43 protein-coding genes and 1 pseudogene (1 of these 44 running past the window's edge) are annotated in these 57,671 nt (G+C 44.9%); 35 read left to right on the top strand and 9 right to left on the bottom strand.

Going from position 1 to position 57,671, the window contains the following annotated elements:
• The 4 genes from C0033_RS16070 to C0033_RS16055 form a co-directional block, all read left to right on the top strand.
• A protein-coding gene (locus tag C0033_RS16070; protein WP_180994770.1) for a helix-turn-helix domain-containing protein crosses the window boundary here: on the top strand, positions 1-746 show its 3' portion. It extends 82 nt beyond the left edge of the window; 746 of the gene's 828 nt are visible here — the last part of the coding sequence; its start codon lies beyond the left edge, outside the window; the stop codon is at positions 744-746.
• Positions 747-750: 4 nt separating this feature from the next.
• Positions 751-1,518, top strand: coding sequence for a 3-ketoacyl-ACP reductase (locus C0033_RS16065; RefSeq protein ID WP_103228906.1), 768 nt, complete (start codon positions 751-753; stop codon positions 1,516-1,518).
• Between the two features lie 71 nt (positions 1,519-1,589).
• On the top strand, positions 1,590-3,545 hold the full coding sequence (locus tag C0033_RS16060; RefSeq protein WP_103228987.1) for an FAD-binding protein: 1,956 nt from the start codon (positions 1,590-1,592) through the stop codon (positions 3,543-3,545).
• Positions 3,526-4,557 carry a LacI family DNA-binding transcriptional regulator gene (locus C0033_RS16055; protein ID WP_103228905.1) on the top strand — a complete coding sequence of 344 codons (1,032 nt, stop codon included), beginning with the start codon at positions 3,526-3,528 and terminating at the stop codon, positions 4,555-4,557. Before C0033_RS16060 ends, C0033_RS16055 begins: the two co-directional genes overlap by 20 nt.
• 42 nt (positions 4,558-4,599) lie before the next feature.
• Here the strand turns inward: C0033_RS16055 and C0033_RS16050 are convergent, their stop codons facing one another.
• Complete coding sequence (locus C0033_RS16050) at positions 4,600-5,457, bottom strand: pentapeptide repeat-containing protein (RefSeq protein WP_103228904.1); 858 nt, start codon at positions 5,455-5,457, stop codon at positions 4,600-4,602.
• A 91-nt stretch (positions 5,458-5,548) separates the two neighbouring features.
• On the opposite strand from C0033_RS16050, the gene C0033_RS16045 reads away from it, so the two are divergent.
• The gene (locus C0033_RS16045; protein WP_103228903.1) at positions 5,549-5,950 is read left to right on the top strand and encodes a PH domain-containing protein; all 402 of its coding nucleotides are present in this window, start codon (positions 5,549-5,551) and stop codon (positions 5,948-5,950) included.
• 51 nt (positions 5,951-6,001) lie between these two features.
• Here C0033_RS16045 and C0033_RS16040 read toward each other — a convergent pair whose 3' ends face one another.
• A complete protein-coding gene (locus C0033_RS16040) occupies positions 6,002-6,886 on the bottom strand; it encodes an AraC family transcriptional regulator (RefSeq protein ID WP_103228902.1) in 885 nt (294 codons plus the stop codon).
• A 394-nt stretch (positions 6,887-7,280) separates the two neighbouring features.
• Here C0033_RS16040 and C0033_RS16035 point away from each other — a divergent pair, with 394 nt between their 5' ends.
• The 3 genes from C0033_RS16035 (at position 7,281) to C0033_RS27470 (ending at position 16,049) form a co-directional block, all read left to right on the top strand.
• Entirely contained in the window at positions 7,281-9,554 is a 2,274-nt protein-coding gene (locus C0033_RS16035; protein WP_103228901.1) for a glycogen/starch/alpha-glucan phosphorylase, read from the top strand.
• A 200-nt stretch (positions 9,555-9,754) separates the two neighbouring features.
• On the top strand, positions 9,755-12,403 hold the full coding sequence (locus tag C0033_RS16030) for a TetM/TetW/TetO/TetS family tetracycline resistance ribosomal protection protein (RefSeq protein ID WP_103228900.1): 2,649 nt from the start codon (positions 9,755-9,757) through the stop codon (positions 12,401-12,403).
• Between the two features lie 211 nt (positions 12,404-12,614).
• Positions 12,615-16,049, top strand: a complete 3,435-nt coding sequence (locus C0033_RS27470; protein WP_242984521.1) for an Ig-like domain-containing protein — start codon at positions 12,615-12,617, stop codon at positions 16,047-16,049.
• Between the two features lie 87 nt (positions 16,050-16,136).
• Here C0033_RS27470 and C0033_RS16020 read toward each other — a convergent pair whose 3' ends face one another.
• Genes C0033_RS16020 through C0033_RS16010 form a run of 3 tightly spaced genes read right to left on the bottom strand, consistent with a single transcriptional unit; the run spans position 16,137 to position 17,527 of the window.
• Complete coding sequence (locus C0033_RS16020) at positions 16,137-17,015, bottom strand: DMT family transporter (protein WP_103228899.1); 879 nt, start codon at positions 17,013-17,015, stop codon at positions 16,137-16,139.
• 39 nt (positions 17,016-17,054) lie between these two features.
• Positions 17,055-17,285: a hypothetical protein gene (locus C0033_RS16015; protein ID WP_103228898.1), complete on the bottom strand. Its 231-nt coding sequence runs from the start codon at positions 17,283-17,285 to the stop codon at positions 17,055-17,057.
• On the bottom strand, positions 17,282-17,527 hold the full coding sequence (locus tag C0033_RS16010) for a permease of phosphate ABC transporter (protein WP_103228897.1): 246 nt from the start codon (positions 17,525-17,527) through the stop codon (positions 17,282-17,284). Before C0033_RS16010 ends, C0033_RS16015 begins: the two co-directional genes overlap by 4 nt.
• A 558-nt stretch (positions 17,528-18,085) precedes the next feature.
• Here C0033_RS16010 and C0033_RS16005 point away from each other — a divergent pair.
• The 22 genes and pseudogenes from C0033_RS16005 to C0033_RS15900 all read left to right on the top strand — a co-directional run bounded on the left by C0033_RS16005 (position 18,086) and on the right by C0033_RS15900 (position 46,666).
• Positions 18,086-20,191, top strand: a complete 2,106-nt coding sequence (locus tag C0033_RS16005; RefSeq protein WP_103228896.1) for a beta-galactosidase — start codon at positions 18,086-18,088, stop codon at positions 20,189-20,191.
• Positions 20,178-22,337: a GH92 family glycosyl hydrolase gene (locus C0033_RS16000; protein WP_103228895.1), complete on the top strand. Its 2,160-nt coding sequence runs from the start codon at positions 20,178-20,180 to the stop codon at positions 22,335-22,337. The genes C0033_RS16005 and C0033_RS16000 overlap by 14 nt, the downstream gene beginning before the upstream one ends.
• A complete protein-coding gene (locus tag C0033_RS15995) occupies positions 22,327-23,466 on the top strand; it encodes a uroporphyrinogen decarboxylase family protein (protein WP_180994769.1) in 1,140 nt (379 codons plus the stop codon). The genes C0033_RS16000 and C0033_RS15995 overlap by 11 nt, the downstream gene beginning before the upstream one ends.
• Before the next feature lie 129 nt (positions 23,467-23,595).
• Positions 23,596-25,149: an extracellular solute-binding protein gene (locus tag C0033_RS15990; RefSeq protein WP_103228893.1), complete on the top strand. Its 1,554-nt coding sequence runs from the start codon at positions 23,596-23,598 to the stop codon at positions 25,147-25,149.
• A gap of 34 nt (positions 25,150-25,183) precedes the next feature.
• Entirely contained in the window at positions 25,184-27,505 is a 2,322-nt protein-coding gene (locus C0033_RS15985) for a helix-turn-helix domain-containing protein (RefSeq protein ID WP_103228892.1), read from the top strand.
• Positions 27,506-27,508: 3 nt separating this feature from the next.
• A complete protein-coding gene (locus C0033_RS15980; RefSeq protein ID WP_103228891.1) occupies positions 27,509-28,423 on the top strand; it encodes an ABC transporter permease subunit in 915 nt (304 codons plus the stop codon).
• An 11-nt stretch (positions 28,424-28,434) separates the two neighbouring features.
• Complete coding sequence (locus tag C0033_RS15975) at positions 28,435-29,310, top strand: carbohydrate ABC transporter permease (RefSeq protein WP_103228890.1); 876 nt, start codon at positions 28,435-28,437, stop codon at positions 29,308-29,310.
• The gene (locus C0033_RS15970) at positions 29,307-30,209 is read left to right on the top strand and encodes an HAD hydrolase-like protein (protein WP_103228889.1); all 903 of its coding nucleotides are present in this window, start codon (positions 29,307-29,309) and stop codon (positions 30,207-30,209) included. Before C0033_RS15975 ends, C0033_RS15970 begins: the two co-directional genes overlap by 4 nt.
• Entirely contained in the window at positions 30,206-31,633 is a 1,428-nt protein-coding gene (locus tag C0033_RS15965) for an alpha-glucosidase/alpha-galactosidase (RefSeq protein ID WP_103228888.1), read from the top strand. Before C0033_RS15970 ends, C0033_RS15965 begins: the two co-directional genes overlap by 4 nt.
• Positions 31,624-32,862 (top strand): hypothetical protein, encoded by a 1,239-nt coding sequence (locus C0033_RS15960; RefSeq protein ID WP_103228887.1) that lies wholly within the window; start codon positions 31,624-31,626, stop codon positions 32,860-32,862. The genes C0033_RS15965 and C0033_RS15960 overlap by 10 nt, the downstream gene beginning before the upstream one ends.
• Positions 32,863-34,281, top strand: coding sequence for a sulfatase-like hydrolase/transferase (locus tag C0033_RS15955; RefSeq protein WP_103228886.1), 1,419 nt, complete (start codon positions 32,863-32,865; stop codon positions 34,279-34,281).
• A gap of 29 nt (positions 34,282-34,310) precedes the next feature.
• Entirely contained in the window at positions 34,311-35,678 is a 1,368-nt protein-coding gene (locus C0033_RS15950) for an MATE family efflux transporter (RefSeq protein WP_103228885.1), read from the top strand.
• Positions 35,679-35,882: 204 nt separating this feature from the next.
• A pseudogene (tnpA, locus tag C0033_RS15945) lies at positions 35,883-36,200 on the top strand (IS200/IS605 family transposase); the annotation flags it as partial.
• Positions 36,201-36,710: 510 nt separating this feature from the next.
• Positions 36,711-37,751 (top strand): PDDEXK nuclease domain-containing protein, encoded by a 1,041-nt coding sequence (locus C0033_RS15940; RefSeq protein WP_180994768.1) that lies wholly within the window; start codon positions 36,711-36,713, stop codon positions 37,749-37,751.
• Positions 37,752-38,103: 352 nt separating this feature from the next.
• Positions 38,104-38,592: a low molecular weight protein-tyrosine-phosphatase gene (locus C0033_RS15935; RefSeq protein ID WP_103228883.1), complete on the top strand. Its 489-nt coding sequence runs from the start codon at positions 38,104-38,106 to the stop codon at positions 38,590-38,592.
• Positions 38,589-39,647 (top strand): Gfo/Idh/MocA family oxidoreductase, encoded by a 1,059-nt coding sequence (locus tag C0033_RS15930; RefSeq protein ID WP_242984520.1) that lies wholly within the window; start codon positions 38,589-38,591, stop codon positions 39,645-39,647. The genes C0033_RS15935 and C0033_RS15930 overlap by 4 nt, the downstream gene beginning before the upstream one ends.
• A 61-nt stretch (positions 39,648-39,708) precedes the next feature.
• Positions 39,709-41,574 (top strand): AIPR family protein, encoded by a 1,866-nt coding sequence (locus tag C0033_RS15925; RefSeq protein ID WP_103228881.1) that lies wholly within the window; start codon positions 39,709-39,711, stop codon positions 41,572-41,574.
• 12 nt (positions 41,575-41,586) lie between these two features.
• Positions 41,587-42,486, top strand: coding sequence for a DMT family transporter (locus tag C0033_RS15920; protein ID WP_103228880.1), 900 nt, complete (start codon positions 41,587-41,589; stop codon positions 42,484-42,486).
• A gap of 6 nt (positions 42,487-42,492) precedes the next feature.
• Positions 42,493-43,278 carry an aspartate dehydrogenase domain-containing protein gene (locus C0033_RS15915; RefSeq protein WP_103228879.1) on the top strand — a complete coding sequence of 262 codons (786 nt, stop codon included), beginning with the start codon at positions 42,493-42,495 and terminating at the stop codon, positions 43,276-43,278.
• Positions 43,279-43,327: 49 nt separating this feature from the next.
• Complete coding sequence (locus C0033_RS15910; protein ID WP_103228878.1) at positions 43,328-44,236, top strand: D-isomer specific 2-hydroxyacid dehydrogenase family protein; 909 nt, start codon at positions 43,328-43,330, stop codon at positions 44,234-44,236.
• Between the two features lie 131 nt (positions 44,237-44,367).
• Positions 44,368-45,429 (top strand): N-acetylmuramoyl-L-alanine amidase family protein, encoded by a 1,062-nt coding sequence (locus tag C0033_RS15905; protein WP_103228877.1) that lies wholly within the window; start codon positions 44,368-44,370, stop codon positions 45,427-45,429.
• Positions 45,430-45,694: 265 nt separating this feature from the next.
• On the top strand, positions 45,695-46,666 hold the full coding sequence (locus tag C0033_RS15900) for a reverse transcriptase family protein (RefSeq protein ID WP_103228876.1): 972 nt from the start codon (positions 45,695-45,697) through the stop codon (positions 46,664-46,666).
• Positions 46,667-46,793: 127 nt separating this feature from the next.
• Here the strand turns inward: C0033_RS15900 and C0033_RS15895 are convergent, their stop codons facing one another.
• Both C0033_RS15895 and C0033_RS15890 read right to left on the bottom strand, forming a co-directional pair.
• Complete coding sequence (locus C0033_RS15895; RefSeq protein WP_103228875.1) at positions 46,794-47,699, bottom strand: amidohydrolase family protein; 906 nt, start codon at positions 47,697-47,699, stop codon at positions 46,794-46,796.
• Between the two features lie 39 nt (positions 47,700-47,738).
• Positions 47,739-49,136 carry an alpha-glucosidase/alpha-galactosidase gene (locus tag C0033_RS15890; RefSeq protein WP_103228985.1) on the bottom strand — a complete coding sequence of 466 codons (1,398 nt, stop codon included), beginning with the start codon at positions 49,134-49,136 and terminating at the stop codon, positions 47,739-47,741.
• A 204-nt stretch (positions 49,137-49,340) separates the two neighbouring features.
• Here C0033_RS15890 and C0033_RS15885 point away from each other — a divergent pair, with 204 nt between their 5' ends.
• A complete protein-coding gene (locus C0033_RS15885) occupies positions 49,341-50,195 on the top strand; it encodes an AraC family transcriptional regulator (protein ID WP_103228874.1) in 855 nt (284 codons plus the stop codon).
• Here the strand turns inward: C0033_RS15885 and C0033_RS15880 are convergent.
• Both C0033_RS15880 and C0033_RS15875 read right to left on the bottom strand, forming a co-directional pair.
• Positions 50,192-51,718 carry a response regulator gene (locus tag C0033_RS15880; RefSeq protein ID WP_103228873.1) on the bottom strand — a complete coding sequence of 509 codons (1,527 nt, stop codon included), beginning with the start codon at positions 51,716-51,718 and terminating at the stop codon, positions 50,192-50,194. The genes C0033_RS15885 and C0033_RS15880 overlap by 4 nt on opposite strands.
• A 23-nt stretch (positions 51,719-51,741) precedes the next feature.
• Complete coding sequence (locus C0033_RS15875; RefSeq protein WP_103228872.1) at positions 51,742-53,490, bottom strand: sensor histidine kinase; 1,749 nt, start codon at positions 53,488-53,490, stop codon at positions 51,742-51,744.
• Between the two features lie 213 nt (positions 53,491-53,703).
• On the opposite strand from C0033_RS15875, the gene C0033_RS15870 reads away from it, so the two are divergent.
• The 4 genes from C0033_RS15870 to C0033_RS27125 all read left to right on the top strand — a co-directional run bounded on the left by C0033_RS15870 (position 53,704) and on the right by C0033_RS27125 (position 57,611).
• The gene (locus C0033_RS15870) at positions 53,704-55,080 is read left to right on the top strand and encodes an extracellular solute-binding protein (RefSeq protein WP_103228871.1); all 1,377 of its coding nucleotides are present in this window, start codon (positions 53,704-53,706) and stop codon (positions 55,078-55,080) included.
• 93 nt (positions 55,081-55,173) lie between these two features.
• Positions 55,174-56,085 (top strand): sugar ABC transporter permease, encoded by a 912-nt coding sequence (locus C0033_RS15865; protein WP_103228984.1) that lies wholly within the window; start codon positions 55,174-55,176, stop codon positions 56,083-56,085.
• Between the two features lie 6 nt (positions 56,086-56,091).
• Entirely contained in the window at positions 56,092-56,937 is an 846-nt protein-coding gene (locus C0033_RS15860; RefSeq protein ID WP_103228870.1) for a carbohydrate ABC transporter permease, read from the top strand.
• 443 nt (positions 56,938-57,380) lie between these two features.
• Entirely contained in the window at positions 57,381-57,611 is a 231-nt protein-coding gene (locus tag C0033_RS27125; RefSeq protein ID WP_103228869.1) for a hypothetical protein, read from the top strand.
• Positions 57,612-57,671 lie beyond the last annotated feature (60 nt).

Raw genomic sequence — 57,671 nt, 5'->3', positions numbered from 1 at the left:
TGTTTCTTCTTTCCGGAAGAATCCTGTACCAGGTGGGAGAAAAGAAATATGAAGTGTCCAAAGGCGGGATGATCGTGCTGAACACGTTGGAAGAGCATACCCTTGAGGTGCTGGAATATCCCTACGAGCGCTATATTATCCAGATATCTCCTACCTTTTTCCGTAATGAGGTGAAATATCCGGAGATCATCTCCATTTTCATCCGGCGTCCCCCGGATTTTTCCCATCTGCTCACCATGGAAGAACCGGTTTGGAATTACATTTATGATCTGGTTCGGGAGATGGAGAAGGAATATCTGGGAAAGCGCCTTTATTGGGAGATGTGTATCGGAGCCGATTTAAGAAAAATGTTTATCACCGTTTTCAGAGAATGTGCCAACGCCCTGTCGATGATGAAGATGAGTTCATCCACCGGGATCGCCTATAAGGTGATGAATTATCTGGAACACCATTATACGGAAGACATCTCGCTGGACAGCGTGGCGTCGGCGCTGTTTCTCAATAAGAATTATATTGCCCATGTATTTAAGGATGAGACGGGAAGCAGCCCCATGGATTATACGATTTCACTCAGGATGAGCCATGCGAAAGCGCTTCTCATGGAAACAGACCAGAGCATTTCCGATATAGCTGTGAAATGCGGCTATACGGATTTTACATATTTTTCAAAGCAGTTTAAGAAAAATACCGGTTTATCGCCGAGTATGTTCAGAAAAGCTGAGATTAACAGGATGGAGGACAGGTAGCGCCATGAAAAAGACTGCAATTGTTACGGGCGGCAGCCGGGGGATCGGATATGCCATCGCAAAACAGCTGGGATTAGACGGCTGTCAGGTGGTGATTATGGCTACAGGAGAGCAAAAAACATACCAGGAAGCGCTGGACGGCCTGACCGCGCTGGGAATTGACTGGTATTATGTGAGAGGTTCCATAGATGATCAGGAGAGCAGGGAACGGCTTGTGCGGGAAACTGTGGAACATTTCGGCAGGATCGATATTCTGGTTAACAATGCCGGCGTTGCCCCCAAGGAGAGAAAAGACCTTCTGGAAATGACCCAGGAAAGCTTTGACCGGGTGATGGGGATCAATGCGAAAGGAACTATGTTTTTAACCCAGCTGGCGGCGAAGCAGATGATCAGTCAGGAACAGGTATTTGAAAATAAAGGCCACATCGTAAATGTGGGTTCCTGCTCGGCGGAGGTTTCCTCCACTTCCAGAGGGGAGTACTGCATTTCCAAGGCGGCGTTAACCATGATGACCACTCTGTATGCGGACCGTCTGGCTTCGGAAGGAATTGTGGTAAATGAGGTGCGCCCCGGAGTAATCGCAACAGATATGACCAGTGTGGTAACGGAAAAATACGATAAGATGATTGAAGACGGAGTATTTCCCATTGCCCGCTGGGGTAAGCCGGAGGATGTAGCCAATATGGTCAGCCTGTTCTGCTCCGATAAAGTCCTTTATACAACCGGAAATTATGTGGATGTGGACGGGGGATTTCATATCAAGCGTCTGTAAACGGCAGAATCCGAAGCTGCGGCGGTAATAAATGGAGCTTCATACATGAAGCGTCATAAATGGGAGGAAACATGAAAATTCGCGAACTGAGAATCGAACATGTGGTGGTAGGAACCGGAGCGGCCGGATTACAGGCGGCGCTGAGACTGCACCAATATGGGGAAACAGACCTGGCTGTAATAGCCGAAAATATCAATGCGGGAACGTCCAGAAACACCGGCTCCGACAAACAGACTTATTACAAACTGTCACTGGCAGGCCGGGACCCGGATTCGGTGCGGGCGATGGCGGAGGATCTGTTTGCCGGACAGTGTGTGGACGGCGATCTGGCCCTGTGTGAGGCGGCGCTGTCTGTAAGAAGCTTTTTACGGCTTGTGGAATTAGGCGTTCCATTTCCATGTACAGAATATGACGAGTTCATGGGCTACAAAACGGATCACGACAGAGGAAGGCGGGCCACCAGTGCCGGTCCGTATACATCCAGGCTGATGACAGAATGCCTGGAAAAGAGTGTAAAAGAGAACGAGATTCGGATTCTGGATCAGATGCAGGCAATCCGCCTGCTGGTGAGGGACGGGATTTTATACGGAGTGCTTTGTCTGGATAAGCGGGAAACAAAAGAGGCGTCCTATCTTCTGATCTGGTGTAAAAACCTGATACTGGCCACAGGCGGCCCGGCGGGGATGTATCATGACAGCGTTTATCCTGTTTCCCAGCTGGGAGCCAGCGGCCTGGCATTTGAAGCGGGCGCAAAAGGAAAAAACCTGACGGAATGGCAGTTTGGAATGGCTTCCGTAAAGCCCCGCTGGAACGTCAGCGGCACGTATATGCAGGTGCTTCCGAGATTTATATCAACAGATACAGACGGCAATGACCAGCGGGAGTTTCTTCTGGACTATTTCGAATCCCCGGAAGAAATGCTTTCCATGATTTTTCTGAAAGGCTATCAGTGGCCTTTCGATGTGAATAAGATATACGGCGGTTCGTCGGTGATCGACCTTTTAGTCTATCAGGAGACAATCCTGAAAGGAAGAAAGGTCTATCTGGATTTCACCCAAAATACAGGGAACCGGGAAATACCGTTTGATAAGTTAAATCAGGAAGCCTATGATTATCTGAAACAAGCAGGCGCGCTTTGCGGCACGCCGATTGAAAGGCTTCAGCGGATGAACGAACCGGCAATCTCCTTCTACCGGGATCACAACGTGGATCTGTACCGGGATAAACTGGAAATCGCTGTCTGCGCACAACATAATAACGGCGGAATCGCGGCGGACGCTTTTTGGGAAACGGATATCCGTGGATTGTTTGCAGTGGGAGAGGTCTGCGCAAGCCACGGTGTAACCCGGCCGGGCGGCACCGCTCTCAATGCGGGTCAGGTGGGAGCTCTGAGAGCTGCCGAATGCGTCCGCCTCAGAAAACTGCATAAAACAGAATGCAAAGCATGTCCTCAGAACCTGGAAGAGGAACTGAGAAAAGAGGCCTTTGACTTCATAAAAACCCCGGAACAGGCCTCCGGAACCGTCACACTTCAATCCATGTGGGCCGCCGCATCCAAGCGCATGAGCGCCTCCGGCGGAATGATCCGCAGCAGGCAGAATTTAAAATCTGCGCTGGATGCCGCGGATGCCGGATTGGCTTCTTTCCTGGAAACGGTTCAAAAACCGGAGGTACGCCAGCTTCCCATGTTTTACCGCCTTAGGGATATGCTTTTGTCGCAAAAAGTCTATCTCTACGCTATGCTCGATTATGCGGAAAGCGGAGCGGGCAGCAGGGGCTCAGCACTCTACACAGACGCGGGAGGCAGAAAACCGGCTTCAAGTTTTCCTGATCTTTACAAATGCCGTTTGGATCAGGAAGCCCACGGCGGTATCATCCAGGAAGTCGTGCTCAACGAAGACGTGTGCCGTGCCAAGTGGAGACCGGTCCGTCCTTTGCCTGATGTAGATTATTTCTTTGAAAACCAATGGAAATTATACCGTGAAAGAGAGTTGGAGGTGAATCCAAATGGAGCAGGTGACGATTAAAGACGTGGCAAGGCTGTGCGGGGTAGGGGTCAGCACCGTATCCCGGGCGATCAACAATCATCCGGATATCAATGGGGAAACAAAAGAAAAGATTATGCGCGTGATTGCTGAGTGCGGTTATATACCTAACAACAGCGCCAGGAATTTAAAACGTGTGGAGTCGAAAACCATTGCAGTTTTGATGAAGGGGATAACAAATCCATTTTTCAACAGAATGGTGAAGATTTTTGAGGATATGATTGTGAGGCGCAGATACAGCATTCTGATTCATCATGTGGATGAGGAAGAGGACGAGGTGACGGCGGCTCTCAGGCTGGAAAAGGAGAAAAAGCCCTGCGGATTGATTTTCTTAGGCGGTATGCCGGAGCACGAGGAGGACAAACTGCGCCAGATAAAGGCCCCGTTTGTCATGTGCGCGTTCAGCCTGTCTCCAAAGACCGATAAAACCGTCTATTCTTCCGTTTCCATCGACGATGTAAAAGCGGCCTGTGAGATGGTTTCCTATTTAATCAGCCAAGGTCACCGCCGGATCGCTATGGCTGCCGCCAGGAAAGAGGACGCTTCCGTTGGAAAAATGAGACTGGACGGGTACAAAAAGGCACTGAAGGAGCACAAGATTCCATACCGCGAGGAGCTGGTGATCTATCAGAATCCGGATGAACCCCCTTATTCCCTGTCCGGCGGATATGAAGCCGCGAAGCGTTTTCTGGAATCGGGACAGGAAGCGACAGCAATTTTTGCCATATCCGACATGATGGCTTTCGGCATCTGCCGCGCCCTTCGCGATTCCGGAAAAATGGTTCCGGACGACGTTTCGGTGGCTGGCTTCGACGGAATTGAGATGGCAGAATATTACTGCCCGGCACTCACTACTATGAAACAGCCATGCGACCAGATGGCCCGGGAATCGGTGGAACTGCTGTTTGATCTGATGGACGGACGGTGCGAAAACCGTCAGAAAGTATTTGCGGCAGAGCTGTCTGTGGGAGAGTCGGTAAAAGAACGGCGTTAAGCCCACAGACCGGTCCGCCGGCATGAAAAGTTTCCGTCCCTGTCACTTGGAAGCACAGTTCCACGAGGAAGGGCGTGATAAATAAGGCGGCAGCAAGGTGCGTTCATTGCCTTTTGCCGCATTTATCTGGATTTGGCTAAGAAACAGGCATTGGCTTAAATCCGTATTTTTAATATTGGCGTCCCTCATATCCGCCCCTAAGAAATTGGCCCCAAACAGGCTGGCTCCTTCCAAATCTGCGGCAATTAAAAGTGCCGAGGTGAAGTCTTTTCCTATGAGATTTTTCCGTTTTAAATTCTTCCCCATATAATTCTTAACTGAATCCGGCTTTCCATGAGGATTCAGTTCATTTCCAATCCGCGTACAAATTTGTTTTAAAAGATTATTGGAACTTTTTCGAAATGGTTCGATATCCAGGGTTTGAAGAAGTTCTAAAGGCTGATCAGCCAATTTCCGTCCCTTTTCACACAGATGATGAAGCTGCTCCTTTTCTCCGTTTTTTAAACGAAGCGCAGAAGCGGACGTTAAATACCAAAGAGTCTGATGAATCTGCATAATGGTCAGGTATGAATTAAAGATAATATTGGCTTCCTCCTTAGGAATCGAGCTCCAATTGGGACGTTTGGACAGCAGGCGGGTGACGTGCTGACCGGCCCCAAAGCAGTCGTAGGCCATACAGCCCTTTAAACCATGACCAAAAAGCTGGGAATGGATATTGCATTTGTAATCGGACTGCAGATGTCTGCAGGGAACTCCCGGTTTTTTATTATCGGGAAAGCCCTCGGCTTTTGAAAAATAAAGAGCTACACAGCATAACCCCAGACAATTGGCGCAGTCTATCGTATAAGGGGTAAATGCGGAGCGATCCATGGGATCTTCATACAGGTTTTTTATTTTCATCCCCTCCTTTCACTTGTGCGTTGTTTATGATAAAGTATAAAGATAAAATATAGAACCGTCAACCGATACGAAAGCATAAGCGAGGTGTGGTATGAGATTAAAAGGCAAAACAGCAGCCTGGTTTTGGATGATATTTATAGGCGGAAACAGTTTGATGTTATACGAATTTTTCTTTTCCCGGGACAATATACCAGCATTAATCATCGGATTTATAATTTACAATGTGGTATTTCTGCCGATTATTATCAGAAATTATGTGATAATTGAAAACGGCACATTGACCGTCGTCTTTGGATTTGGAAAAGATTCGGTTAAGATCGAAGAAATCACGGAAGTGTACAGAACCCATAACCCGATCTCATCCAGCGCAGCATCCTTAGACCGTATCGTCATTAAAACAAGGCATCAGGAGATGATGTGCTCCGTATGCGACCGGGATCAGCTGTTTAGAGAATTAAAGCGGATCAATCCGGCGATAACGATCCGTCAATAAAGAACCATCAATAAAGATTCTCCAATGGAGTAATTTATCGTCCTTCCCGCCTCACCGGCTGCTCTTCCGGTACATCCCGGGAGCCAGATGATATTTCTGCCGGAACAGGCGGTTAAAATAAGAGATATTATCAAACCCACATTTCTGAGCGATCAGAGTCACCGGCTCTTCGGTTGCCAAGAGCATTCGCCCGGCCTGAATCATCCGGTAATCATTTAAATATTCCGTAAAAGGCATTCCCATATACTGTTTAAAATATTTCATAAAATGAGAATTGCTGTAGTAGCATAAGGCCGCGGCGTCTTCAATAGTGATCTTTTCCCCATAATGGTCTTCGATATATCCTAAAAGCTGCTTCATTTTTTCCCGTGATTTCTTTGGCTTCTCAGACGGCTTCCAATAATTTCCCGCAAATACCAGATATAAAAAATGAAACAACGTCCCTTTAACGGCCAGCTGATAACCGTATGGCCGGTCTCTGCCCAGATCGTCCAATTGGCTGATGCAGGATAAAAAACGCTCATATTCTTTTATGTCTCTTTTGATATGAAGAGGGCAGCAGGCGGCTTCTTCCATAAGCGGCGACAGAAATTCCAGGGTGCAGAGATCCTGAGTTCCCATATTCAGCATGTCGGGGAGAAAAATGATATTTTCATACTCCATGGCCTGTCTGTCCTTCTGGCTGATTCCATGGAGCTGTCCCGGAAATACCACAACCGCTTCCCCTTCTGAAACCACATAAGGCTCCGAGTCCACAGTCACAATCCCACAGCCCTTTTTTACCGCAATTATCTCCAATTCCTCATGCCAGTGAACCCCTACCTGCGGGAAGTCCAGAGGTATGGAACAGGGATAGATGTTGAAGGGAAATTCCTTTCCGGCGTGTTCTTTTACTTCATGGTAGTCACGGCAATGTTCGCGTTCCGGGATTTTCATATATACGGCTCCTTTTCTTGATTTGATAGTATTGTACAATAATCAAACATGATTATGCAAGAAATATTGAGATAAATATATTAGAATACAGATAAAAGTACAATATTTGTAATTGTTCAGTAGGTCTGCGCATTTACTGCGCTGACCGTAATAAAACTTGGAAAAGCAGGCAAAAATCCCATCGCCATAGGCGATTTCGCATGGATTTTTGCTCGTAATTGTGAGGGTACTGAACAATTACCAATAATTAATCTATAACCCGGGTGGAAGATTCCTATCAGGATTCGGGTGTCAGACAATTTGCAGCGGCAAGACCTTTTGGCACCTGAATCCTGATAGGAAAACCGCCCTGCAGCCCAATAAACAGATTTCGGAAAGAGAGGAAGATCAGATTATGAATAAAAATGAATTAGAACAGCAGTTAAGAGACGCGTGCGGCAAAGAACCGGCATCCTGTACCAATGAAGAATTATATACAGGGCTTCTCACAATTGTGCAGAACATGGCGCGCAATAAGGAGGCAAATACCGGAAAGAAAAAACTTTACTATGTCTCCGCAGAATTTCTCATCGGAAAGCTGCTTTCCAACAACATGATAAATCTGGGCATTTACGATGAAGTAAAGGAACTTCTGGCCGGCTACGGAAAATCTCTGAGCGCTGTGGAAGAGGTGGAACCTGAGCCATCTTTAGGCAACGGCGGTTTGGGCCGTCTGGCCGCCTGCTTTTTGGATTCGATTGCAACTCTTGGCCTGAACGGGGACGGCGTGGGATTAAACTACCATTTCGGATTGTTTAAACAGTATTTTAAGGACAATAAACAGGATGAACAGCCGAATCCATGGATAGAAAATCCGTCCTGGCTGACGAAAACAGACGTTACGTACCAGATTCCATATAAAAATTTCACCCTCACTTCCAGAATGTACGATATTGAAGTGACCGGATATAACAACCGCACCAATAAACTTCATCTCTTTGATGTGGAAACCGTGGATGAATCTTTAGTAAAAGAGGGAATCGACTTTGATAAAACAGAGATTGAAAAGAATCTCACCTTGTTCCTCTACCCGGATGACAGCGACAGAGCTGGCCAGGTTCTCCGCATCTACCAGCAGTATTTCATGGTGAGCAACGGAGCCCGGCTGATCCTTAAAGAAGCGCAGGAAAAGGGATCGAACCTTTATGATCTGCCGGATTATGCTGTGATCCAGATCAACGATACGCATCCGACCATGATTATACCGGAACTGATTAGGCTTTTGACAACCGAACATGGTATGGAGATGGATGACGCCATTGAGATCGTAAGCAAAACATGCGCCTATACGAATCACACCATTTTGGCTGAAGCTTTGGAGACATGGCCGATGGATTATTTTAAAGAAACGGTTCCCCAGCTGATTCCGATTATGGAAGTTCTGGATGATAAGGTGCGCAGGAAATTTGACGATCCGTCCGTATACATTATAGACAAGGAAGATCGGGTGCATATGGCGCATATTGATATCCATTACGGATTCAGCGTTAATGGAGTGGCGGCGCTTCATACGGATATCCTGAAGGAAACCGAGTTGAATAACTTCTATGCCATTTATCCTGAAAAATTCAACAATAAAACAAACGGAATCACATTCCGCAGATGGCTTCTCCACTGCAATCCGGAACTGTCTTCCTTTATCACTTCCCTGATCGGCGACGGATACAAGAAAGACGCCATGGAACTGGAAAAACTGGATTGTAAGGAGATTAAAGAAGATAAAGAGCTGCTGGAAAAACTTCTTCAGATCAAAGACGGCAAAAAGGCAGAACTGGCCGGATATCTGAAAAATACTCAGAACCTGGAACTCAATCCGGCTTCCATTTTCGACATTCAGATTAAACGTCTTCATGAATATAAGAGACAGCAGATGAACGCGCTGTATCTGGTTCACAAATATCTGGAGATCAAGGGAGGTAAGAAACCCAAAACTCCGATTACTGCAATTTTCGGGGCAAAGGCAGCTCCGGCTTATACGATTGCCAAAGACATTATCCACATGATTCTCTGCTTACAGCAGATCATCGACAATGATCCGGAAGTGAGCCCGTATCTGAATGTGGTTATGGTCAGCAATTATAATGTTACGCTGGCGGAGAAATTGATTCCGGCCTGTGATATCTCAGAGCAGATCTCTCTGGCATCCAAAGAGGCCAGCGGCACGGGAAACATGAAATTCATGCTGAACGGCGCAGTTACGCTTGGTACGGACGACGGAGCAAATGTGGAGATTCACCGGCTGGTGGGAGACGACAATATCTATATCTTCGGCGATTCCAGCGAGACAGTTATTAAACGATACAAAGCAAAAAATTACTGCCCGAAAGATTATTATGATAAAGATCCTGCGATTAAGGAAGCAGTGGACTTCATTATCGGTGACGAGATGATGGCTGTGGGATGCAGGGAAAACCTGGAAAATCTTTATCACGAGCTGCTGACAAAAGACTGGTTTATGACATTTCCTGATTTTGCCGCTTATTGTGATGAGAAGGAAACGGCTTACCGGGATTATGAGAACCGGATGGAATGGGCTAAAAAGATGATTGTGAATATCAGTAAGGCGGGATTTTTCTCTTCGGACAGGACGATTGAGGAGTATAATAGGGATATTTGGAAGTTGAACTAAGAAATTAAGAATTATCTTATGGAAATGCGTTTTGATCGGAGTACGGTTGAAACGCATTTTTTATATAGGAGGATGGCTGCTTTCATGATATACTAATTCCAGAGCGTTTGCGCTTTATATACAGGACCTATTTTTAGGATTCGAACCTTGTGTCTGTATGAATAGAAAAGATAAAGTTGAAAACAGGACGGGATGATTAGATGTCAGAATTAAACAATAGATTGGTAATCGGAATATTGGCTCACGTGGATGCCGGTAAAACCACTTTAGCCGAGAGCATTTTGTACACTTGCGGAACCATCCGTAAAATGGGCCGCGTAGACCATAAAGATGCCTTTTTAGACACATATGAGCTGGAGCGTTCCAGAGGAATCACCATTTTTGCAAAACAGGCCCAGGTGATGTGCGGAGAAAAACCGGTGACGCTTTTGGATACTCCGGGCCATGTGGATTTTTCCGCGGAGATGGAGCGGACTTTGCAGGTTCTTGACTATGCGGTTCTTGTAATCAGCGGTGCGGACGGCGTGCAGGGGCATGTGCAGACCTTGTGGAGGCTGCTGAAGCGGTATGAAATCCCCGTATTTTTATTTGTGAATAAAATGGATCAGGAAGGGACAGATGCCGGGATACTGTTAGATGAGCTGAAAAAACGTCTGGACGAACGTTGCGTGGACTTTGATGAGAACCAGGATCAGGACACATTTTTTGAAAACCTGGCCATGTGCGAAGAAGAATTGATGGAACGTTATCTGGAAAATGGAACGCTGAACAAACAGGAGATCGCATATGGGATAGCCAAACGGGATATTTTCCCATGTTATTTCGGCTCGGCGCTGAAACTGACCGGTGTGGATTCCTTTTTACGGGGATTGGAAGAATATACCCTTTATCCCGATTATCCCGAAGAATTTGGTGCCAGGGTTTTTAAAATCGCCAGAGATGCCCAGGGCAGCCGCCTGACGTACTTGAAAATCACAGGCGGCCGTCTGAAAGTCAAAATGCTTTTAAGCGGTCAGGATCAAAACGGCCGGATGTGGGAAGAAAAGGCGGATCAGATCCGCATCTATTCCGGCTCCGGGTATCAGGCGGCAGAAGAGGCCTGCTCGGGTACTGTCTGTGCGGTTTTGGGACTTAGCAAAACCTACAGCGGACAGGGACTTGGATGTGAGAAATCGGCGCAGCTTCCTCTTTTAGAACCGGTGCTGACCTACCAGATCAAGCTTCCTGACGGCTGCGATGTGCACGGCATGCTGGGAAAATTGAGACAGTTGGAGGAAGAAGAGCCGGAGCTGCATATCGTATGGAAGGAAGCGGTGAATGAGATCCATGCACAGGTCATGGGAGAGGTTCAGATTGAGATACTGAAAAGCTTGATAGAAGAGCGGTTCGGCGTGAGCGTGGAATTTGGAACGGGAAGTATTGTGTATAAAGAGACCATACAAGAGCCGGTGGAAGGAATCGGGCATTTTGAGCCTTTGCGCCATTATGCGGAAGTCCATCTTTTGCTGGAGCGGGGAGAAGAAGGCAGCGGCCTGCAGTTCGACAGCGCATGCAGTGAAGACATGCTGGACCGGAACTGGCAGAGGCTGGTGCTGACCCACTTGGAAGAACGGATTCATCCGGGGGTTCTGACCGGTTCGGAGATTACGGATATGAAGATCACGCTGGTTGCAGGGCGGGCTCATCAGAAGCATACGGAAGGCGGAGATTTCCGTCAGGCCACATACCGCGCCGTCCGCCATGGATTAAAACGGGCGAAAAATGTGCTGCTGGAACCGGTCTATGAATTCACTTTGGAAATTCCCACAGAGATGGTGGGGCGTGCGATGACCGATATTCAGAAGATGTACGGCACTTTTCAAGATCCTCTGACAGAGGGCGATATGACGGTTTTAAAAGGCTCCGCTCCAGTAGTTACCATGCGGGATTATCAGACGGAAGTAACTGCATATACGAGAGGAAGAGGGCGTCTGTTCTGTACTCTGAAAGGATATGAACCGTGTCATAATGCGGAGGAAGTCATTGCGGCGATTGGATATGATTCGGAAAAAGATGTGGAAAATCCTACCGGCTCCGTATTTTGCTCTCATGGAGCGGGATTTGTGGTCAGCTGGGATCAGGTGGAGGAATATGCCCATTTGGACAGCGGACTGAATCTGGAAGGCGGCAGCAGCGTACAGGAAGAAGAAAAGGAGCCCGTTTACCGTTCCATGGAAACGGGATGGGTGGACCAAAAGGAGCTGGATGCAATATTTGAACGCACATATGGGCCGATCAAAAGGGAACGGAATCATTTTAACCGTCCGGAGAGCCTGCCTCGTGTGCGCCAATACCAGCCAAAACCCAGCAGACCGGAAAGCGGGGAAGAATATCTGTTAGTGGACGGGTATAACATCATTTTTGCCTGGAAAGAGCTGAAAGAGCTTGCGAAAGATAACATTGAAGGCGCCAGAGGCCGTCTGATGGACATCCTGTGCAATTACCAGGGCTATGTAAAATGTACGGTAATTCTCGTATTCGACGCTTACAAAGTCAAAGGAAATCCGGGCGAAGTGCAGCCGTACCATAATATCTTCGTGGTTTACACCAAGGAGGCGGAGACTGCCGACCAGTATATCGAGAAAACCGTCCACCAGATCGGAAAGAAATACCATGTGACCGTTGCCACATCCGACGCTTTGGAACAGCTGATTATATGGGGACAGGGAGCAAACCGGCTGTCGGCTCAGGGATTTCTGGAGCAGATTGAGGCGGTGAACAAGGCGATGAAGGAGCAGTTTTTGGAGAGAAAGCCGGGAGATAAAAATTATCCGTTCAGAGGGTTAGAAAACGGAGTATTTGAAGAATAAAAATTATTTATCCAGCTGCATGAAGCGGTATGGGAAATCAGTATCGATGAGAGAATGTGACAGTTAATTTAAAACTGCAAAATTGTGCCAAAAAGCGACAGATAATGCCAGTGTATTGAAGAGTACACTGGTTTTTGTTATGTTGGAACCATAGATACGGGCGGGATACTTGAATACAGATAATGATATTCGTGTCTGGAAAGGAGAACGTATGAGAAAAAGCAAAGAACACATTTTTTCACAGTTACTATGGTTCGGGGGGAAAGGCAGGAGCAGAAAGCTGGCTCTGCTGATGGGAGCAGTTTTGGTATTCAACAATGCAGGCGTTATAATTCCATACGGCGCTGAAAAAAGCGAAGCAAAACAGATCGAGGAGTTTAAGGAGCTGCCGGATGACGTATTATTTCAGGAAGTCCCTTACGGCACAAAGAAAAAGGATCTGAAACTGCCGGATATGCTGAGAGGCTTTGTTGTGACGGAAACGAATACTGGCGATGATACCGCCACTCCATCAGATGCTGAAGAATCCGTGGCATCACCGTCAGAAGCGGATAAGGAAGAAAACGCCCACATTTCAACGGCAACGCCCAGCACATCTGAAAAATCAGAATACGATGGAAAAGACGGTCAATGGAAGAATATTCGCGTCAAATGGGAAATCGATGTAAATTTCAGTGAAAGTGACGAGTATGACGGTGAAAATCCGGGAACCTATGTATTTGACGCCGTTTTGGCCCGGGATACCTACGAGCTGGCTTCGGCAGAACTCCCCAGGATAACCGTGGAGGTGCTGCCTAATTCCAAAGGAAAGATAATTACGGGCTGGGAATGGATCGATGAACAGGAAATGCTTTCAGGCAGTATTCTGGCTTTGCCCGGCGCTAATGAAAGAAATAAAGCGGATTTTGACATTATAGCTTCTATGCTGCCGGAAAAAATAAAGGCTGAGGTCCGCGATGGAGGAGAAACGGTGCCGGATGAGGTAAATATAGAAGGGTGGAAATGTGATAATTTGCCGGAAGAAGGGGCCTATGAAGGTGAATATATATTTGAAGCAGTAATCCCGGAAGAGTATTCATTGAAAGACGGTACGAAGCCGCTTGAGGTAAAGGTTCAATTAGGAGGCGCCAATTTTTATGCTGCTTCAGCAGACCAGATCATGATATCGGGGCTGACATTGGATACTGTCAATAAATATGCAAAAGTGGATGCCCAGGGAACCGTAGTTTATGGTACGGACGGCGATCATAGCATTTATTGGGATGCCGGAAGCGGAAAATTGGAATTGACAAATGTGAATATCAGTACAGAAATTGACGTGGCGCCCAGCGACGAGGCTGTAGTACTGGCTAACCGCAAAGAAATTACAATTATACTGAATGGGGAAAATTCAATTCATGTAGAAAATAATATAAATTGCTCTTTTTCAGCGGTAAAAAATTCAGGCGGTGGGATTACGGTTCAAAAAGGTGATGCAAGTTCACATTTTCTTTCTATTGTAATGGAGAATAATAGTGATTTTTACAGTAGAGATATTAATGGATTTTTTTCTGCGGACGGCTTTAAGAATAATGCGGATTTAGAGATTGATATAAAATGTGTCTCTGACGAAAATATATATGTAAATATGTATGGAGTGCAGTGCGGAACCAATAAGATTCCCGCAAGAGAACCGTTTGAAAATGAAGGGAATATTAAAATCTCTGTGGATAATACAGCGATTAAAACCTGGTATGGATCAAAGGTCAGCGGAATTTTAATCAATGGTGCAGGAATGAAAAACCGTGGTCTGCTTGACATTTCATCAAGTGCGGTAAATGGAGATGTCTATGGACTGTACGGAAACAATATTGCAGAACAATGGACTAATGATGAGGAGGGTTCGGTTTTTATAGAATCCACTGCCTATGGTGGTAATATTCCGGATACAAGCGTTGAAGAAGATTACTACTTTTGGTCCAATTATTCGTGTGCCGTTTCAGTTCGGGCGAAGGATGACATTTATATGCAAAACATTGGAAATATGGACTTAAAGGCTGTAAACTATGGAAAGAATGGTAGTCAGGAATATGGCATCGGATTTGAAGTGAATGGAAACGGAGAAGTTATTCTTGACAATCAGGGAGATTTGACAACGACTGCATTGGAAGGATACAGTTATGGGATTAATATCTCGAATTCCTCCGGCGATTCAATCCTGAAAAATTCTGGTGTAATCACGGCCTCTGCTACTACAGATGGCCATGAGTTATATGAGGGCGGATATGCTTCGGCTACAGGTATTGCAATTCTTTCAAATGGTTTTAGAGATAAACCAGGAGTAACATCCATACAGGCAGAACAGGGAGGGATACTGACCGCATCTACCTTAGCCACTGAAAATATGGACAGCAATGATAGAGACGAGGTAACAGCGCAGCATTGTCATGCAGTTCAACTCCAAAAAAAGTATAGTAAAGATCCCCAATATACAGAACTCCCACAGGAAATTGAATTAGATGAGGGAATTATGATTCGTAAGGGAGGTAAGTGTTTCACTGTATGGTTGGAAAATTATGCCGTTTATAATTTATGGATTTATATCAATACCATCGGAGCGGATGAAAAAACCGGTCCTGCCCAATATGTGGAGATAGGCCCTGCCATAACTCCAAGTGTTAATTGGCCGGAAGTGGAACTTACTTATGGGGAAAGTTTGGCAGAGGCAAAGGTGAAAGGAGGGGAAGCATTTGATGAAAATGGCGATCCTCTTGACGGAGATTTCAAATGGGATAACGACACCGTCGCGCCTACGGTCAAAGACAGCGTAACGAAGACATACAGAATGTCATTTAAACCGTCAGCCATCTATGGAGAGTTATATGATGAAGCAAAAGAAGACATAACCATTACAGTTCTTCCGAAACATTTAACTCTGTCAATGGATGTAACTCCTACAGAAGGAAAAGCCGGAGAGGATATAGCTCTTCAGGCAAATGTGAGCGGAACGATAAACGGTGATATTCCGGCAGGGAAGATCCGGTTCAGCGCGAATAATTCTGTCATAGCAGAGAGCCCGGTCAATGCGGGAACATTAACTGCATCCGCTGTGTGGAAAAATCCTTCAGCCGGCACCTATACATTGAAAGCGGAATATATTCCGGCTTTGCATGATAATTATACCGGTGAAAAAATGATTTCTGTAGAGGATTATATAGTTAAAAATAAAATCCAATACACAGACTCTTCCGATGATGACAGTGATTATAACGTGCCTATACCAAAAGGGCAATGGATTAGAGACGAAATAGGATGGCGCTGGCATTATACCAATGAAACATCCTGGGCTCAGGGACGCAAAGAAACAGATCAGGAAGGTAATGTGATGGTATATTATCGGTGGGAACAGATCAACAATGCGTGGTTTGCATTTGATGCGGACGGGTATGCGAAAGAAGGCTTCCTGTTTGATGCAAATTATAACGGCTGGTTTTATGTGGATATTAACAGCGGAATGAAAACCGGCTGGCAGCAGATAAACGGAAAATGGTATTACTTTAATCCTGTTTCTGACGGAAGAAGAGGGGTTATGCTCGCAGATGCATGGATCGACGGCTGGTATGTGGACAAAAACGGCATTTGGAATGGGAAAGAAAAGAATAATTGATTAAGTTGTGATTTGCTAGAAAAAGGGACGCCGGGAAGAAGCTGGCGTCCCTTTTTATGTATCTTACCGTTTATGAAAAAGAGCTTTTTACCGGGATTCTATTCTCGAATAGTAGATAACACCTCCGATGATCACAGCCCCGCCCAATATCTGAAGCGGTTTTGGAAATTCGTTAAACAAAACGGCTGCAAACAGAGCGGCCACCACGGGCTCACACAGTTTGGAGGCGGAAACAAAGGCCGGTGACAGGAATTTTAAACACCAGCTGAAAATGCTGTGTCCAAGGATTGTAGAAAATATACTGAGCAAAAGACCAACAATAATTCCGCTGCTCCCATACCCGGTCAGCGGCATTCTCTGCGCCGCGGCGATTAAAACCAGCGTAATGGCTGAGAATATGTATACAATATAAGTGTATATGGTGGTCGAAGTAGTCGTCCGTGCCGCCCGGCCAATCAATGTATAGACAGCCACCGAAACCGCGGCCGCAAATGCCAGAACGTCCCCATACAGATGTCCGCCGCCGGATGTCGAGTCGGATAAAGCGATTAAAATGCTTCCGGCAATGGTAATGAGTATGGCAATCACTGCGGCGGTTGATATCTTTCCTTTCATAAAAAGACAGAATCCCAACGCCACCCAGATTACCTCTGTACATACGATTGTGGTGGAACTGGCCACGGATGTATGCTTTAAGGATTCAAACCAAATCGCAAAATGAAGAGCGAGAAAAATCCCGCTGACCGCACATAAAGCCACGGTTTTGGGACTGGTGGAGAACAGTTCCTCTCTCCTGTTTTTCTTAAACAGAACCACCGGCGACATGAGCAGTACAGTCCAAAGCAGGCGGTAAGCTGCTGTGACCACCGATGGGGCCTGAGAGTATTTTACAAAGATTGCCGACAATGAGATTCCGATGATGCCGATCACAATCATGATCATGGGGTGTTTTTCAAGGTAGTTCATAATTAAAGCGTTCCATCCGTTTTCCTAATATTTTCTGATTTATTTTCCTAATAATTGTTTCAGCTGCTCAAACATTTCAAGATCATCGGCAGACAGCTTTAAATTCGACTGAAATGATTTGCCCTCAGGGGTGGTAACCGTGATCTCGATCACGCTGTTTTCCATTAGAGCATTGTTTGAAACGGCTTTCATAAATAATGGGAACTTGGGATGCTGATTCTTAAAGCGTTCCCAAGCTCCTTGAAATTGAAGTAGTATCATTGGGTTCATAACGAGTCCTCCATACAGTCAGTAAAATAACGTTTAACAACAAGAAGATACTTCGCCATTAATGGAATATAGGTGATGATAAAAACAGCAAATGCTGTGATGAACACCGGTTTCTTCTTGTTTTTTGAAACACCCAATCCGATCATGATACCTAAAGCACACAAGCAGAACTTCAAAAGAGCGATATCCGTCCACTGGCACTGTTTGATAAATTCATTGGCTGAGTTGATTAGTTTACTCATAAATATATCCTCCTTTGCGGTTGAGGGATCGACTGGTCTTTCTAATTTTATTTTACCAAGATTACAGCAAATAGGCAATCAAAGGATTAGTTATTTCCAGGAATTTTAATCGTAATTTTAATTGTCTTAATTGTCTATTTCATTATATACATTCAAGTTTCTCTGTTCCAATGCCAGGCCAATCAGCCTGTCTGTTTGATCTGCCATGAATAGGGGAATATTCAACACATCGCTTCACTCTTTTATTGAAGATTTAGCGTTTCTTAATCACATAATTATTAATATTTTAGTGATTAAAATCACATTATTATTAAAAAAAGATGGTATAGCGATTAATAAAGAAGGACTGGAGTCCGCTTTCTGGCAGAATCCGGTCCTTCTTGCCATATGGTTCATTCTGGAATTGTCCAAAGGATCTCCGGCGAAGCCGTTTAGCCAAGCCGTCTGTCAATATGTCAAATATTAACGTAAATTATAAAATTCTGCAGGTTGATGGCAGAATACCGGCCCGGATACAATAAAAGAGCAAGAAAATAATATCAGGAGACGGGGGAGATTATGAGACAATTTATTCAAGGCAATACCTACTACCATTACGCGTATCCCAAAGAAGAGTTCAGCCGCAATTTTCGGTTAATGCAGGGGTTAGGGATCAATTACGTGCGCACGGCGGAAATCTGGCCGGGGTGGTCTGTCATTGAACCTGAGGAAGGTCAGTATGATTTTGAAGAACTGGATGAATTTGTCAGGCTGGCCGGAGAGAGCGGCATGAAGGTGTGCATGGGAATTGGAATTAATGATACGCCATTCTGGCTGTATTACAAATATCCTGATCTGAAAATGAGGGATACCGAAGGCAGCACCAGTAAAAGACGTGTACAGAGCGCTTGTTTTGACCATATGGAATACAGAACGTATATGGAAGCATTTATCGCTGAAATTGTGACACATTATGCCGGAAATCCGGTGGTCTGCAGTTTTCAGATAGGGAATGAGATACGATATAATGTTCCGGTCTGTGACTGCGATTCGACCAGAAAACGTTTCAGAAAATGGCTGCGGGAACGCTACGGTGAGAATCTCGGGAAGTTAAATGCGGAGTGGGGTGTCTGCTATCATTCTTTTGAAGAAATATATCCTTACAATTCCCGGGAGGGCGCCCCTACAAAGGGAATTACCCCACACTATCTCATGAGCAGGGCATATCAGAACTGGTCGATTGAGGAGTTGGTAAAGCGTTCGGTACAAATTATTAAACAATATTCCGATAAACCGGTATTTCATAACAGCTATGGAACTCCGAATATGATGGGCTCCCATTACCGGATTGCAGAGCCCTGTGATCTTGTTGTGATTGATATCTATTCGTCTACATATCAGGAGCCCGGATATTATCAGGGCCTGATCCTGGACTATTCCAGGACGATTGCAGGAATCCAGAAAAAAGATTTATGGATTGGAGAGACGCCTGCGGGGCAGTACGGCACATACTGCCGTATACCGGTTGATTGTAAAATGATGGAGCTGTGTGTCCTGGATTTAATAAGCGCGGGATCGAAAGCTATTTTTTATTTCCGGCACAAGGCTCCAAAATACGAACAGCCGCATAAATTTACAGGTTCCCAGACCTTTTTCCGCATAGATGAGAGCGAACTGGCCTATTCAGAAATTCCAAAAAAGGTAGAGCGGCTGATGAACCGGTATGAGAACCGTATTCTAAGCGCTTCGCCGGGCAAGGCGCAGATTTTGCTATACTATCCGACGGAAAACATATGGCTTGGAAAAGAGGCGGGTTACGGAGACGAAAGCATTTTAGCCGTACATGGAACCAAGGCCATAATATCGAGTGCCGGTTATATGGCTGATGTAATGGATGAGGAGATGATGAAAGGCCAGAATCTTAACGCCTACCGGGTCATTGTAATTCCAATGGCTTATCTGATTTCGCGTGAGGTGGGAATCCGGCTCAAGGAATTTGTAAAAAACGGCGGAACCCTGATCTGTGAAGGCAGGCCCGGTTATGTGGATGAACTTGGGTGGCTGTATGAGAGACAGCCGGGAGCCGGGTTAGACCAGGTATTTGGGGCCAGGGAAGATATCTACTTCAATACTCCGGCGGATTTTCCTGTTACGATAAAGGCCGGGAAAGATGAATTATGCGGTTATGGAACTTATTTGAAGCAGACATACCGGTTAGAAGGCGGCGAAGCGCTGATGAAGGATCAGGAAGGCAGTGTGTGCGGAGTATCCCATGATTTTGGGAAGGGGAGGGCATATCTGATTGGAACCGTTCCAGGGCTGTTTTTCTCTATGGGAGCAGGAAAGTATGATAAAATACCGGACCGGCAAAAAGAAATGGAAGCCAGTGAAAAAAGAAAAACATATATCCGCCTGTATCAGGAACTTATCAGGAAAGCAGGCGTAATGCCGGTGGTAGAAATCAGCAAAATCAGTGATAACCTCTCCATTCGGACCTTAGTAAACGATCGGGAAGAAATCGTTTTTGTAACTAATTTCAGCCGGAATATCAAGGTGGAATTAAACTTAAACGGAGTGTGGGAGGAGTTGGCCGACGAGGGAGAAAGAGAATGCGGAGGCATTCAGGAGGTCGGTCCATTAAGCAGTTTAATAATTTCAAGGAGAAAAGCGGATGAAAGACTATAAGGAATATGAACATGCAGCCTTTGCCGATCCTTTTATGGGAGTAGACCGCAAAGGCAATTTTTTCAGCGGCCCCTACCTGCCTTACGGCGTTGTACGAATGGGGGCGGATATGATATATCCCCAAAGTACGGGGGGATATACAACAGGCCGTCCGGTGAAATGCTTCAGCCATACTCACATAGGAGGCAGCGGGGGAGGAGGGCGATATGGCAATGTGGGAATTACACCATATATAGGTGAACCCACAGCGCATGCGCCGTATATGGAATTGGAGTTGGAAGAGGCGCATGCAGGATACTATCATGCGGTGACGAGAAACAACATAGAGATTGAACTGACTGCCACGCATCATGTTGGATGCCATCGCTATTTATTTCCCCAAACCGGGAGCAGCAATATAATGATTGACGCAGGTTCCGTGATCCAGACTGCCGGAAAACTGCCTGGTGAATCAATGCCGGGCAGGGGACATATCGGAATTGACGGTACGGGCGCAAGCGTCGGCGGTTTTGTAGAACATTTTTCGGATACGGAGATCATAGGCAGAGGGGATTTTGTGGGAGGATGGGGGCATCAATTTCCATATTCCGTATATTTTGCCGTTAAATTTGATGCTCCTATGGAGAAATGCATGCTGGGGAATAACCGTGGTATTTATCCGATGAGATCCGTATATGGTGAAAACTGTTTCGCCACCGTTTTATTTGAGCGGAATGATATCTGCTTTTCCGTGGGAATCTCATTTGTCAGCATAGCGAATGCCAGGAATTATATAACAGAGGAAGCGTCCCGGCCGTTTGACGATATTCACGAGGAAGCGCTTAATGTTTGGGAAAAGTCATTGCAAAGAATCCATGTAGACGGAGGAAGTGAGGAACAAAAGGAATTATTCTATTCGCTGTTTGCCAGACTGCTGGCAGGACCGTCGGATCTGGGGACAGATCAGGAATTTCCGGGATGGAAAAGCGGAGTGAGGCATTTTAATGACTATTACTGTTTATGGGATAGTGTGAGAAATGCCAATTCTCTCATAACCCTGTTTGATCCGGAGCTGGAGCGGGATATGCTGAACTGCCTTTTGGATATCGCGGATAAAACCGGATGGCTGCCGGATGCCTGGATTGCCGGACACAGCGCAATGATACAGGGAGGAAGTTCGGCGGACGTACTGTTTTCGGAAGCGAAAAGAAAAGGGATTGAAGGGATCGACTATGAGAAAGCCCTCCGGTTTATGAGAAAAAATCATGAGGAAAAGTCTCCCGATACATGGCTGTACGGGAGATTTACGGAGGACTATGACCAATTGGGTTATCTTTCTACCGATGTGCCGCGAAACTGTGTGTCCAAACATTTAGAGTACACCTATCAGGACTGGTGTATTGGCAAACTGGCTCAGGCTTTGGGACATGATGAGATTTGGGAAAAATATGAGAAGGAATCTGAAAAAATCTGGAATTTATGGAGAGATGATTTAAAATGTTTTGCTCCTAAAAATCAGGACGGAAGCTGGGTGGAGCCGTTTGATCCGAAACGGTATTACCATTCCCATCACTCTTTTGACCCCTATTTTTATGAGGCATACAGCCTTTGCTGGTCATTTCATGCCTGGCAGGATTTTCCTGAACTGGTGCGGCGGCATGGGGGAAATGAGGCGTTTACAGAACATCTTGACCGCTTTTTTGATGAAGGCCATTATCGTTCCAAGGAGATAATGCTGCATGTTCCGTGGCTGTATCTGTTTGCGGGAAGGCCGGATAAGGCTTGTGAGAGAGTAAGGGAATGCATGGAGAAGTATTTTTCGCCCGGCCGGAAAGGGCTTTCGGATAATGAGGATATGGGATGTCAAAGCGCATTCTATATGTGCGCTGCCATGGGGCTCTATCCGCTGATGGGACAGACCAGGTATCTGCTGTGCGCGCCGGTTTTTGATCTGACGGTAATCCGGCTGGGAAACAGCGGTAAAGAACTCAGAATAGAAGTGAAAAATAAGGCAGAAGGTAAAAAATACATTGCAGGGGCATGGATAAACGGACAGGATTTATCACGGCCCTGGGTAGAACATGATGAAATAGCGGGCGGAGGCGTAATAACCTTTGAATTGTCAGAACGGCCGGGGAATTTTTGGAGGAATGGTTATGAATTCTAAAGAACGGGTAATAGAAACGATTATGCACAGAGAACCGGACCAGGTTCCCATAGGGGAGTGGGGAATTGACCATGATCATGTGAGGGAGATCATCGGAAGGGAAACGTATTTCAGAAACAGAAAAGCCACAACGTTAGCCTATTGGGATGGGCGCAGGGATGAGGTGGTGGAAAGCATAAAAGACGATTATTCGGAATTGATAGAAAAATTAGATTATGATTTAGTGACAGTGGAGCTGGTTCCGCCCAAAGGGTACCGCCCCAAAGACCGGCCTGTGCCGTCGGATGATGGATTATGGAAGGACCGGCATGGGAGAGTTTACCGCTATGCGGCCAGCAACGATTCCATCCAATGCGTGCATTGGGAAGAGGGAAGAGAGGAAATATCGGAAGAGGATATTGAAAGGCTTTATGAGCGGGCGGATCATTTGGAAGACTCACAATTTGAACTGATCGATTACTTCGGACAAAAATATGGCGGCGAAAGAGCCGTCTTATGCAGGAGTATTGATATATATAAATGTCTCATGGAACCATTTCAAGGGGACTATACCCACCAGATGATGATTCTGGCATCAGAGAAAGAAGAGATAATGAAGCTTTTAGACGCAGCAGCTTATTATAACAAAAAAATAATCGAACGCTGTGCAAAAAGCAACGTGCTGATCGGTATGCAGGGACATGATTTTGGGATGAACAGCGGATGCATTGTTTCGCCGGTTACATTAAGAGAGATTTTCTTTCCCTTGATGAAAAGGGTAAATAACACTATGAAGGAAAATGATATGATTCCGTTCTTTCATTGCTGCGGAAAGATATGGGACATTCTTGACGATTACATAGAATCCGGATATGCCGGCTACCAGTCCATTCAGGAATCCGCAGGTATGGATAACCGCAGAGTAAAAGAACTCTATGGGGACCGGCTTACGCTTTGGACCGGCGTACAGTGTGAAACGCTGGTGCAGGGTACGCTGAGAGAGACAGAGCAGGAAGTCAGAAGAAACTTGGAAACATTGATGCCGGGAGGGGGATTTATATTTGGCTCAACAAACTCTGTGCAGTATGGAGCGAAAACCGGAAATTACTTAAAAGCGCTGGAAACAGTTAGAAAATATGGTAAATATTAACAAAAAATACCATAAAAGTAAAAAAATAACGGCTAAAAACAACTAATACAGATTGTACAGATAAGAATGTATTAGTAAAATGAAAGCAAATGTGAGGGCCCGCACAAAATTAAAAGGAGAAGATACAATATGAAAAAGAGATATTTGAAAAAAATAACGGCTGCTGCATTGGCTGTTGTACTTACAGTAAGCGGTTTATCAGGTTGTGGTCAGGGGAATCAAAAAGAGAGTGAAAAGCAGAGTGAAAAACAGGAGAGCGGTCAGGAAACGGTGAAAGAAAGCAGCGCAGAACAGGCGGAAACCGAAGGCCAGAGAGAAGTGGTAACGATCCGCTATATGGGCAAATCCGGCGTTTCCGAAACGGCGATTGAAGCGATTAAGAAAAAGGCCCTTGAAGATCTTCAGATTGATCTTGTTTGGGAGGATATCGATAAGAATGTATATGATGAAAAGGTGAATTTGGGATTTGCCGGCGGAAATATTGCGGATATCGTTTTTATCAGCACGTCAGAGCGTTTATCCGAAGCGGTGGAAAACAATGCAATTCTTCCAATGGACGAGGCGATTGCAAAGGACCCCAATTACGGTGCACTTCCGGCCGAGTATTTTGACAGCTGTAAGTATAACGGGAAAATTTATACGATACCAACGGTTAATAAAGTGCCTGTGACCATGATGTACCGCGCCGATTGGGCTAAAAAAGTCGGATATGAGACTCCGCCTTCAAATGCGGATGAATTATATGATATGCTCTACAAATTCACATATGAAGATCCAGACGGAAACGGCAAGGATGATACAACCGGATTCACCATGATCGGAGCTTTTACAACGACAAACCCCATCTGGCAGCTTTTTGTGGACGCCAGACCAACGCTGGAAATGGGATTATATTACGATGAAAATGAAAAGAAATTTAAATCTTCGATTTTGGATGAAGAAGGTATGACAGAAGCGCTGACATGGCTGAACAAAGCATATCAGGAAGGTGTGCTGGACAAAGAATGGATTGTGGATTCCAAGTCTACGGATGAAGAGAAATTTGTAACAGGAAAAACAGGAATGGCATTTAAGGAGCCGTTCCAGGCTAAGATCAGACAGGAAAAACTGCAGAAACTGCAGCCTGATGCAGAGCTTCAAATAATCCCTAATTTTCAGACCAGAACGGGAATGGCGTACCGGGTGGCGGATAACCGGGCGGTTAAGGAATATGTGACGGCAAACTGTAAATACCCGGAACGGGCTATGGAATTTTTAATGTACATGTATGGACCTAAGGGAATGTTTCTCCGTGCTTATGGAATTGAAGGCGAAACCTACACGGTTGAAAATGGGAAAATGGTGTTTAGCAATCCGGACGACGTCCAGATGCTTTTGGAAGAACATCTGATTTATACCAGCGTTTTCGATTTAAAACCGCCGGTAGAGGATGAACAGATGAACGGATATAAAAAGGCATTTGATGGGACGACAATCGTAAAAGATCCGGTGCGCTATATGGAAACCAGTCCTAAGACACTGGAAATCAGCAGTGATGTGAACAAAGCTGCCACAGAATTCCTGGCAAAAGTCATTATTGGAGAAAAACCGGTGTCCTCGTATCCGGAGCTGATAGCGGCAGTGGAAAAACTGGGGCTTAGAGAGGCACTTGATGAATTAAATGCAAATGCAGTTGTGGAATAAAATATAAAACGGTGAAAAGGATGGTGCGGCGCTTATGAAACAGAAGAAAGGCAGTTATTTTATCAGAGTTTTTATTACGCTGCTGGCTGTTATACTGGTGCCGCTTTCCGCCTTCACCGTAATATCAAGACGTATATTTGTCTGGAATATGAATCAGGAAATCGGTAAAACGAATCTGGAAATGCTGGAGCAGTCTAAAAAAGTGATCGACAGGTCATTAACCGATGTGCAGAACCTTTCCGATATGCTGATCAGCGATCCGTCTGTTATTGAGTTTGTCAACAGAAAGGTGGATCTGTCGGTTTATAAAAGCGCAGAGACGATTAACCGCATTACCAATACCATTTATGTTGTAAAAGAGGGAAACAGCTATCTGAAGGAAATCTATATTTACAGCAGGAATAATGACCTTCTTTTGTCCCAGGAAAATGGAATTTTACATAAGCTTTCAAAGGATCAGCAGGATAAACTGGAAAAGAGATACGAGGCCGGAGAACGGGAATTCTTTGTTATTACTGACGACGGCAGCGGACAGAAAGAGATCCGGATGGTGCGTCTTTTGGAAAGAAGTATCGGGCAGTTCAGCGGAGCGGTCATAATCGATTTGGACCTGACCGAATTTCTGCACAGTATCGAGCAGGTGTGCCTGAGAAAAACGGGCTATCTGCTGGTATTCGGCCCGGATGATACGCTCATAACATCCAGCCGGAAGGACCTGTATAAAATTGCACAGGCGGATGAACGTCCATGGATGGAACAGGCTTTTGGCAGCTATAACTGTGTATTTAACAAAGAAAAGCTGCTTCTGTCCAGCGTGGTCTCAGAAAACTTTGGCTGGCGTTATATGTCGGTGATCCCTGTTTCCGAAATCGATTATTCCATAAAGAATATAACGAATACACTGCTTATGGTATTTGCAGTCATCATTTCCTCTATGGTTTTCGTCACATATCTTCTGGCCCGTGAGATGAATACTCCTATCCAGATGATCCGTGATCTGCTGCTTGGAGAAAAGAAGGCCGGAGAAAGCTATCGCCAGGGACGGATTTACGGAGAGACACCGGATGTTAGGGCGGTACAGGCTGCGGTACAGGACATGGTTGGGAAGATGGACATCCATAAATCCGTAGTCAGCGAAAATGAAGTATTAAAATCGATCGTGGAGGACAACCGGCAGAGGCTGAAAAATTACTTCCTGATCCGTCTGGTTAACCAGGATATAACTGATCCGGCGGAAATCCGTCAGACGGCTGAAAATTATAACATACCGACAGATGATTACTTTGCGGTTATCTCCATTTCTTTTGCAAAGGGATATGCAAAGGCAACCTGCTGCATGGACAAAGAAGAGAAGAGGGATCTGAAGCTGGATATCTTGGCTCATGTAAAACTGCTGTTTAAGGATGAATGCTTCCAAGAAGCTTTTTATGAGGAGTCAAAACAGATTCTTTTACTGATTGGTTTGAATGAAAAAGAGTACAACGGGGACAGAGAACGTTCGATTAAAGGAAAATGTGAGATCATTCAGGACTTTATAAAAGAAAGCTATCATTTTCCGCCGACGATCCTCATTGGAGAATATTATAAGGGACTGGAAAATATATACCGTTCTTATCATGATGTGAATAACGCCAGAAAATACAGTTATGTGCTGGGCGCTGATTCCATGATATTAAGCAGTGAACTCAAGCGCTTAACAGAGGATTACCATACGCCGGAATATCCTTATCAGACCTTTTTGAAGAACAACCTTATGGCCGGGAATTACCAGAATGTGAAGCAGGTTATTGTAGAACTGAGGGAATATCTGCGCAATGATGTGGTTTTTGCGGTGCAGTACGGGTATTTTTACAAGGATATGATATCGATCCTGATTGGCTATGTCACCCAGGAGAATATGCAGAATATAGCCAATGAACTGGCCTATGCGCTTGTTAATTTTGAAAAGGTATTTGAAGATTTGGATGAAATTGTGGATTACCTGTACGAAATAATTGATAAAATCCAAAAAGAGCATCTATGCGCCAAGAGGATTGATCCGAATATAGAGCGGGTGATTGATATCATTCACAGCGAATATGAAAAACCGCTCAGTCTGGATGAGATGTCTCAGCGCCTTGATTTAACCAGCAGCTATATCAGCCGTTTGTTTAAAAAAGAGACAGGGCAGAACTTTAAAGATTATCTGACAAGATTCCGTATGATGAAGGCCAAGGAACTGCTTTTAAAAAGTAATTACAATATCAATGAAATCGCTTTAAAAACGGGATATTTGAACGGGGATCAGTTCGGACGGGCGTTTAAACAATTGGAAGGAATGACCCCCTATGAGTATAGAAAAAAGGTGAAGGAATAAAATATGAGCAGCAGCATAAAAAAAATATACCGGCAGATCGTCAGGCATCGTTTTGCCTATCTTTTAATGGCGCCGGGAATTCTGTTTTTTTTGGTATTTAACATCTATCCGTTGTATTTTCTGCAGATCGCATTTAAAAAATACAGCGTATTCGGTGGTCTGGAGAATGCTAAGTGGGTGGGACTTGACAATTTCAGGCGTCTGTTCGCGACTAAATATTTTGGACAGGCTTTGAGCAACACGTTGATTCTGAGTTTTTGCAATATTTTGGTGGGAATGGTGGTTCCCGTTGCGATCGCTCTGTTTATTAACGAACTTCGAAACCGCCGTTTTGCCAGGTTTGTCCAAACTTCGGTTTATCTCCCGCATTTTTTATCCTGGGTGATCGCCGGGGGCATATGGCTGTCGCTTCTGTCTCCTCAGGGCGGTCTTGTAAATGAGTTTTTGGGGCTGTTCGGAGTAGAGCCTATTTTCTTCGCAGCCAGGCCCGATCTTTTCCGGGGAGTTCTGGTATTTACCTATGCCTGGAAATCGGCGGGGTGGCAGAGCATCATTTATCTGGCGGCGGTGACGGGGATTGATTCCAGCCTTTACGAGGCGGCTAGAATCGATGGAGCAAGCAGGATGCAGTGTATGAAATGGATTACCATCCCCCTGATCCTGCCGACCATATCTGTAGTGACTATTTTACAGGTGGGCAAGGTGCTGGAATTATTTAACCAGGTGTTTGTTATGTATAATCCTGTAGTTGCGGAAGTTTCTGAAACGTTGGGGACATATGTATACAACATGGGGATCGTGAAAGGAGACATGTCTTTCGCCACAACGCTTGGATTGTTCAAATCATTGGTATCGGTAAGTCTTGTTTTGATTACCAATAAAATATCCAAAAAACTAAGCGGCAATTCTGTAGTGTGAGGAGAAGTTCTATGATAAATAAAGGAAAGAAAAGGATAGGCGGCCCCAAAGCCTGCGTGTTTGATTTTATAAATGTCAGCGTATTTTCAGCAATTTGTATTTTAATGATTTTCCCATTCGTGAATGTCCTCTGCCTGTCGCTGGAACCGGAGTGGATTGCTTCACAGACGGGTGTGATCCATCTGATACCGCGCCAAATTACATTTGAGGCATATAAAGCGGTGTTTCAGAATCCGGATATCAGCCATGCCTTTTTCAATTCCGTATTCGTGACTGCGGTCGGCAGCGTTTTGTCTCTGCTGGTGACGGCGATGATGGCCTATGCGCTGTCTGTAAAGGTGCCGGGGGCCAGGCTGGTTGGTTATCTTCTGGTATTTGTGATGACATTTAAAATAGATATCATTCCACAGTATATTCTGGTGAAACAGCTGGGGCTTATGGACAGCCTGTGGTCCCTGATTATATCCACATTGGCCACTACAAGAAACATTATATTGATGCGGGTCTTTTTTGAACAGCTTCCGGACAGTTTGAGGGAATCGGCCGCTTTGGACGGATGCAACGAGACTACATACTTTTTTAAAATCGCCCTTCCGCTGTCAAAACCGATCATGGCCACTATTGCGTTATTTTATGCGGAGGCCCACTGGAATGAATTTTTAAAGGCCACCATGTTTATTCAAAGTGAGTCAAAGAAGGTGCTTCAGGTCCTTCTTCGTGAAATCCTGATTGATAATGTGGCCAATGATGCGGCAATTTCAATAACCATGGGTAAAAATCTGAAGATGGCCACAGTGATTGTCACAATTGTACCGATTTTATGTGTTTATCCGTTTTTACAAAAATATTTTACAAAGGGAATTATGATTGGAGCGGTGAAAGGATGATGACACAGTTAGAGACATTTAAGCGCCGGCACGAGTTTTTCATTGGAGTAGATTCCGACGGCTGCGTATTTGATACGATGGAAACAAAGCATAAAAAGGTATTCATACCGCTGGCGGTTGAGATATGGGGGATGAAAGAGATCGAAAAGCAGTTTACAGAAACAGCTGAATTTGTCAATCTCTATTCCTGCCTGCGGGGGATGAACCGTTTCCCTGCGCTGCTAAAGACATTCAGGCTGATGGAGAACAGGAAGGATATGAAGCCGTTTCTGCATCGGCTGCCGCCCTTTCACCAGTTAGAAGATTTTTGTACATTTGCCAAATCTTATTCGAATCAGGAACTTTGCGGGTATATGACAGCGCATAAGGGAACGTTTTTGGAGGAACTGCTCTTTTGGAGTGAAGAGGGGGACCGGAGGATGAAGACAGAAACGGAAGGAAATCAGCCGTTTCCCTTTGCCAAACCGGCTTTGGAACGGATGGCACAGTTCTGTGATACTATGATTGTTTCGGCAGCCGCCTCTTCCGCTCTGGAACATGAATGGGGCCAATGCGGGCTTTTAGACTATATGAGCCTATGCGCGGGACAGGAATGGGGATCTAAAAAGAAACAACTGTCTGTTGTTGGTAAAAACGGATATCAGGAAGGACGGGCTTTGATGATAGGAGATTCTCCGGGAGATCTGGAAGCGGCCAAAGAAAATAAGATGCTGTTTTACCCAATTATTCCCCGTTGGGAAGAAAAGTCCTGGAGCTATTTTGGCGAGTCTGTTTTAGATGCTTTTTTAGAGGGCCGGTATGAGGGCGAATGGGAGAAAAAAATGATTTCCCGTTTTATGGAAGAGCAGCCAAGGTTTGCTGCATGGGAAACTCTGAATGGAGAGGTAAGTATAATATGAGATATGAAGGAAACATGGCTTACGATATAAAAATAGCCTATATAGGGGGAGGATCAAGAGGTTGGGCGTGGAAATTGATGGCTGACCTGGCCTTGGAGCCGGATATGCATGGTACAGTGGCGCTCTATGATATTGATTATGAACGGGCTCTGAGAAATGAACATATAGGAAACCGGGTTTCGGACAGAGCCGAGGCAGCAGGCAAATGGAAGTACATAGCGGTGGATACCATGGAAAGGGCATTGGAAGGGGCTGACTTTGTGATTGCCTCCATATTGCCCGGAACATTTGATGAGATGGAATCCGATGTGCATGAACCGGAAAAATACGGGATTTTTCAGTCCGTAGGCGATACGGTTGGGCCCGGAGGGCTGATCAGGGCCTTGAGAACCTTTCCTATCTATGAGGAACTGGCATTGAAGATACAAAAAATCTGCCCGGATGCGTGGCTGATTAACTATACCAATCCCATGACTTTATGCACCAGATTCTTATATGAGGTCTTTCCGCAAATCAAAGCGTTTGGATGCTGTCATGAAATCTTCGGAACGCAGAGAATACTTGCGAATGTCTATAAAAGGATGACCGGAGCAGAGGATGTGGACCAGAAAGATATAAAAATTAATGTATTGGGCATCAACCATTTTACCTGGATTGACAAGGCATCTTACAAAAATCAGGATTTAATGCCTTATTACAGAAAATTTGTTGAAGAGAATTACCGGGACGGGGTGGCCGGAATTGAAAAGGGACACTGGCTCAATCAATATTTCCAATCCATGCAAAGGGTAAAATTTGATCTGTTCTGCAAATTCGGATTGATTGCCGCTGCCGGTGACAGGCATCTGGCTGAGTTTGTACCCCAATGGTATCTGGGCAGTCCTGAAATGGCGGCGGAATGGAAATTTTCTCTTACTCCCGTGTCGTGGAGAAAAGAACGGGCCGTAAAATTATATGAAAAAAGCCTTAGGCTGGAACAGGGGACGGAAGAGATTGAATTGACGCCGTCGGGAGAAGAAGGCGTAGCTCAGATGAAAGCTTTGGCGGGTCTTAGTCCGTTAGTAACCAATGTGAATCTTCCCAATCGGGGTCAGATGGCAGACTTGCCCCTTGGCTGTGTAGTAGAAACCAATGCCGGTTTCGACAGCCGGGATGTCCGCCCGGTGATGGCCGGAACCCTTCCGGAAGAGGTGCGTATATTAGTCCTTCGCCACGTGATGAATCAGGAAACCATAATCCGGGGATACAGGAATGAGGACAAAGACCTGATCTTTAAGGCATTTATTAATGATCCGGCTATGAAGATCCGGCCGGATGAGGCAAAAAGGCTGTTTGACGCCATGCTTGAAAACACAAAAGCATATCTGCCGGAATGGCTTTTCAGTAAATCTCAGATATCATATGGGGGTGGAGAATGGGATTAAATTTGTCAAGAGATGACGAGGCTCTGCTGTCGCCGGAACATATGGAAATGTCATTAAATGCCGCCTGTCATTGGCTTACCGAAAAAGCTCAGATGAAAACCGAGTATTTGACGGATGAAAAGAACACGAAGGAGCATATTTACAGGAACTGGAAGGGAGCGATAAAGGGAGAGTATTCCGCATCCGTCCGGCAATGGGATTTCTACTGTCCGGTATGGCATACCGGGCAGGCCGTCAAGGCGCTGGTTCTGGCTTACCGTCTTACAGGAAGAGAAGAGTACCTGGATGGAGCCCGTGAAGGAAGCCGTTTTATCTACCGATATCAGATATGGGACGAAAATGATCCTTTACACGGATTGATTCTGGCTTATGAAAACAGAAATGATCTGGTATATACCTCGGCGGTTCTTGAATGTATGGACGGATTGATGGAGTTGGCTGAATTGGATCAGGATGAGGAAGCGTGGAAGCGGATTATCCGGGCTGCGGAATTTATCATCCGTTATACCTACCAGGACAACGGACTGTTTTGGGATGCATTTTCTGCTGTAGGAAGAGAAACTATTGTGCCAAACCACTGCAGGGTTAAGGAAGGCTGTGATGGCAGGCCGCTGCTGGATGACGGAGTTTTTTGCAGGCTTTATGAAAAAAACGGTGATATGAGATATAAAAAAATAGCTCAGGCAACAGCGGACCGGCTAATCAAGGAACAGAATCCACCGGGAAATTGGATCGATTTTTCTCCATGTAAGCCAGATAAGGGTATTTTACACCCGCGGCAAACCTATTGGTGGGGGATGCCGCTGCTGGATGTATATGAGATGACAGGCGATCCGGTTTATCTTGATAACGCTTTGATAAGCGGTGAATTTACCCGCAGAATGCTGAGAATTGACGGCGGAATGATGCGCGGGACAAATATAGAATTTAATACGGAATCATTTGGACATGCTGCAAGCGGTTCGGCATGTGCCGCAATTTTCATGCTGCGTTTGTACTGCATACAAAGAGAGGATAAATGGCTGGAAGCAGCGAAACGTGCTTTGAGCTTTTGCATGGAAATGCAGATTTATACATCAGAGGACACAAATTTAGCGGGAGTAATTGTAGAAAAAGTACTGCCTCCACGGGGAAGTGACCGGCTGCCGTACCAGATACGGGATATAGGAACAATATTTTATATCCAGGCGGCGGTCCAATATATTGAAATGAAGAAAAGAGAGTGTTGAATGAGGAAACCCAATCTGCTGTTTTTAATGTGTGACCAGTTGTCCGCATATGCTCTGTATAATAGCGCCTGTTTTACACCCAATATTGATAAACTGCGGGGCAGAAGTGTGACTTTTGATAAGGCGTATACGGTAAATGCAGTCTGTTCTCCGGCCCGCGCAAGCCTTATGACAGGGCTTTTGCCGCATAATCACGGCGTTTTGTGGGTTACTCATAATGCAGATGAGGATCAGGGATGTCTGCGTGAAGAACATCCCCATTTTGCACAGATTTTGAAAGATTCCGGTTATATAACCGGATATTTTGGAAAATGGCATGTGGAAAAATCAAAGATGCCCAAACGGTTCGGATGGCAGTATACGACAGAGGATTTTTTCAAAGAAGGTATTGATCTGCCATATAAGGCTCCTGAGGACAGCTTTATTGTGAAAAAAACGCTTAGAGAGCCGGAAGGGTATGACAAAAACCGTCTGTTTTATGGAGTGCGAGCATGCGGTGATCAGGGGATGAAGATGTATAATCCGGTAATATGCGGCGAACGTTTTTTAGAGAGCCGGCGCAGTGAAGATCCTCCGTGGGTCTGCATGGTCAGTACCCAAGAACCTCATGATCCTTTTGTCTGTACAAAAGAATATTTCGAACGATACAATGTAAATGATATTGAACTTCATCCCAGCTGTTTTGATACGCTGGAAAATCAGCCATATTTGTATAAAAAGGCCGGAAGAGCATGGGCTAATTTAACTCTTTTTGAAAAAAAAGAGGCTGCCGCCTGCTATTACGCTATAATTACACAGATAGACAAGCTTTTCGGCAGGCTTATCGATAAATTAGATGAAATCGGACAAAGAGAAAATACGATTATTATCCTCACTGCGGACCATGGCGAACTTCTTGGAGCAAAAGGGCTTTACAGCAAGAATATTTCCGCTTCGGAATTGATCTATAATATACCGCTCATTATCTCCGCGCCCGGCTGCTGCAGTAATGCAATCTCTCATGCCAAACTGACTTTGGCAGATGTCTGTCAGACCCTGCTTGATCTATGCGGCATGCCTTTGATTGAAACCGGGGATTCCAGATCCGGTAAAATAGTCTTAGAAAATCCCCGGAAATATGATAAAGAATTTGACTGCTGCTATGCGGAATATTACGGGGGCAGAATTATGCTGACACAGCGCATTATATGGAAGGGCAGCTATAAATATGTTTTCAACGGATTTGACAAAGATGAACTGTATGATTTGGAAAAAGATCCATATGAGCTGAAGAATTGTATCGATGATCCTTCTTATGGGGAGGTGCTCAAACAAATGGTAAGTATTTTGTGGCAGAAGCTGCGTGAAACCAAGGATAAAAGCTTGCTGGAATCAGATTATCCAATTCTTCGCCTTGCGCCTTATGGACCGGAAATTTAACATTTAACTGAGGGAGAAAGGGAAGCAGTATGGAAACTAAAAAAATGGGGACTGATTTTACTGAAGGAGATGTGACCGGTATTCTCCTTAAATTTGTAACGCCATTTTTGCTGGCCAGTGTGCTGAATAGCATTTACAATACGGTTGATATGATAATTATTGGCAAATATGTGGGAAGCGTGGGGACGGTTGCAGTGGCCCAAGGTGGTAAGATACTGAATTTATTCACCGTGGTAAGCACCGGGCTGGCTTCCGGAGGGCAGGTGCTTATCTCCCAACAGGTTGGGGCAAACAGAAGAGAGGAACTAAACTCCACGATTGGAACCATGTTTTGTATGCTTTCTGTTTTTTCTGTATCAGTCAGTATTTTATGCATTCTATTCTCCGTAAATATATTGGAGTGGTTAAAGATTCCGAAAGAATCTTATACCGCCTCATTCTATTATTTTATAATCACCAGCGCAGGTCTGCCTTTGGTATTTGGTTATAACGCCGTTTGTTCCGTACTGCGCGGTATGGGGGATTCTATGAATCCCTTAAAATTTATAGCGTTAGCTGCCGCCGTTAACCTGATACTGGATTTGGTGTTTATCATCGGTTTTCATATGGGGGCAGCGGGAACCGCTCTGGCAACCATAATTGGACAAAGCGTGGCATTTTTTGTTTCGTTGGTTATGCTGTATCGGAAACGGGAACAATTCGGATTTGATTTTAAAAGAAGCAGCTTCCGTATTGATAGAAATAAGATGAGAATTATCTTGAAAGTGGGAGCGCCTACTGCTGCCCAAAGCGCATTAATTAATGTTACCCAGCTGTACATGATCAGTTATGTCAACTCATTTGGGCTGGTTCAATCAGCAGCTTACAGCATTGGAGACAGGATTATTGCGCTGTGTAATGTTGTTACACAGAGCATTAAACAGGCGGGAGGAGCTGTTGCCGGACAAAACTTGGGCGCAAGGCTTCCTGACCGGGCGAGAAATGTGGTGCGCTCTTCTGTGATGATAACGATGCCGGTAGCCGTCATATTGGCGCTGCTGTCGCTTATCTTCCCGATGGCATTTTTCCGCCTGTTCACTGACGATGCCGGAGTACTGGCGTATAGCCGGTCTTTTATGCAGATAGCAGCCGTCACATATCTTCTGGCTGTCTTTTCAAGTTCTTATTCCATCATCACGATTGGATCGGGAAATTCAAAATTGGGATTTTTAAGCGGCCTTCTGGATGGGGTAGTGTTCCGGATCGGTTTGTGCTTTTTCTTTGGTTTTTTCCTAAACATGGAGGTAAGGGGCTTTTTCCTGGGAAGTAATATGGCGAGAATTGCTGTGGTATTGGTTAACGGAATTTACTATTACAGCGGCGCATGGAGGCGTAGAAAATTGCTGGTTGAGATGTGAAAACGGGAGGGAGGAGTATCGGAAATCCATAATTGACATATGTGGTAGAAATGGATTATAATGAAGGTACAAAAAAGGCAGTTCACTCCAAGCGAGTGGCGTCCAAAATATTATGTATCTATAAAAATAGTCACATTTGCTTTGGGGGGCGGGTGACTATTTTTTTGTACCTATAATCATAACAACAAAAATCACTCCGCTTGCTATAATAGAGGAGTCCAGATAATAGAGGGGCATTTAATGCCAGACCATGTCCATATGCTGGTAAGTATCCCACCAAAAATCAGCGTATCCAGCTTTATGGGCTACTTGAAAGGAAAGTCGGCATTGATGATGTTTGATCGTCATGCCAATTTAAAGTATAAGTTTGGGAAGCGACATTTCTGGGCTGAAGGTTACTACGTAAGCACAGTAGGTTTAAACGAGGACACCATCAAGAAGTATATACAAGATCAGGAGAAGGCAGATATTATGCTGGATAAGTTAAGTGTGAAAGAATACGAAGACCCCTTTAGGGGTTAGTCGGTATTCAGATAGCCCCTTGAAGGGGCGGCAACAGAGGAAAAAGCACAAAGTGGTTTGAACGAAGTGAAAGCCAGCGCCTTGAGACGCTGGCCTAGTAACAAAGGCTTATAGCCGAAGCGCGAGCCACCCGTTTGACGGGTGGCAGCGACTTTGCTAAATCATACATCTGATTTTCAAAAAATCTGAAATAGCATTCTTTAACATATGCCAGAACCCATCTTGTTGTCTTCGAAAATGATTGTTTAATTATGGGCGTTATTGTAAAATCTATAGTAATGAATAGTAGAAAGGAATTTCTTGATATGCAAGAAAATAACAAATCCTGCCATGTGCTTTTTGTGTGCCACGGCAGTATCTTGAAAAATCTCGGAAAAGCCAGTAAAATCAACGGTTTCACGGCAGATAGATGCTTTTGCTACACCACTACTACACCATTTTTGAAAGAGTTTTGATGTGACAAGGGAAGCACGTTAAAATATAATTATTATAGGGAATCGAGGAGACATGATGGAAAATCATTTGACGCCATACCAATCAGTTATTTCAGAAATTAAGAGTATTATTTCCTCTGGACAAGAAGCCGCCTATAGCGCCTCTAGCAAGGCAATGCTACTTACCTATTGGAATATCGGAAAACGAATTGTAGAGCAGGAACTGGGTGGCAGTGAACGTGCAGAGTACGGTAGAGGTTTGATTTCTGCATTGGCAGATGATTTGACAAAGGAGTTTGGAAAAAATTATTCCAAAAGAAATTTGCATTATTACATCAAATTTTATCAGTGCTTTCCCGATGAGCAGATTGTGAACGCGTGCGTTCACAATCTTAACTGGACGCATATTAGGAGTCTTCTCCGTGTTACGGATGAAAATGCACGTTATTGGTATATGAAGGAGGCGGTTGACGAGAGCTGGAGTTCAAGAACCTTAGATCGTAATATCAGTACGCAATATTATCATAGACTTCTTCAAACTCCGAAAAAAGATGCTGTAATTGAAGAAATGAAACGGAAAACCGCGGAATTTCAAAAAAATCAATTTGAATTAATCAAAAGACCAGTGATTGCAGAATTCCTTGGATTCAAAAATGAGGATACTTACTTAGAGGGAGATTTGGAATCTGCCATTCTTTCACATATTAGAGATTTTTTGATGGAATTGGGCAGAGGATTTGCGTTTGTGGCTCGTCAGCAACATATTGTAACGGAAACTTCGGACTACTATTTAGATCTCGTTTTTTACAATATCGAACTGAAATGTTATGTCTTAATCGATTTGAAAATGGGCAGAATTACTCATCAGGATGTAGGACAAATTGATATGTATGTGCGCATGTATGATGATTTAAAGCGAGGGCATGGAGATAATCCAACCATTGGGATTTTATTGTGTTCAGAAACTGATGAGGATATTGCCAGATATTCCGTACTTCATGATAATGACCGATTGTTTATGTCAAAATATCTGACTTATTTGCCTACGAAAGAGCAGTTGAAAGCAGAGATTGAGCGTCAGAAAGAAATTTTTTCTATGCAACATTCAGATTTTTGAGAGAAATGGAGATTGCAAAAATGATAAAAACAGAGGTGTTTCCGGCTATTCGAATGAAAATTGACAGATTATTAAAGATTACAAATGAATATCAATTTTATGATCTCGTGATGGCGATATACTGCATTAATCTATGTATTAATAACAGATCTGTTTTAGAATCTTGTTTGGCACTAAATGCTTGCCTACTTTAGCGAGAAAGACTTCGCATGAAGATGAACTTAATATGGCATTAGATAGTAAAGAAATTGGGGCGGCATAATTCCGCCCTTTTTCAAATGAAAATGATTGTTTAATTATGGGCGTTATTGTAAAATCTATAGTAATGAATAGTAGAAAGGAATTTCTTGATATGCAAGAAAATAACAAATCCTGCCATGTGCTTTTTGTATGTCACGGCAACATTTGCCGTTCCCCGATGGCAGAATACGTTCTAAAAGACATGGTAAAAAAACAAGGCCTCGCCCGGAATTTTTACATCGATTCCGCGGCCACCAGCACCGAGGAGATCGGCAATCCGGTTCATTACGGAACAAAAGAAAAGCTCCGCAGGGAGGGCATTCCCGTTGGGGATCACCGCGCGGTGCAGTTGAAGAAAAAAGATTATGAATCATACGATTATCTGATCGGCATGGAGCAGAGAAATATCACCAATATGCTCCGCATCTTAGGCGGCGATCCACTGCATAAAGTATACCGGCTGCTGGATTTTTCAGAAAGGCCGGGAGATATTGCCGATCCTTGGTATACGGGCAATTTCGATGTCACTTATGAAGATATTTGTGAGGGATGCCGGGGATTTTTAGAGATGTTAAAGGGAGAAGAGGGGAAGATAGGATGAGTTTGAGATTTGTTATAGTGGGTTCCGGCTGGCGTTCCCTTTTTTATGCCAGAATTGCGGCGGAGCATCCGGAAATGTTTCATTTAGAAGCAGTTCTGTGCCGGAATGAAGAGAAGGTGCAGAAGTTAAAACAGGAATACGGATTGCCTGCCACCATGTCGGAAGAGGAATGCGAAGCCGCCAGCCCCGATTTTGTGGTGGTTGCGGTCAGCAAGCCATCTATCTGCGAAGTTACGTTAAAATGGGCTGGAAAAGGTTATCCTGTGCTGTGCGAGACGCCTGCCGCTCTTACGCAGGAAGATCTTGGAAGAATCTGGAATATGGCTGAAAACGGCGCTAAGATACAGGTAGCGGAGCAGTATTTTCAGTATCCCATGATAGCGGCCGCTTTGGAAGCGGTGAGGCGGGGATATCTGGGAGATCCGTATGCGGTCAATATTTCCCTGGCTCACGATTACCACGGAGCCAGCCTGATCCGGCGGTTTTTAAATCTGGATGTGAACACGCCGGTGAAACTCTATGGGAAACGCTTTACATTTCCGGTTATGGAAACAGGTTCCAGAGCAGGAGATGTGACGAACGGAAGCATAAAAGACAGGGACAGGATTCGTCTCACATTAGAATTTGACAATGGGAAAGCGGCTTTTTATGATTTTTCAGGAGTGCAGTATCATTCCTACATCAGAAGCCGCCATTTGAATGTCCGGGGGGTAAAAGGAGAACTGGACGATCTGACCCTTCGCTATACGGATGATAAGTTCCGCCCTGTGATGAGGGAACTGGAAGTCAATTGGACGGAGGATAAAAAAGGAATCCGTTCTGTTGCCATGGGAAATGAAGTGCTGTATGAAAATCCGTTCAGCACCGGAATCATGCCCCAGGATGAAACAGCCATAGCCGCCCTTATGATGGGGATGAAACAGTTTATAGAAGACGGCAAACCGGTATATCCGCTGGCGGATGCCCTTCAGGACGCCTATACGCTGATACTCATGAATCAGGCGCTGGAACATCCGGGAGAGGTTGTAAAATCTGATCCCCAGATCTGGCAGTAAGATGGATTCGGCAATAAAGGGGGAAATTATAAAACTATTATAGTACTAAAGAGGTTATAGGATGGAGAAGTATGATATATTAGTCAGAATATTAGACGAATTGCGCAATGAAGCGCCGAAGAACTATAAGCGCTATTATCCGGCGGACAATGAAAAGGAACTGATGAACCAGGCCAGGTCCAGAGCATTTATTCATCTGTTCTTTAAGGTATGGTACGGGCTGGATGATTTTGTGGACCGGGAAAACTACATTACGGACGATCCCTATGACGGAGGGATTGACGCCTATTATATTGACCAGGACAGAAAAGAGATTATCCTGATCCAGTCCAAATTCCGGGACAGCAAGGATAATTTTGAAAAAAAGGAGATCGATATTTCAGAAATCCTGAAGATGGATATTTTCAGGATAACAAAGGGAGAGAAACAGAACCGGGACGGACATGATTATAATAAGAAAATTCACGCTATGCAGAAGAAGATCAGCGAGATCGGGGACGTGGGACGCTACAATTACCGCGTGATTATTCTGGCTAATTTAAAGCGGGTGGATGAGGAAGATTTATTCCGGCTTACGGGCGGAATCTGCGCGGAAGTGTTCGATTATGAAAAATGCTATACAAAACTGGTATTTCCAATAGTCACCGGCTGCTGCTTTAATGCGGACGAGATCAGGATTAACTTATCGCTCAGCAATAAAGAGGGAAATGACGGAAGAATCGTGTATTTTGTTCAGACGGAATACAGCCAGTGCAAGATCATGGTTTTATTCGTTCCCGTTTTGGAAATTGCTAAAATTATGGATAAATATAAAAATTCCATTTTAAAATACAATCCCCGCTGTTATCTGAGCCTGAAGGAAAATGACATCAATACAAAGATTGAAAAGACTATTGTGGATAAAAAGACCAATGAATTTGCGCTTTATAACAATGGGATTACCATTTTGTCCGACGGAACCGAGATCAATTCTCAGATCGGCGTCAAAGACCAGGCCCAGATGCTCATCACCAATCCCCAGATCATCAATGGCGGTCAGACCGCATATACCTTGTCCTGCATCTACAGGGATCACAAAAATGACCTGTCCGTATTTGATGAAAAAGAGGTTATGGTAAAAGTAATTACTTTTTTGGATGACAGTATCGAAGAACATAAGAGACGGGCGCTGATTGAAGAATTGTCCAGGGCGACCAATGAACAGTCTCCTGTGAACGAAGCCGACCGCCGGGCCAATGACAACATGCAGATCTATTACCAGGATATGATTTATAAGGATTTCGGCTATTTCTATGACAGGAAACGGGGCGAATTTTATGATGGAGAGGAAAAAAATTACATTGATTCCAACAATGTTGTAAACCGTTCCGTATTCATAAGAATCGCTGCCAGCATCAGAGGAGATGTGGCAAAAGCCAGGAGAAATGGAGACGACACCTTATTCAGAAAAGACAGCTTTGAAGAGTTGTTTAAAGAAAAATCCTATTACAAGATCTACATGTATGGATTTTTCTGCCACCAGTATTTGAATGAAATCGAACGGAAATATGAGAAAAGTGTCAATAATAAGTTTGGCCTCAACACCTACGGCAATGCCCTGCGTTACGGAAAATATGCGGTGGTCAATGTGGTCAGCCAGAGATACGATCCGAAACTTCCGTTTTCAGACTACCAGAAGCATGCCCGCCGGTATACCGAAGAAGCTTTGAAGCAGTGGATGAAATTTGAGGATGTGATAACTGACAAACCGGCTAACTGGGATTATTTTAATTATACGGTGGATGAGGACGGAAAGACCAGTTACTATCACAATTTTGACGGTTATTATAAAGGGCGGACCGTCAATGAGGACATAAAAAGCTACTCTTTTTGGAAAAAGAAGAAAATGAATTTGGCAGAGCTGCAGGCAGCGGTGACCACAGAATAGAGGACGGACATAATGAACAGGAAATATAAAGGAATTATCTATATTATTTTATCCGCATTTTCATTTGCGGTGATGAATGTGTTTGTGCGCATGGCAGGGGAACTGCCTTCGGTGCAGAAGAGCTTTTTCAGGAATCTGGTGGCATTTTTCTTTGCCATCGCGGTGATGAAACGTCAGCATATCTGGATCACTAATGCCAAGGCGAATCTTCCCAGACTGATTCTGCGTTCCACCTTTGGGACCATCGGCATTCTCTGCAACTTTTATGCGGTGGACCATCTGGTGCTGGCCGACGCGTCCATGCTGAGCAAGATGTCTCCATTTTTCGCCATTATATTCAGCTTTTTGATCTTGGGAGAAAAGGTGAAGCTTACTCAGGGACTTTGCGTGGCGGGGGCATTTATCGGAAGCCTTTTTATCATCAAACCGACCTTTGTCAATATGGACCTGATGCCGTCGCTGATCGGCCTTTTGGGCGGCCTCTGCTCGGGGGCGGCTTATACGCTGGTGCGCTCTCTGGGAGAGAGAGGGGAAAAAGGGCCGTTTATCGTATTTTTCTTCTCAGGCTTTTCCTGTCTGGTGACGCTTCCGTACCTGCTTTTCAGTTACCATGCGATGTCCGGCTATCAGCTTTGCATGCTGCTTCTGGCCGGTTTAGCGGCGTCTGGAGGACAGTTTTCAATTACGGCCGCTTACTGCAATGCTCCGGCCAGGGAAATCTCGGTTTACGACTACTCGCAGATCATATTTTCCGCAGTTTTGGGATTTTTCCTGTTTAATCAGGTTCCGGACTGGTTTAGCTGGTGCGGCTATGCTATAATCTGTGGTATGGCAGTCATCATGTTTTTATATAATAACGGAGGTCTGCACGTAAAGAAGAAAGCAAAAAAGTATGAAGAAATTATGAGGTAGATTTACATGGGAAAATTACGATTGGGAATTTTAGGATGCGGCTATCTGTCCAATATTGTTGTGGACGCATATAACAAGGGGCTGCTGGAAGAATATGAGCTGGTGGGCGTGCTTGGAAGAAGCCGGGAGGCGTCCGAGGCGCTGGCTAAAAAGGCGGGATGCAGGGCGTATGACACCATAGAAGAACTGCTGGAGCAGAAACCGGACTACATTGCGGAAGCCGCTTCCGGACAGGCGGTAAGGGATTATGCCGAAACCATTTTATCAAATGGATGTAATTTCGCGGTACTTTCCATCGGAGCGTTTGCGGATCAGGAATTGTATGAGCGGGTCATTAAAACTGCCGGACAGCACGGAACAAAGGTACATATAGCATCGGGCGCAATCGGAGGATTTGATGTGCTACGGACCGTTTCTCTGATGGGAGCGGTGACTTCCGGAATTGAAACCAGAAAAGGGCCTGCTTCCCTGAAGGGAACGCCTTTATTCGAAGAGCATCTGATGAGCGACAGTGAAACTTCACATGTTTTTGAAGGCAATGCGAAAAAAGCCATCAGCCTGCTTCCTACAAAGGTAAATGTAGCAGTTGCGACCGCTCTTGCAACAGCCGGAGCTGAGAAAACAAGTGTGAATATTTACAGCGTTCCGGGAATGGTGGGAGACGACCATAAGATCACAGCTGAGATCGAGGGAATCAAAGCGGTTGTGGATATCTATTCCGGCACCAGCGAGATCGCAGGATGGAGCCTTGTGGCTCTGCTTCGCAACCTGGTATCCCCTATTATGTTCTAAGGATTAAAATGAGTGCCTGACCGGCAGAGTAAGAGAAGGAGACGTGAATATGGAACGTTTTAAAAAATTAGTGGCCATTGAACCGGTAAGTCTGGTGGAATGGGGAGTAGAAGAATTAAAACAGTATGCGGATGAGATCGTCATGTTCGACGATGTTCCATCCGGCGACGATGAGATCGTGCGACGGATCGGGGATGCGGACGGGGTGCTGCTCAGTTATACTTCCAGAATTGACAAGTATGTATTTGAACATTGTCCCAATATCAAGTATGTGGGAATGTGCTGCAGCCTTTATTCGGAGGAAAGCGCCAATGTGGACATCGCTTATGCAAGAACCAAGGGGATTACGGTGTTGGGAATCCGGGATTACGGCGACAGAGGAGTTGTGGAATATGTGCTTTACCAATTAGTCCGCATGCTTCACGGCTACGACTTTCCGATGTGGAGCGATCAGCCGCTGGAACTTACGGATTTAAAGGTTGGTATCATAGGTATGGGAGTTACAGGCGGGATGATTGCAGACGCCCTTCATTTTATGGGATCAGACGTGTCTTATTACAGCAGAACCAGAAAGCCGGAAAAAGAAGAGCAGGGAATTGGATTCAAACCGCTTAATGATCTTTTAAAAGACAGCCAGGTAGTATTTGCCTGCCTGAATAAGAATGTGATTTTACTTCATGAAGAGGAATTCAATCTGCTGGGAAATCATAAGATTCTGTTCAATACTTCCATCGGCCCGGCATCCGATCTGCCCGCATTGAAAAAATGGCTGGAATCGTCAGACAATTATTATTGCTGTGATACAGAGGGCGCAATCGGCGATCCCGACGGCATTTTAGTCAACCAGTCCAATGTTGTCTGCATTAAAATGTCGGCCGGAAGGACAAAACAGGCATTTGAACTGCTGAGCAGAAAAGTGTTAGACAATATTTGTTCATATCTTGTTAATAAATCGTAATATTTGTTAATAATAAAGAAATTGAATGAAACTGTTTCTTATACTACAATATAAATAGATAATTCGTAAGAATTAAGTTGATAAATTAATTATCCTGTAGTAAAAAATAATTGGATGGAGGAGGCAGTGATATGAAGAAATGTTGGAAAAATTGGATATGTGTCGCTATGGCGGCGGTTATGACAGTTGGTATGGGGATGACGGTTTTTGCTGCGGATACGAAGATCGACAAGGTAACGGTTTCATTTTCTTATGGTGAAGAACCCAAGTCGGGGGATTCAGTCGGAGACGTTAAGGCTACAACCGGCAGTAATGAATTCTACATCGATAATGCAGAATACACAAATGATGTGGATACATGGAGCGTAGGCGACCGTCCTACCGTCAGAGTTGATCTTACTGCAAAGGATGGCTATAAATTCTCTTATACCTCTAAGAGCCATTTTTCATTATCTGGCTGCAGCGCAGAATTCAACAAGGCGAAGATCTATGACGACGGAGCTACCATGGAGCTCACCGTATATCTGAAGAGGATCGGCGGAAAGCTGAGTGAAGTGGAAAACATCGAGTGGGTTGGAACTACAGCGGTATGGGACCGTATGGAAGGCGCGAAGAGCTATGAAGTCCGTCTCTACAGGGATGAGAGATCAATTGAAACATTTTCTACCACCAATACTTCTTATGATTTGGCAAGTTATCTCACAAGAGAAGGAAGCTATGCATTTAAGGTTCGTGCGATCTCTGATTATAATAACAGAGCCGGTGAATGGACAGATTTTTCCGACGACTATCATATTGATGAAGACAATGTGAGATATTACAGCGGAAACGGAAACTGGCGGCAGAATCAGCGCGGCTGGTGGTATGAATATGCCGGAGGCGGTTATCCAAAGAACGAATGGAAACAGATCAACAATGCATGGTACTATTTCAACTGGGAAGGTTATATGCTGACCGGATGGCAGAATATCGGCAATAACTGGTATTATTTAAGCAACAGCGGAGCGATGCTGACCGGATGGCAGTATATCAACAACAACTGGTATTATCTGGACGGCAGCGGAGTGATGCTGACCGGATGGCAGCATATTAACGGAAACTGGTATTACATGGACCGCAGCGGTGCGATGTATGCCAACTGCCAGACACCGGACGGCTATTATGTAAATGCATCAGGAGCAAGAGTGAACTAGTTTGAGCTGAGACAGAAAGAAAATTTAATAGAAATGTAAAACAGCAGGAGCAATAGTGTAACCGGTTTGACTGAAAGGATTACCGGCCCGGCGGCGAGTCGCCGCCGGGAACATGATATTCGGAACAAAGTCTGTATATGCTGCGAAGTACATCTGCACACTATGGTGTGCTTACGCCTACGGCTTGTACATCTCCGCATATACAGTATCTTCTTTTTCAGTATTGCGCCTGCTGTATTTATATTACAGGAGGCATTGGGGTTAAATGTCGGATTTATGGAAATATTGTACAGAAGAACAGTGCAGGCAGTTTCTATTGTCGCTGGAACTCGTTGGAAAAGACGGGTGGACAGATGACAAGAAGCTGGCCTGCCTTTATGCTGTCAGCAATCATGTGGAAGAACATTACCATACGGCGGTTATTAAAAAGAAAAATGGAAAGGAACGCCTTTTGTTGGTTCCGGACCCACTTTTAAAGGGAATCCAGCGGCAGATTCTGCACAATGTTCTGGAAGAACGTCCCATTTCCAAGTATGCCATGGCTTATCATAAGGGCGCAAGCCTGAAGGATAATGCGGCGCCGCATGTGGGAAAAGAGAAGATACTAAAACTGGATATGGAGAATTTTTTTCAAAATATTCTATTTAGCCAGGTTTTGCAGAGCGCGTTTCCGGGAAAATATTTTCCTCCTTCTGTGGGCACTTTGCTGACGTATCTGTGCTGCTATTACGATTATCTGCCCCAGGGCGCGCCGACTTCTCCGGCCATTTCCAATTTGGTTATGAAACCGTTTGATGAATCCATGGGGAAGTGGTGCGAGGAGCGGGGAATTGCTTACAGCAGATATTGTGATGATATGACATTTTCAGGGGATTTCGATGCGGATATGGTGAAACGGAAGGCCGGAGCATTTCTTAATCACATGGGATTTTGCCTGAACCATAAAAAGACCAGGATTATCACCAGAAACAGGCAGCAGAACGTGACCGGGGTGGTAGTGAACTGTAAGCCGCAGGTGTCAAAAGAGTATAGAAGGAAATTAAAACAAGAAATATATTATTGTAAGAAATATGGGATTTTGGGGCATTTGGAGAGAATTGGAGATAAGAAATATTTGGAGTTGGGGGATGCGGGAATTGAGAAGTATAGGCTGAGGCTGATTGGAAAAATGAATTATGTGTTTCAGGTAAATCCGGAAGACAAGGAATTTCGAGGGTACCTGAAGGATTTTGTTTGATTTAATTGGAGAAAGTTACGCTTGGCGGCCTGGCCTTTTCGGAAGGCGGCCAGAAGAGATAAAAATTAAAGTAAAACGTGAAGGCATTTTCAAAAATGCCTTCACGCTTGATGTAAAAAATTCCATATTAAAAGTAGACGCCCGCCGCGTTATCATAAAATATCTTCTGTTTCTCTTCCTCACTAACCATCTCATTCCCGGAAACAAACTCAATAAAATGCTGATAACTGTCCCGCGTCATTGCGGAAGGCATATCGCTTCCCCACATGAGCCGGTCTGAACCAGCGATATCCAGTCCGTACCGGACATATTTCCTAGCCGTCGGATATGGATATGTCTCCGGTTTGCTGTTTAAGCAAAGCGCCGCAATATCAAACCAGACATTCGGAAGCGCCAGTTTTTCCAATGAACGCTTTAACAGATCATCATCCTCCAGCTGGGGAGCCAGAAGATGACAGATGACGAATTTCATCTCAGGATACCTTAAAACCGCCTGCCTTAAAGCGTCCACCTGCCAGCAGTTATTTCTGGGTCGGCCGATATCGATGACAAAGGTCAGGCCGTTTTTGGCTGCGTGGCTGTAAACATCGTGCATGAGATCTCCGTCCAGGTCTACGGTGGGGTGATAGCTCATAAGACCGGAACCATTGCTGACCTCAAATTTTATGATCTTAAAGCCCAGTTCTCCGAAGAGGTGTTCACGGATGCGTTCCTTTTCTCCACAGAAGGGGTCATAGGTGGCGGCGCCTGTGAAACGGTCCGGATATTTCTGCATGGCTTCATAGGTATAAAGATTTTGGAAACCAAAGTAATTTCCCTGTAAAAGGACGGCTTTTTCCACGTGATGAGCGTCCATAACCTTTAAAAGAGCTTCCGGCGTGGCGTCATATTCGCCGATTTCAGGAGGAATCATGGGAAAGGATTCTCCTGTGGCATAGACGGCCCGTCCGCCGCCGCAGGCTCTAAGCTCCCCCTGGGAGCCGGTGCCTGCAATATACTGCACGACATGTGCATGTGCGTCTATTATTTTCATAAAATGATCCCCGCGAATAAGAATAGCTGAGCGTGATAATTAGTTCCAGCCTTCCGGCAGATATTTGATGGTGTTCTGAATCATCTCATCGGCCAGTTTTTTGATATCTTCTTCGCTTGCGCGTCCCTTTACAAGAGGATCGTTGGAGAATGCTTTGTAAACCAGTTCTTTATCACAGGTTAAAGCTGCTTTCAGCACGGTCTCGTGGTTTTCCACATGAGGTGTGATGAGAGACAGGACGTCGGAAGGAATCTCGCCTGCAATCAAAGGTTTGATGGAATTACGGCTGAATACGGCGTTTGTTTCCACAACTGCGCCGGATGGGAGATTAGGAATCTGAAGTCCGACGTTAGGGATGTTGACATTGCTGACAACGCGGGTAAGGCCGCAAAGCGCTTTGATTAACAGGATTCCCTCTTCTCCTGAAGGTTTCAGCTCAATCTGTTCTTCTCCGTTTACAAGGCGCGCGCTCTTGGCAAGACGTTTCTGTAAGTCGTTCTTTCTCCAATCAACTGTGGTTAAGCCGAATTTCCAGCTTTCCACTGTCTCAGGATCTTTCAGGTATTCATCTCCGGGCATGAACTCGGCCAGATGTCTGTCTCCGGCAGCTGCGATCAGGCCATAGCGGCGGAACAGATCGAATTTAACGCGGTGTGCGCAGTTGAAGCTGCTGTTTGCCCAGTTTTTATCAGCCTCATTATAGCCCTCTTCATAATGGCTGTCTATGTATTCTTTGTACACTGGAAATAAGTCAATTCCCTTGTAAGACGCCTGATCAAACCAGGTGAAATGGTTGATGCCCAGAACATTTACAAAGATATCAGCGCGGTTTACGTCTTTTAAACCAAATGTCTCTTCGCAGATGCCTTTTAAAACTTTCTGTGTTCCGAATACTTCATGGCAGCAGCCGAAAGCTTTGATCTGAGGGAATACATGGTATAACGTCTTCACGCATAAGGTCATTGGGTTTGTATAGTTGATAACCCATGCTTCCGGTGAATACTCTTTAATCGCATTTGCGATGTCTATAAACATCGGGATGGTGCGGAGTGCGCGGATGATTCCGCCGGGGCCTGCGGTATCGCCTACGGACTGATAGATGCCAAGGCGTTCAGGCAGATGTACATCGGAAGCCATCTCGTCAAATGTTCCGGGAAGGATGGAGATTACAACAAAATCCACGCCTGTTAACGCTTCTTTGATGGTATCACATGTGGTATAGTTCCATTTTCCGGTGGTATCTTCTCTGGCTGTCAGGGCATTGCCGATGGTTTCATTGTGCTTTGCAGCTTCCGGGTCAATGTCGTATAAACGGATGGTGCCGCTTAAAGAATCATCCATGGATAAGTCAGTCATAAAGGTCCATGCCCAGCCTCTTGATCCTCCGCCGATATAGGCGATATTAACATCTGATACTTTGTTGTCTGCGTATTTCATCTTAACCTCGTTTCCGCCGCTTTCAGCAGCTTGATTATTTGCAGTGCCGTAATTGTTCAGCAGTATCTGGAAAAAACTTCTGTACAACACTGATTATCTAATAGCTATTTTACAACAATATAGTATAATAATCTTATAAAATACTGCCTGTTTTTAACAAAACCATACTTTTGGCTACAAACTGGAAAAATAGTGAGGGATAATATGATACAAAATGTATTTATGGAAGAGATGGAAGGATTTATGATCGAACGGGTGATCCGGGATGAGGAGTATTCCATGCAGTACAGGCATTTTCATGACGGATATGAGATGTATTTTTTGATGGAAGGAGAACGGTATTATTTCATTGACAAGGAAACTTACCGGGTGGAAAAGGGGATGGTGGTGCTGGTAAAACGGAACCAGATCCACAAAACCAGCATGGCACAGAGCTCTTATCATGACAGAATTCTGGTGCATTTGAGAGGAGAGGTATTTGATTCATTTTTAAAGGCCAACGGGCTGTTCAGTTTAGAAGAGCTGTTTTCCGGGAATTACGGCGTGCTGGGAATCAGCCCGGACGATTGGAAGATAATCGAGCAGCAGCTTCTGCAGATCCGTCAGGAACTGCGGCAGAAACGGGGAAATTATCAGATGATGGTGAAAATGAAGATGGCCGAGATTCTTCTTTCCCTGTACCGTTACAGAAAAACCGCCAAGTTTACACAGGAAAATCAGAAAGTGCTGACTGCGAAACATCAGAAAGTCCATGAGATAGCCGACTATCTGCTGAATCACTGCGAAACCAATGAAAATCTGGAGGAGCTGGCCGCCAGGTTCTATATCAGCAAATCCTATATCAGCCGCATTTTTAAAGAAGTGACCGGATTTACCATCAATGAATATCAGAATGCGAGCCGCGTGCAGCAGGCAAAACATCTGCTGCTGCACAGCGAATATTCGGTGACCGAAATATCGGAGCGCCTGGGGTTTGAGAGCATCACTTATTTTGAACGGGTATTTAAAAAATATGTGGATGTTACGCCCCTGAAATACCGGAAAAAAGGGACGTTTTAACTTCCGCCGTTCATCTTTTTTGCATAGGCGCTGGGGGTCATTCCCGTATTTTTCTTGAATATCTGGCTGAAGTACTGGGGATTGTTGCCGCAGCCCACCTGCTCCGCCACATACTGTATTTTTTCCGAATCGCAGCCGGTGAGCAGTTCTTTTGCCTTTTGGATTCGGAGTTCGGTCAGAAAATTGGAAAATTTGCTTCCCGTTTCCTTGATGAATTTCTTGCTGACATAGTCCACGTTCATATAGAGGTAATTTTCAGCGATCCATTTCAGCGTGAGGTTGGGGTTTGACAGGTGGTCGTTGACATAGGCGATGGTTTTGTCAATCAGATCCCCATGGCTGGAAGGCTGGGCGGCGGCTTCCCTCAGCATCTCCCTTAATTTTTCAGTCAGCAGGGAGCGGATGGTAGTAACGTCCTGAAGCTGATTTAATTCCAGCATCAGTTCCGTGGCGACGATAGGGGAGCAGAGGGCCAGATTGGTGGAAAAACGGATCAGGATATTGGAAGCCAGCTGCTTTAAAAATTCAGCATTGGTGATTCCGTTGAGGATATCCGTCAATTCTCCGAATTCCTTGGTATGTTCCGCGTCGGCGGCGCCTGAGATGCGGACGCAGAGGCTTTCTACCAAAAGAATCAGGCTTTTATAATTGCAGGTGGGAACCGGATGAGGCCCGTTCATGCAGTAGATGGTTCCGTAGCGCCGCACTTTATTGAGAATCGTGGACAAAAGGATTCCCAGATTCTCATAGGAAACCCGTTTGTAGGAGAGATCCACGGCCTGCTCCTCAAAGCTCAGCTCTTTTAAAAATTCTTCTAAAGCAGAATATTCCCGCTGGTAGCTCTGGAAAAACAGAAGCAGAGTGTTGTGGACATAGATACCGTGCAGCGGAATGCCAGGCGCATTTTTCCGGTGAAAGATGTGCAGCTGTTCAAAACATTCGCTCAGATTATCCTCCTCTAAAAAGTACACATAATACAGTTCATATCCGGTGGAAGAGAAGTCCAGAAATCGGGAATAGGTTTCAAAGATGGAACCGTAATCCCCTTCCGATGCCACGCCTTCATTGATAATGCTGGAAATAATATTGGTATGAAGGTTATCCAGCAGAAGTTTTTGCTGCTGCTGCATCCGGTGGGTTGCGCGTTTATGGTAACAGTCGTCTATGACTTCCTTTACACTGGCAATGATCTGTTCTTCATTGCACGGCTTTAGCAGGTAATGCCTGAGCCCGTATTTCATGGCTTCTTTGGCATAACTGAATTCTCCATAGCCGGACAGCAGGATAAACTGGGTGTCCAAATCGGTTTGCGAGATTTTCTGAACCAGTTCCAGCCCGGACAGTCCGGGCATCTTAATGTCTGTGAGCACGATATCAGGTGACTCATCCAATATCATATTATAGGCTTCGATGCCGTCTTTGCAGACTCCTGCCAGCTCAATTCCTATGCTGTTCCAATCGATAAGATGGGAAATGGTTTCCCGGATGATTCTCTCGTCATCGGCGATGATTAATTTTAACATGATATTGACCTCTTTTCTGCATCCTATTCTTTTGGGATTGTAACCATGGCCACTGCCAGGTCATCCTGATTATATAAAGTGAGCCCGTATCCGTCTCCAAATGTAAGCTTTAACCGTTTATCGATGTTCAAAAGCCCGATTCCGAATCCATGGGGCGTGATCTCATTGGTTTGCAGCTTTTCCAGCAAATGATCCTCAAACAGGGAGCCGCTGTTGGTTACATAGATGCGGAGACGGTTGTCCACACAGTCCGCCGCCACACAAATGGAGCATTCTTCTGTCATTTCTTCCAAACCGTAATGAATGGCATTTTCCACCAAAGGCTGTATGGTCAGTTTGGGAATGGTTGCAGTCAGCAGTTCTTCCGGAACATGGACCGAAAATTCCAGCCGTTCTTCAAACCGTATCTTTTGTATGGTCATATAACTCTGAACCAATTCCAGTTCCTGTTTCAGGGTGAAAATGCTCTCTTTCTTATTCAAAGTAACGCGCAGTAAAGCGCCCAGCGCCTCTACCATAGAGGAAATCTCCGTCTCCCCGATGGCCTTGGCCCGCCAGTTGACGGATTCTAAGGTGTTGTAAAGAAAATGGGGGTTGATCTGATTTTCCAGCGCTTTTAACTGCGCCTCTTTTTTCAGCAGTTCATTTACATAATTGACTTGAATCAAATGCTGTATTTTGTAGGCCATATGGTCAAACTGCCGGTGCAGCAGCCCCAGTTCGTCGTTCCTCGTGCTGTAATCGTAATTCACGTTCGGTATGGTGGTCTCGTCCTTTCCAAAGGCCTTCATCTTATCCAACAGGGTGTTGAAATGAAACACTACGGAATTGATCAGCCGCCTGGACAACAGCAGGGTAAATATAACGCAAACCAAAATGATGGAAATGCAGAGAATCTGGGATAACCGCAGCGCGGCGGTCATGGAATCGTAGGATACCAGACAGATATAATCCCAATCATAGTTGGGAATCCGCCCCTTTACGGCAAAATAATTGTGCTTATCCAGGTTTAAAATATCATAGGAACTGTTTAGGGAAGACTTAATATAACCGGCCTGTTCCTCCGTAAAATTCTTGGAATGATAGATCAGGTCATCTCCGTCAATCAGCAGATAGGAGGCGTCCTCATACTGGTTGGAAAACTGGGTGGCCGACTTCACCATAGCGTCGATATCCACGCATACTAAAAGAGTCCCCAGATGATCCAGCCGCGTCTGTTTGATCCGGCGGATATCCCGCCCGAGAAACAGGCCGTATTCGTCATTATAATTGCTGAACCAGCAGACCGCTCCCTGTTTTTCTTCCGCATCCAAAACCAGCTCTTCAAGAATTTCCTCCGGAACCCGGTCTGAATAGTATTTATTCGAATATGTAGTGAAATAATCGTTATAAAGATTGATAAAGGACAGGTTATTGGCCTTAAAACTCTGGTAATATTCAGGAATTGTGGCATTCAGCTCCTGAAATGCCTGTGTTCTCTTAATATAATCATGAGAATCCTTAATAATGGACAGGTTGGACTGGATTCCTGCATGAGACAGGATCATATAAGACATGGTTTCTATATTGTCCAACCGGTTGGAAATGTCCGTGGCCGAATAAGAAAGCGATCCGGCTATGGTATTGTAGAGCAGTTTTTTATTGGAAGATGAGGTAATCTGTATGCCGATCAGAGCAGAGGCGGACAGCAGCACAATACTGATTAAGGTTATGGAAAATATCTTTTTTTTAAGTGGAAGGTTGGAAATCGATGTTTTGATGCGCTGCATCATAATCTTTTATCCCCTTTCGTTATATTGAATTGACAGTATTTTAGTGATGATTCAAATTATATATAATTTAGGAAATAAAAACAAGTTCACACACAAAATGGTCGGTTTTTTCTAATTTGAACTCGGTTTTGTCAGATATACAAATGAAAATAGGGCATTTATAATAAAAATACAAAGCAGCGAAAACAAAATAACAAAATGGAGGACGTATTTATGAAGAAGAAAATGGCTTTAATCATGGCTGGTTTAATGACGCTCGGTTCATTGACCGCATGCGGGGGCTCAAAAACATCGTCAGAAACGCCGGCAGCAAGCCAGGCAGCATCATCAGAGGCCGGCAGCGCAGGCACTGCTGCGGCAGACAACGGCGCAGCAAGCGGCGATTCCGTAAACCTGATCTTTTCCTGGTGGGGCAACCAGACCAGAAATGAGAGAACACAGGCGGTTTTGGACATGTATACAGAACAGAATCCTAACGTGACATTTGACGGACAGTTCGCTGAGTGGGCGGATTACTGGAACAAACTGGCTACCGCTTCAGCAGGCCACGCCCTTCCTGATATCGTTCAGATGGACTATAAATATCTGGAACAGTATGTGAGCAACAATCTTTTGGTTGATTTAACGCCATACATAGAGAGCGGAGTTATTGATGTGAGCAATGTAGACGAGGGAATCCTTAATTCCGGTAAAGTTGGAGACGGTATCTATGCGATCTGCAACGGTATCAATGCACCGGCCCTTCTGTACAACAAAACTCTTTTAGATGAAAATGGAATCACAGTAAAAGACAACATGACAACAGACGAATTTATGGATCTTTGTCGTGAAGTTTATGAAAAAACCGGATATAAAACAAATGTGGCATACAATAACGGCGATAACCTGATTGAATACACCATGAGAGCAAATGGAGAAATCCTGTTTGAAAAGGATAAATTAGGCGTGGCATCTCCGGAATCTCTGGAAGCATTTTTCAATTATTATGAAGTCGGAATGAAAGAGGGATGGCATGTAGACCCAAGCATCTTCGCTGAGAGAACCATCGGTTCTGTTGAGCAGGAGCCATTGGTATACGGCACAAATCCTGAAACAATGTCCTGGTGTGCATTCTACTATTCCAACCAGCTGACCGCTATGATGAATGCAGCTCCTGAAGGAATGGAAATCGGAATGACAACATGGCCTTCCGCTGACCCTGTAAAATCAGATTACCTGAAACCAAGCCAGTTCTTTGCAGTAACCGTTGACAGCAAAAATCCGGAAGAAGCGGCTAAAGTGCTGAACTTCATCACCAATTCCGAAGAATGCAACAACGTGCTGTTAGGCGAGCGCGGCGTGCCGATCTCAAGCGTAGTGGCAGATGCAATCGCACCTCAGATGAGCGAAGGCGATCAGGAAGTTATCAGATATATCAACGAAGTGGTAACACCAAACTCTTCTACGATCAACCCTCCTGCACCGGACGGAGCAAGCGAAGTTTATGATCTGATCGATAAACTGGAAGAGAGACTGTGCTACGGCGAAATCACCGCAAAAGAAGCTGCTCAGGAATTATTTGAACAGGGTAACAAGATTATGGCACAGTAAAATTTAGAATGGTAAATGATCTGCCTGGTACGAAACATGGTTTTGTACCAGGCAGGATTTTAAGAGTCAATTATGCGGGGAGAAGGAAAGACCATGAAGAATAAGAAAGAATTTAACCTCAGAAGTTTCCTGAATAAAGAGAGTTCGGCCGGTTTCGTGTTCACTCTGCCATTTACCATAGGCTTTCTGTTATTTATGGTTGTACCTATGGGAATATCGCTCTATTATTCGTTTTGTGATTACAATATTTTATCACCGCCTGTATTCGCAGGCCTGAAAAACTACATAAAGATGTTTACCGATGACAAGACATTTTTCAAAACAATCGGAGTTACCTTTTATTTTGCTTTAGTATCGGTGCCTCTCCGTCTGGTATTCGCTCTGCTCGTAGCGATGATCCTGCTTAAAACCACAAAGGCAACCGGATTCTACCGCGCGGCTTACTACCTGCCTTCCATTATCGGCGGTTCCGTAGCCGTATCAATCCTTTGGAAACGAATGTTCGCAACAGATGGCGTAATTAACACCTTATTGGGCGTTGTGGGAATCCACACCAGTTTTTCCTGGCTGGGCAATAAAAATACCGCGATCTGGACTTTAATCATATTGGCCGTATGGCAGTTTGGTTCATCCATGCTCATCTTCCTGTCCTCTTTAAAACAGATTCCTACTACGCTTTATGAGGCGGCAAGAGTGGACGGAGCCAACAAATTTTCACAGTTTTTCAAAATAACGCTTCCGCTTTTAACACCGACAATTTTCTTCAATCTGGTTATGCAGATGATTAACGGTTTCCTGGCATTTACCCAGTGCTTCATTATCACGCAAGGAAAACCGATGAACTCCACATTATTCTATACCGTTTATATGTACCAGCAGTCCTTTGAATTCTACAACACAGGATACGGCGCGGCTCTTGCCTGGGTTATGCTGGCAATCATCGGTATGGTGACGGCGGTTCTGTTCGCAACGAAAAAATTCTGGGTTTACGATGAAGGAGTGTGATGACCGATGAAAGAAAAAAGAATGATTGGAAAAGTAATCTATCATATTCTGGTCTGCGGCTTTGGAATTATCATGATCTATCCGCTGATCTGGATGATTATGAGCTCCTTTAAAGAGAGTAAAACCATATTTACCACGGCGGGAACTCTGATACCGGAACATTTTACATTTGCTAACTATGCTACCGGCTGGAAGGGATTTGCAAAAATCGGCTTTGGAACGTTCTTTCAGAATTCTTTCTTTATCGCCGTTGTAGCTACCGTAGGAACCATTATTTCTTCCGCATTTGTAGCTTATGGTTTTGCCAGATGTAAATTCCCGGGACGGAAAATACTATTCGTGGCAATGCTTTTATCCATGATGCTTCCGGCTCAGGTTCTCATGATTCCCCAGTATCTGTGGTATCAGAAACTTGGCTGGGTGGGAAGCTACCTCCCTCTGACCGTACCTTATTTCTTCGCCATTCAGGGATTCTTCGTATATCTGATGATGAACTTTATCGAGGGAATCCCTACGGAACTGGACGAGGCGGCCAAGATCGACGGCTGTTCCTATTACAGCATATTCGCAAGGATTATCGTTCCGTTAATCACACCTGCTCTCGTAACGGCAGGCATCTTCTCCTTCATGTGGAGATGGGATGATTTCCTTTCCGCCCTTTTGTATGTAAACGAATCAGCAAAATATCCGGTCAGCTTAGCGCTGAAACTGTTCTGTGATCCGGGCTCTTCCTCCGATTACGGCGCGATGTTCGCAATGGCTACGCTGTCCATCTTACCGGCAGTTTTGATCTTCATCTTCTTCCAGAAATACCTGGTGGAAGGAATCAGCACTTCCGGATTGAAAGGCTAAATACAGGAAATCTTTATTTGGTTAACTAAGAAACGCCGGAAAGAAGGGGAAACCTGGGCGGGCGGCGGACATAGAGAAAGACAGGGGATTCGGGTTACGACCCTAAGAGATACTAGGCCGCCAAGAGCGGAAAAGGGCAGCGCGGCGCCATTCACGATGAACTCTTTATGACTTCATCGTTCAGTGGCGCCTCAAATACTGATTCGGAATTCAGTATTTGTCTGCCTTTTTCCGCTCTTGCCGACCAAGTATCACTAAGGGTCTGCACACGATCCCCTGTCTTTCTCTATGTCCGCCGCCCGCCCAGGTTTCCCCTTCTTTCCGGCTGTTGCTTGGCTGGCTGAGGAAAAAAGATTTGCTGGATGGGAGAGTAGGTTTTTACATTAAGGGTGAAGGCATTTTCGGAAAAGCCTTGAGGATTTAATGTAAAGGGTGAGGTGATTTTGCGAAAAGCCTTAACGTTTAAAGTAAAACCTGAAGTCGTTTCTGAAAATCCCTTCATCATCTATGTAAATTTGGCTTTATGTAAATACCAATGTATAACATTGTTTTTAACCAGGCTAGCGAAAACCAGCACGGAATGGGGAGGCGGAGCCGGAAGCCAACGGTCGGAAGGGCTGTCCGGGCCGGGGAAGGAAGATGCAGCCAAATGGGATCGTATGGAACCCCTGTAGTGCTACTTAGGTCCGTAAGGACAGAACGAGGCAGGTAGAAACTGAATTCCGAATCAGGTT

Source organism: Clostridium sp. chh4-2 (assembly GCF_002899675.1).
Classification (GTDB): Bacteria; Bacillota; Clostridia; order Lachnospirales; family Lachnospiraceae; genus CHH4-2.
This window is presented reverse-complemented; position numbering and strand designations above follow the sequence as displayed.

Coding starts and splice junctions, on each gene's coding strand:
- C0033_RS16065 (WP_103228906.1), top strand. CDS start 751: ATGAAAAAGACTGCAATTGTTACGGGCGGCAGCCGGGGGATCGGATAT.
- C0033_RS16060 (WP_103228987.1), top strand. CDS start 1,590: ATGAAAATTCGCGAACTGAGAATCGAACATGTGGTGGTAGGAACCGGA.
- C0033_RS16055 (WP_103228905.1), top strand. CDS start 3,526: ATGGAGCAGGTGACGATTAAAGACGTGGCAAGGCTGTGCGGGGTAGGG.
- C0033_RS16050 (WP_103228904.1), bottom strand. CDS start 5,457: ATGAAAATAAAAAACCTGTATGAAGATCCCATGGATCGCTCCGCATTT.
- C0033_RS16045 (WP_103228903.1), top strand. CDS start 5,549: ATGAGATTAAAAGGCAAAACAGCAGCCTGGTTTTGGATGATATTTATA.
- C0033_RS16040 (WP_103228902.1), bottom strand. CDS start 6,886: ATGAAAATCCCGGAACGCGAACATTGCCGTGACTACCATGAAGTAAAA.
- C0033_RS16035 (WP_103228901.1), top strand. CDS start 7,281: ATGAATAAAAATGAATTAGAACAGCAGTTAAGAGACGCGTGCGGCAAA.
- C0033_RS16030 (WP_103228900.1), top strand. CDS start 9,755: ATGTCAGAATTAAACAATAGATTGGTAATCGGAATATTGGCTCACGTG.
- C0033_RS27470 (WP_242984521.1), top strand. CDS start 12,615: ATGAGAAAAAGCAAAGAACACATTTTTTCACAGTTACTATGGTTCGGG.
- C0033_RS16020 (WP_103228899.1), bottom strand. CDS start 17,015: ATGAACTACCTTGAAAAACACCCCATGATCATGATTGTGATCGGCATC.
- C0033_RS16015 (WP_103228898.1), bottom strand. CDS start 17,285: ATGAACCCAATGATACTACTTCAATTTCAAGGAGCTTGGGAACGCTTT.
- C0033_RS16010 (WP_103228897.1), bottom strand. CDS start 17,527: ATGAGTAAACTAATCAACTCAGCCAATGAATTTATCAAACAGTGCCAG.
- C0033_RS16005 (WP_103228896.1), top strand. CDS start 18,086: ATGAGACAATTTATTCAAGGCAATACCTACTACCATTACGCGTATCCC.
- C0033_RS16000 (WP_103228895.1), top strand. CDS start 20,178: ATGAAAGACTATAAGGAATATGAACATGCAGCCTTTGCCGATCCTTTT.
- C0033_RS15995 (WP_180994769.1), top strand. CDS start 22,327: ATGAATTCTAAAGAACGGGTAATAGAAACGATTATGCACAGAGAACCG.
- C0033_RS15990 (WP_103228893.1), top strand. CDS start 23,596: ATGAAAAAGAGATATTTGAAAAAAATAACGGCTGCTGCATTGGCTGTT.
- C0033_RS15985 (WP_103228892.1), top strand. CDS start 25,184: ATGAAACAGAAGAAAGGCAGTTATTTTATCAGAGTTTTTATTACGCTG.
- C0033_RS15980 (WP_103228891.1), top strand. CDS start 27,509: ATGAGCAGCAGCATAAAAAAAATATACCGGCAGATCGTCAGGCATCGT.
- C0033_RS15975 (WP_103228890.1), top strand. CDS start 28,435: ATGATAAATAAAGGAAAGAAAAGGATAGGCGGCCCCAAAGCCTGCGTG.
- C0033_RS15970 (WP_103228889.1), top strand. CDS start 29,307: ATGATGACACAGTTAGAGACATTTAAGCGCCGGCACGAGTTTTTCATT.
- C0033_RS15965 (WP_103228888.1), top strand. CDS start 30,206: ATGAGATATGAAGGAAACATGGCTTACGATATAAAAATAGCCTATATA.
- C0033_RS15960 (WP_103228887.1), top strand. CDS start 31,624: ATGGGATTAAATTTGTCAAGAGATGACGAGGCTCTGCTGTCGCCGGAA.
- C0033_RS15955 (WP_103228886.1), top strand. CDS start 32,863: ATGAGGAAACCCAATCTGCTGTTTTTAATGTGTGACCAGTTGTCCGCA.
- C0033_RS15950 (WP_103228885.1), top strand. CDS start 34,311: ATGGAAACTAAAAAAATGGGGACTGATTTTACTGAAGGAGATGTGACC.
- C0033_RS15940 (WP_180994768.1), top strand. CDS start 36,711: ATGGAAAATCATTTGACGCCATACCAATCAGTTATTTCAGAAATTAAG.
- C0033_RS15935 (WP_103228883.1), top strand. CDS start 38,104: ATGCAAGAAAATAACAAATCCTGCCATGTGCTTTTTGTATGTCACGGC.
- C0033_RS15930 (WP_242984520.1), top strand. CDS start 38,589: ATGAGTTTGAGATTTGTTATAGTGGGTTCCGGCTGGCGTTCCCTTTTT.
- C0033_RS15925 (WP_103228881.1), top strand. CDS start 39,709: ATGGAGAAGTATGATATATTAGTCAGAATATTAGACGAATTGCGCAAT.
- C0033_RS15920 (WP_103228880.1), top strand. CDS start 41,587: ATGAACAGGAAATATAAAGGAATTATCTATATTATTTTATCCGCATTT.
- C0033_RS15915 (WP_103228879.1), top strand. CDS start 42,493: ATGGGAAAATTACGATTGGGAATTTTAGGATGCGGCTATCTGTCCAAT.
- C0033_RS15910 (WP_103228878.1), top strand. CDS start 43,328: ATGGAACGTTTTAAAAAATTAGTGGCCATTGAACCGGTAAGTCTGGTG.
- C0033_RS15905 (WP_103228877.1), top strand. CDS start 44,368: ATGAAGAAATGTTGGAAAAATTGGATATGTGTCGCTATGGCGGCGGTT.
- C0033_RS15900 (WP_103228876.1), top strand. CDS start 45,695: ATGTCGGATTTATGGAAATATTGTACAGAAGAACAGTGCAGGCAGTTT.
- C0033_RS15895 (WP_103228875.1), bottom strand. CDS start 47,699: ATGAAAATAATAGACGCACATGCACATGTCGTGCAGTATATTGCAGGC.
- C0033_RS15890 (WP_103228985.1), bottom strand. CDS start 49,136: ATGAAATACGCAGACAACAAAGTATCAGATGTTAATATCGCCTATATC.
- C0033_RS15885 (WP_103228874.1), top strand. CDS start 49,341: ATGATACAAAATGTATTTATGGAAGAGATGGAAGGATTTATGATCGAA.
- C0033_RS15880 (WP_103228873.1), bottom strand. CDS start 51,718: ATGTTAAAATTAATCATCGCCGATGACGAGAGAATCATCCGGGAAACC.
- C0033_RS15875 (WP_103228872.1), bottom strand. CDS start 53,490: ATGATGCAGCGCATCAAAACATCGATTTCCAACCTTCCACTTAAAAAA.
- C0033_RS15870 (WP_103228871.1), top strand. CDS start 53,704: ATGAAGAAGAAAATGGCTTTAATCATGGCTGGTTTAATGACGCTCGGT.
- C0033_RS15865 (WP_103228984.1), top strand. CDS start 55,174: ATGAAGAATAAGAAAGAATTTAACCTCAGAAGTTTCCTGAATAAAGAG.
- C0033_RS15860 (WP_103228870.1), top strand. CDS start 56,092: ATGAAAGAAAAAAGAATGATTGGAAAAGTAATCTATCATATTCTGGTC.